This window comes from Ralstonia sp. NFACC01 (assembly GCF_900115545.1).
Lineage (GTDB): Bacteria > Pseudomonadota > Gammaproteobacteria > Burkholderiales > Burkholderiaceae > Ralstonia > Ralstonia mojiangensis.
This window is the reverse complement of record NZ_FOWV01000001.1, coordinates 172210-228514: the sequence shown is the minus strand read 5'-3', so window position 1 is coordinate 228514 and position 56305 is coordinate 172210. Positions and strand designations below refer to the sequence as shown.

At 63.5% G+C, this 56305-nt stretch carries 53 protein-coding genes, 2 tRNA genes and 1 riboswitch (2 of these 56 running past the window's edge); of the genes, 34 read left to right on the top strand and 21 right to left on the bottom strand.

The genetic code is table 11. From position 1 onward, the window contains the following. The 3 genes in view from ilvC to BM136_RS01020 are tightly spaced (at most 55 nt apart) and all read right to left on the bottom strand, a layout consistent with a single transcriptional unit that may run on beyond the window. Positions 1 to 977: the 5' portion of a ketol-acid reductoisomerase gene (gene ilvC, locus BM136_RS01030; protein WP_004630832.1), read on the bottom strand. Its footprint begins 40 nt before the window's first position; the window shows 977 of its 1017 coding nt (coding positions 1–977); the start codon lies at positions 975 to 977; the stop codon falls past the left edge of the window. 55 nt (positions 978 to 1032) lie between these two features. Continuing rightward, positions 1033 to 1524 carry an acetolactate synthase small subunit gene (ilvN, locus tag BM136_RS01025; RefSeq protein WP_004630835.1) on the bottom strand — a complete coding sequence of 164 codons (492 nt, stop codon included), beginning with the start codon at positions 1522 to 1524 and terminating at the stop codon, positions 1033 to 1035. Next, positions 1524 to 3281 carry an acetolactate synthase 3 catalytic subunit gene (locus tag BM136_RS01020; protein ID WP_092969547.1) on the bottom strand — a complete coding sequence of 586 codons (1758 nt, stop codon included), beginning with the start codon at positions 3279 to 3281 and terminating at the stop codon, positions 1524 to 1526. Before BM136_RS01020 ends, ilvN begins: the two co-directional genes overlap by 1 nt. A gap of 359 nt (positions 3282 to 3640) precedes the next feature. On the opposite strand from BM136_RS01020, the gene BM136_RS01015 reads away from it, so the two are divergent. The 11 genes from BM136_RS01015 to BM136_RS00965 all read left to right on the top strand — a co-directional run bounded on the left by BM136_RS01015 (position 3641) and on the right by BM136_RS00965 (position 11997). Continuing rightward, positions 3641 to 4207, top strand: a complete 567-nt coding sequence (locus BM136_RS01015) for an RNA polymerase sigma factor (RefSeq protein ID WP_092969545.1) — start codon at positions 3641 to 3643, stop codon at positions 4205 to 4207. Beyond that, positions 4204 to 4644 carry a DUF3619 family protein gene (locus BM136_RS01010; protein WP_092969543.1) on the top strand — a complete coding sequence of 147 codons (441 nt, stop codon included), beginning with the start codon at positions 4204 to 4206 and terminating at the stop codon, positions 4642 to 4644. Before BM136_RS01015 ends, BM136_RS01010 begins: the two co-directional genes overlap by 4 nt. Before the next feature lie 11 nt (positions 4645 to 4655). Continuing rightward, positions 4656 to 5495, top strand: coding sequence for a DUF3106 domain-containing protein (locus BM136_RS01005; RefSeq protein WP_092969541.1), 840 nt, complete (start codon positions 4656 to 4658; stop codon positions 5493 to 5495). A gap of 97 nt (positions 5496 to 5592) precedes the next feature. Continuing rightward, positions 5593 to 6117: an RDD family protein gene (locus tag BM136_RS01000; RefSeq protein ID WP_092969539.1), complete on the top strand. Its 525-nt coding sequence runs from the start codon at positions 5593 to 5595 to the stop codon at positions 6115 to 6117. A 30-nt stretch (positions 6118 to 6147) separates the two neighbouring features. After that, positions 6148 to 7164: an alpha/beta fold hydrolase gene (locus BM136_RS00995; RefSeq protein WP_092969537.1), complete on the top strand. Its 1017-nt coding sequence runs from the start codon at positions 6148 to 6150 to the stop codon at positions 7162 to 7164. 244 nt (positions 7165 to 7408) lie between these two features. Next, positions 7409 to 8359, top strand: a complete 951-nt coding sequence (locus tag BM136_RS00990) for a UDP-2,3-diacylglucosamine diphosphatase (RefSeq protein WP_092970681.1) — start codon at positions 7409 to 7411, stop codon at positions 8357 to 8359. Positions 8360 to 8445: 86 nt separating this feature from the next. Continuing rightward, entirely contained in the window at positions 8446 to 9489 is a 1044-nt protein-coding gene (locus BM136_RS00985) for a glycosyltransferase family 4 protein (RefSeq protein WP_175537073.1), read from the top strand. 12 nt (positions 9490 to 9501) lie between these two features. After that, positions 9502 to 9966, top strand: coding sequence for a diacylglycerol kinase (locus tag BM136_RS00980; protein WP_092969535.1), 465 nt, complete (start codon positions 9502 to 9504; stop codon positions 9964 to 9966). A 136-nt stretch (positions 9967 to 10102) separates the two neighbouring features. Next, positions 10103 to 10813 carry a TetR/AcrR family transcriptional regulator gene (locus BM136_RS00975; protein ID WP_092969533.1) on the top strand — a complete coding sequence of 237 codons (711 nt, stop codon included), beginning with the start codon at positions 10103 to 10105 and terminating at the stop codon, positions 10811 to 10813. Next, positions 10810 to 11394 carry an LOG family protein gene (locus BM136_RS00970; RefSeq protein ID WP_092969531.1) on the top strand — a complete coding sequence of 195 codons (585 nt, stop codon included), beginning with the start codon at positions 10810 to 10812 and terminating at the stop codon, positions 11392 to 11394. The genes BM136_RS00975 and BM136_RS00970 overlap by 4 nt, the downstream gene beginning before the upstream one ends. Positions 11395 to 11400: 6 nt before the next feature. Then, positions 11401 to 11997: a LysE family translocator gene (locus tag BM136_RS00965; RefSeq protein WP_092969529.1), complete on the top strand. Its 597-nt coding sequence runs from the start codon at positions 11401 to 11403 to the stop codon at positions 11995 to 11997. A gap of 19 nt (positions 11998 to 12016) precedes the next feature. Here the strand turns inward: BM136_RS00965 and BM136_RS00960 are convergent, their stop codons facing one another. From BM136_RS00960 to BM136_RS00945, 4 genes are read right to left on the bottom strand one after another with little or no spacing between them, the layout of a single operon-like run. After that, positions 12017 to 12595 (bottom strand): DUF924 family protein, encoded by a 579-nt coding sequence (locus BM136_RS00960; RefSeq protein ID WP_092969527.1) that lies wholly within the window; start codon positions 12593 to 12595, stop codon positions 12017 to 12019. Between the two features lie 48 nt (positions 12596 to 12643). Next, complete coding sequence (locus BM136_RS00955; RefSeq protein ID WP_092969525.1) at positions 12644 to 13048, bottom strand: group II truncated hemoglobin; 405 nt, start codon at positions 13046 to 13048, stop codon at positions 12644 to 12646. Between the two features lie 34 nt (positions 13049 to 13082). Next, positions 13083 to 15617: an ABC transporter permease gene (locus BM136_RS00950; protein WP_092969523.1), complete on the bottom strand. Its 2535-nt coding sequence runs from the start codon at positions 15615 to 15617 to the stop codon at positions 13083 to 13085. A gap of 56 nt (positions 15618 to 15673) precedes the next feature. Next, the gene (locus BM136_RS00945) at positions 15674 to 16774 is read right to left on the bottom strand and encodes a substrate-binding domain-containing protein (RefSeq protein ID WP_092969521.1); all 1101 of its coding nucleotides are present in this window, start codon (positions 16772 to 16774) and stop codon (positions 15674 to 15676) included. Positions 16775 to 16933: 159 nt separating this feature from the next. On the opposite strand from BM136_RS00945, the gene BM136_RS00940 reads away from it, so the two are divergent. Next, complete coding sequence (locus BM136_RS00940) at positions 16934 to 17782, top strand: ABC transporter substrate-binding protein (protein WP_092969518.1); 849 nt, start codon at positions 16934 to 16936, stop codon at positions 17780 to 17782. A 39-nt stretch (positions 17783 to 17821) separates the two neighbouring features. Here BM136_RS00940 and BM136_RS00935 read toward each other — a convergent pair whose 3' ends face one another. Next, on the bottom strand, positions 17822 to 18769 hold the full coding sequence (locus BM136_RS00935; RefSeq protein WP_024975264.1) for a LysR substrate-binding domain-containing protein: 948 nt from the start codon (positions 18767 to 18769) through the stop codon (positions 17822 to 17824). 213 nt (positions 18770 to 18982) lie between these two features. Here BM136_RS00935 and xdhA point away from each other — a divergent pair, with 213 nt between their 5' ends. The 6 genes from xdhA to BM136_RS00905 all read left to right on the top strand — a co-directional run bounded on the left by xdhA (position 18983) and on the right by BM136_RS00905 (position 27132). Further along, positions 18983 to 20509: a xanthine dehydrogenase small subunit gene (gene xdhA, locus BM136_RS00930; RefSeq protein ID WP_092969515.1), complete on the top strand. Its 1527-nt coding sequence runs from the start codon at positions 18983 to 18985 to the stop codon at positions 20507 to 20509. A gap of 4 nt (positions 20510 to 20513) precedes the next feature. Then, complete coding sequence (xdhB, locus tag BM136_RS00925; RefSeq protein ID WP_092969512.1) at positions 20514 to 22880, top strand: xanthine dehydrogenase molybdopterin binding subunit; 2367 nt, start codon at positions 20514 to 20516, stop codon at positions 22878 to 22880. Between the two features lie 16 nt (positions 22881 to 22896). Then, the gene (gene xdhC / locus BM136_RS00920) at positions 22897 to 23931 is read left to right on the top strand and encodes a xanthine dehydrogenase accessory protein XdhC (protein ID WP_092969509.1); all 1035 of its coding nucleotides are present in this window, start codon (positions 22897 to 22899) and stop codon (positions 23929 to 23931) included. A 2-nt stretch (positions 23932 to 23933) separates the two neighbouring features. Further along, positions 23934 to 24971 carry an adenosine deaminase gene (locus BM136_RS00915; protein WP_092969506.1) on the top strand — a complete coding sequence of 346 codons (1038 nt, stop codon included), beginning with the start codon at positions 23934 to 23936 and terminating at the stop codon, positions 24969 to 24971. Positions 24972 to 24987: 16 nt separating this feature from the next. Beyond that, a complete protein-coding gene (guaD, locus tag BM136_RS00910; protein WP_092969503.1) occupies positions 24988 to 26322 on the top strand; it encodes a guanine deaminase in 1335 nt (444 codons plus the stop codon). 13 nt (positions 26323 to 26335) lie between these two features. After that, positions 26336 to 26505: riboswitch (yybP-ykoY riboswitch) on the top strand. A gap of 54 nt (positions 26506 to 26559) precedes the next feature. Further along, positions 26560 to 27132 carry a TMEM165/GDT1 family protein gene (locus BM136_RS00905; RefSeq protein ID WP_092969500.1) on the top strand — a complete coding sequence of 191 codons (573 nt, stop codon included), beginning with the start codon at positions 26560 to 26562 and terminating at the stop codon, positions 27130 to 27132. 220 nt (positions 27133 to 27352) lie between these two features. Here the strand turns inward: BM136_RS00905 and BM136_RS00900 are convergent, their stop codons facing one another. Together BM136_RS00900 and uraH are read right to left on the bottom strand one after the other, a co-directional pair. Next, positions 27353 to 28600, bottom strand: a complete 1248-nt coding sequence (locus tag BM136_RS00900) for a urate hydroxylase PuuD (protein ID WP_092969497.1) — start codon at positions 28598 to 28600, stop codon at positions 27353 to 27355. A 17-nt stretch (positions 28601 to 28617) separates the two neighbouring features. Continuing rightward, a complete protein-coding gene (gene uraH, locus BM136_RS00895) occupies positions 28618 to 28971 on the bottom strand; it encodes a hydroxyisourate hydrolase (protein ID WP_012762338.1) in 354 nt (117 codons plus the stop codon). A 377-nt stretch (positions 28972 to 29348) separates the two neighbouring features. Here uraH and BM136_RS00890 point away from each other — a divergent pair, with 377 nt between their 5' ends. The 6 genes from BM136_RS00890 (at position 29349) to BM136_RS00865 (ending at position 35970) form a co-directional block, all read left to right on the top strand. Continuing rightward, entirely contained in the window at positions 29349 to 30107 is a 759-nt protein-coding gene (locus BM136_RS00890; protein WP_092969494.1) for a GntR family transcriptional regulator, read from the top strand. A gap of 213 nt (positions 30108 to 30320) precedes the next feature. Beyond that, a complete protein-coding gene (locus BM136_RS00885; RefSeq protein WP_092969491.1) occupies positions 30321 to 31730 on the top strand; it encodes a nucleobase:cation symporter-2 family protein in 1410 nt (469 codons plus the stop codon). A gap of 4 nt (positions 31731 to 31734) precedes the next feature. Further along, complete coding sequence (locus tag BM136_RS00880) at positions 31735 to 33153, top strand: 8-oxoguanine deaminase (RefSeq protein WP_092969488.1); 1419 nt, start codon at positions 31735 to 31737, stop codon at positions 33151 to 33153. Positions 33154 to 33264: 111 nt separating this feature from the next. Next, the gene (gene puuE, locus BM136_RS00875; RefSeq protein ID WP_092969485.1) at positions 33265 to 34227 is read left to right on the top strand and encodes an allantoinase PuuE; all 963 of its coding nucleotides are present in this window, start codon (positions 33265 to 33267) and stop codon (positions 34225 to 34227) included. Further along, positions 34224 to 34748, top strand: a complete 525-nt coding sequence (gene uraD / locus BM136_RS00870; RefSeq protein ID WP_092969482.1) for a 2-oxo-4-hydroxy-4-carboxy-5-ureidoimidazoline decarboxylase — start codon at positions 34224 to 34226, stop codon at positions 34746 to 34748. The genes puuE and uraD overlap by 4 nt, the downstream gene beginning before the upstream one ends. 151 nt (positions 34749 to 34899) lie before the next feature. After that, positions 34900 to 35970 carry a porin gene (locus BM136_RS00865; protein WP_092969479.1) on the top strand — a complete coding sequence of 357 codons (1071 nt, stop codon included), beginning with the start codon at positions 34900 to 34902 and terminating at the stop codon, positions 35968 to 35970. A gap of 98 nt (positions 35971 to 36068) precedes the next feature. On the opposite strand, the gene BM136_RS00860 is transcribed toward BM136_RS00865, so the two are convergent. Next, on the bottom strand, positions 36069 to 38390 hold the full coding sequence (locus BM136_RS00860; protein ID WP_092969476.1) for an NADP-dependent malic enzyme: 2322 nt from the start codon (positions 38388 to 38390) through the stop codon (positions 36069 to 36071). Positions 38391 to 38683: 293 nt separating this feature from the next. After that, complete coding sequence (locus BM136_RS00855; RefSeq protein WP_092969473.1) at positions 38684 to 39352, bottom strand: DUF4136 domain-containing protein; 669 nt, start codon at positions 39350 to 39352, stop codon at positions 38684 to 38686. Between the two features lie 155 nt (positions 39353 to 39507). On the opposite strand from BM136_RS00855, the gene pepN reads away from it, so the two are divergent. From pepN to BM136_RS00840, 3 genes are all read left to right on the top strand, one after another. Next, complete coding sequence (gene pepN / locus BM136_RS00850; RefSeq protein ID WP_092969470.1) at positions 39508 to 42222, top strand: aminopeptidase N; 2715 nt, start codon at positions 39508 to 39510, stop codon at positions 42220 to 42222. Positions 42223 to 42268: 46 nt separating this feature from the next. After that, entirely contained in the window at positions 42269 to 43285 is a 1017-nt protein-coding gene (locus BM136_RS00845) for a class 1 fructose-bisphosphatase (protein ID WP_092969467.1), read from the top strand. 76 nt (positions 43286 to 43361) lie between these two features. Beyond that, positions 43362 to 43437 (top strand) — tRNA-Thr (locus tag BM136_RS00840). Positions 43438 to 43498: 61 nt separating this feature from the next. Here the strand turns inward: BM136_RS00840 and lysM are convergent. Next, positions 43499 to 43984: a peptidoglycan-binding protein LysM gene (gene lysM / locus BM136_RS00835; protein WP_092969465.1), complete on the bottom strand. Its 486-nt coding sequence runs from the start codon at positions 43982 to 43984 to the stop codon at positions 43499 to 43501. Positions 43985 to 44286: 302 nt separating this feature from the next. On the opposite strand from lysM, the gene BM136_RS00830 reads away from it, so the two are divergent. Next, positions 44287 to 45321: an extracellular catalytic domain type 1 short-chain-length polyhydroxyalkanoate depolymerase gene (locus BM136_RS00830; RefSeq protein WP_092969462.1), complete on the top strand. Its 1035-nt coding sequence runs from the start codon at positions 44287 to 44289 to the stop codon at positions 45319 to 45321. 6 nt (positions 45322 to 45327) lie between these two features. Here BM136_RS00830 and BM136_RS00825 read toward each other — a convergent pair whose 3' ends face one another. The 3 genes from BM136_RS00825 to gcvA all read right to left on the bottom strand — a co-directional run bounded on the left by BM136_RS00825 (position 45328) and on the right by gcvA (position 47179). After that, a complete protein-coding gene (locus BM136_RS00825) occupies positions 45328 to 45633 on the bottom strand; it encodes a hypothetical protein (RefSeq protein ID WP_092969459.1) in 306 nt (101 codons plus the stop codon). Positions 45634 to 45737: 104 nt separating this feature from the next. Continuing rightward, positions 45738 to 46169 (bottom strand): YXWGXW repeat-containing protein, encoded by a 432-nt coding sequence (locus tag BM136_RS00820; protein ID WP_092969456.1) that lies wholly within the window; start codon positions 46167 to 46169, stop codon positions 45738 to 45740. Positions 46170 to 46243: 74 nt separating this feature from the next. Beyond that, the gene (gcvA, locus tag BM136_RS00815) at positions 46244 to 47179 is read right to left on the bottom strand and encodes a transcriptional regulator GcvA (RefSeq protein WP_092969453.1); all 936 of its coding nucleotides are present in this window, start codon (positions 47177 to 47179) and stop codon (positions 46244 to 46246) included. A gap of 148 nt (positions 47180 to 47327) precedes the next feature. On the opposite strand from gcvA, the gene BM136_RS00810 reads away from it, so the two are divergent. Beyond that, complete coding sequence (locus tag BM136_RS00810; protein ID WP_092969450.1) at positions 47328 to 48161, top strand: DMT family transporter; 834 nt, start codon at positions 47328 to 47330, stop codon at positions 48159 to 48161. Positions 48162 to 48169: 8 nt separating this feature from the next. Here the strand turns inward: BM136_RS00810 and greB are convergent, their stop codons facing one another. Continuing rightward, positions 48170 to 48733: a transcription elongation factor GreB gene (gene greB, locus BM136_RS00805; protein ID WP_092969447.1), complete on the bottom strand. Its 564-nt coding sequence runs from the start codon at positions 48731 to 48733 to the stop codon at positions 48170 to 48172. A 114-nt stretch (positions 48734 to 48847) separates the two neighbouring features. On the opposite strand from greB, the gene BM136_RS00800 reads away from it, so the two are divergent. Next, positions 48848 to 48924 (top strand) — tRNA-Arg (locus tag BM136_RS00800). A 170-nt stretch (positions 48925 to 49094) separates the two neighbouring features. Here BM136_RS00800 and BM136_RS00795 read toward each other — a convergent pair. Further along, the gene (locus BM136_RS00795; protein ID WP_092969444.1) at positions 49095 to 51515 is read right to left on the bottom strand and encodes a RelA/SpoT family protein; all 2421 of its coding nucleotides are present in this window, start codon (positions 51513 to 51515) and stop codon (positions 49095 to 49097) included. Between BM136_RS00795 and BM136_RS00790 the strand changes: the two genes are divergently transcribed. After that, on the top strand, positions 51514 to 51729 hold the full coding sequence (locus BM136_RS00790; protein ID WP_175537050.1) for a hypothetical protein: 216 nt from the start codon (positions 51514 to 51516) through the stop codon (positions 51727 to 51729). The genes BM136_RS00795 and BM136_RS00790 overlap by 2 nt on opposite strands. A 47-nt stretch (positions 51730 to 51776) precedes the next feature. Here BM136_RS00790 and rpoZ read toward each other — a convergent pair whose 3' ends face one another. From rpoZ to BM136_RS00775, 3 genes are all read right to left on the bottom strand, one after another. Then, the gene (gene rpoZ, locus BM136_RS00785) at positions 51777 to 51980 is read right to left on the bottom strand and encodes a DNA-directed RNA polymerase subunit omega (RefSeq protein WP_004630929.1); all 204 of its coding nucleotides are present in this window, start codon (positions 51978 to 51980) and stop codon (positions 51777 to 51779) included. 136 nt (positions 51981 to 52116) lie between these two features. Then, positions 52117 to 52782: a guanylate kinase gene (gene gmk / locus BM136_RS00780; protein WP_024975230.1), complete on the bottom strand. Its 666-nt coding sequence runs from the start codon at positions 52780 to 52782 to the stop codon at positions 52117 to 52119. Positions 52783 to 52804: 22 nt separating this feature from the next. Beyond that, positions 52805 to 53740, bottom strand: coding sequence for a YicC/YloC family endoribonuclease (locus BM136_RS00775; protein ID WP_092969441.1), 936 nt, complete (start codon positions 53738 to 53740; stop codon positions 52805 to 52807). A 151-nt stretch (positions 53741 to 53891) separates the two neighbouring features. Between BM136_RS00775 and BM136_RS00770 the strand changes: the two genes are divergently transcribed. From BM136_RS00770 to rph, 3 genes are all read left to right on the top strand, one after another. Continuing rightward, a complete protein-coding gene (locus BM136_RS00770; RefSeq protein WP_004630936.1) occupies positions 53892 to 54917 on the top strand; it encodes a serine/threonine-protein kinase in 1026 nt (341 codons plus the stop codon). Between the two features lie 106 nt (positions 54918 to 55023). Then, positions 55024 to 55938: a PP2C family protein-serine/threonine phosphatase gene (locus BM136_RS00765; protein ID WP_092969438.1), complete on the top strand. Its 915-nt coding sequence runs from the start codon at positions 55024 to 55026 to the stop codon at positions 55936 to 55938. A gap of 94 nt (positions 55939 to 56032) precedes the next feature. Next, on the top strand, positions 56033 to 56305 hold the beginning of the coding sequence (gene rph, locus BM136_RS00760; protein ID WP_092969435.1) for a ribonuclease PH. The gene runs 444 nt beyond the window's last position; 273 of the gene's 717 nt are visible here — the first part of the coding sequence; its start codon is at positions 56033 to 56035; its stop codon lies beyond the right edge, outside the window.

The window sequence follows — 56305 nt, the reverse complement described above, 5'->3', positions numbered from 1 at the left end:
CAGGGCATCATCGCGCGCAGCTTGGCGCCAACTTGCTCGATCTGGTGCTCTTCGGTCAGGCGGCGGCGCGAGATCAGCGTCGGCTGGCCTGCCTTGTACTCCAGCAGGAAGCTCTTGGCGTATTCGCCGGTCTGGATGTCCTTCAGGCATTGCTTCATGGCCTTCTTGGTCTCTTCCGTCACGACGCGCGGGCCAGTGACGTACTCGCCGTATTCGGCGTTGTTCGAGATCGAGTAGTTCATGTTGGCGATGCCGCCTTCATAGATCAGGTCGACGATCAGCTTCAGCTCGTGCAGGCACTCGAAGTACGCCATTTCCGGAGCGTAACCAGCTTCGACCAGCGTCTCGAAACCAGCCTTGATCAGTTCGACGGTACCGCCGCACAGCACGGCCTGTTCGCCGAACAGGTCGGTTTCGGTTTCTTCGCGGAAGTTCGTCTCAATGATGCCGGCACGGCCGCCGCCGTTGGCGGTAGCGTACGACAGAGCGATATCACGCGCAGCGCCCGACTTGTCCTGGTGCACGGCAATCAGATGCGGCACGCCGCCGCCTTGCGTGTACGTGCCACGCACGGTGTGGCCCGGAGCCTTCGGGGCGATCATGATGACGTCCAGGTCGGCGCGCGGGATCACGGCACCGTAGTGCACGTTGAAACCGTGGGCGAATGCCAGTGCGGCGCCCTGCTTGATGTTGCCGTGCACTTCGTTCTTGTACACGTCGGCGATCTGCTCGTCCGGCAGCAGGATCATGACAACGTCGGCTTCCTTCACAGCTTCGGCCACTTCCTTGACCTGCAGGCCGGCGTTGACGGCCTTGTTCCACGACGCGCCGTTCTTGCGCAGACCGACCGTCACCTTCACACCCGAGTCGTTCAGGTTCAGGGCGTGGGCGTGGCCTTGCGAGCCGTAGCCGATGATGGTGACGTTCTTGCCCTTGATCAGGGAGAGGTCGGCGTCCTTGTCGTAAAACACTTTCATGGTGATGTCCTAATTTTCAAATATCGATGGAGTCCGGCAGCACGCACGCGCCGGTTCAAACCTTCAGAATGCGCTCGCCGCGGCCGATGCCCGAGCCGCCCGTACGGACGGTCTCAAGAATGGCAGTGCGATCGATGGCATCGAGAAACGCGTCGAGCTTGCTGCCGTTGCCGGTCAGCTCGATCGTGTAGGTCTTCTCGGTCACGTCGATGATGCGGCCGCGGAAGATGTCCGCGGTACGCTTCATCTCCTCGCGTTCCTTGCCGACTGCGCGCACCTTCACGAGCATCAGCTCGCGCTCGATGTGCGCACCCTCGGTCAGGTCGACGACCTTGACGACTTCCACCAGGCGGTTCAGGTGCTTGGTGATCTGCTCGATGATGTCGTCAGAGCCGGTCGTGACGATCGTCATGCGCGACAGCGAAGCGTCTTCAGTCGGGGCGACCGTCAGCGTCTCGATGTTATAGCCGCGTGCAGAGAACAGGCCGACCACGCGTGACAACGCGCCCGGTTCGTTTTCCAGCAGGACGGAAATGATGTGGCGCATTAGAGGTCCTCCGCGCCGAGCAGCATTTCAGAAATACCCTTGCCTGCCTGGACCATCGGCCAGACGTTTTCTGTCGGGTCGGTCTGGAAGTCGAGGAACACGGTGCGGTCCTTGAGTCGGAAGGCTTCGCGCAACGCGGGTTCGACGTCGGACGTCTTCTCGATGCGCATGCCAACGTGGCCATACGATTCGGCCAGCTTCACGAAGTCAGGCAGCGCTTGCATGTAGGAATGCGAGTAACGGTTGTCGTACTCGATTTCCTGCCACTGGCGCACCATGCCCAGATAGCCGTTGTTGAGCGAGCAGATTTTCACCGGCGTGTCGTACTGCAGGCACGTCGACAGCTCCTGGATGCACATCTGGATCGAGCCCTCACCGGTGATGGTGACGACCTCCTTGTCCGGGAATGCCTTCTTGATGCCCATTGCGTACGGCAAGCCCACGCCCATCGTGCCGAGCCCGCCGGAGTTGATCCAGCGGCGCGGCTCGTTGAACTTGTAGAACTGCGCGGCCCACATCTGGTGCTGACCGACGTCGGAGCAGACGAAGGCGTCACCATTGGTCAGTTCCCAGATTTTCTCGACCACGTACTGGGGCTTGATGATCTCGGACGTGCGGTCGTACTTCAGGCAATCGACGCTGCGCCACTGTTCGATCTGTTCCCACCACTTGGCCAGCGCCGCCTTGTTGGGCTTGGCTTCGCCAGATTGGATCTGGGCGATCATTTCTTGCAGCACGTCCTTGACGTTGCCGACGATGGGGATGTCGACCTTCACGCGCTTGGAGATGGACGACGGATCGATGTCGATGTGGATGATCTTGCGCGGCTGCGACGAGAAGTGTGCCGGGCTGCCAATCACGCGATCATCAAAACGCGCGCCGATGGCAATCAGAACGTCACAGTTCTGCATTGCCATATTGGCTTCGTACGTGCCGTGCATGCCCAGCATGCCTACGAACTGCTTGCTGGTACCCGGGAAAGCGCCCAGACCCATCAGCGTGTTCGTCACGGGATAACCCGTCAGCGCAGCCAGTTGGCGCAGTTCTTCGCTGGCCTCGGCAAGTACAACGCCGCCACCCGAATAGATGTACGGACGCTCGGCCTGCAGCAGCAGACTTACCGCCTTGCGGATCTGGCCCGAATGGCCCTTGTTGACCGGGCTGTACGAGCGCATCTCGATGGTCTTCGGATACTCGTACTTGCAAAGTTCACGCGAGACATCCTTGGGGATATCCACCACTACCGGGCCCGGACGGCCCGTTGCGGCGATGTAGAACGCCTTCTTGATGGTCGAGGCGAGATTGCGCACGTCCTTGACCAGGAAGTTGTGCTTGACGATCGGGCGGGTAATGCCGACGGTGTCGCACTCCTGGAAGGCATCCTGGCCGATGGCGTGCGTTGGCACGTTGCCAGTGATGATCACCATCGGGATCGAATCCAGGTAAGCGGTGGCGATGCCGGTCACGGCATTGGTCACGCCCGGGCCGGAGGTCACCAGGGCGACACCGACCTTGCCCGTGGCACGCGCATAGCCGTCAGCCGCATGGACTGCCGCCTGTTCATGGCGCACCAGGATGTGTTCGATCTTGTTTTGCTTGTAGAACGCGTCGTAGATATAGAGCACCGCGCCGCCGGGGTAACCCCAGACGAACTCGACGCCCTCTGCCGCGAGCGCATTGACGAGGATGTCAGCCCCCATCATGTCGGCAGATGAACCGCTATTGGCGTGGGAAAATTCCGCGCTTGGCATATTCATGTCAGTCCTTTGCAATTTTCGGCAAAAAATTGTTTGGATGCTCTCTACCGGGCTTGTGGCGCGGATTTGAGCGGTGCGCGTCTGCATGGATGGTCCGCCTGATGGGCGGCCAGATGAGACAAACCACAGATGTTGTGAACCGGGGATAATACTGCAATGCCGCATGGCGGTCCAGCACCGGCGCGATTCCCAGCTCTTGGCGGCCCGCCCGGCAGTCGGGCTGTCCGTAGAGCCGCATTTTTGCTAGCATCGCAACATTTTTCACGGCCAAGGCCGTTGACGCCACGCGGCGTGATCATCACATCTTGAGTATGTGAATTTTCGCGCGGCTGCCTCACAGGATTCGCACCCGCCGTTGTATGGCCTCTGAACAGGAATTGTCGGCCTTTCTTCTAAGCGTCGAGAAACGCGCCTTCAAGCAGGCGGTCTTCGCGGTGCGCGACGACGATGCCGCGCTCGACGTCGTGCAGGACGCCATGATCAAGCTGGCCGAGAAATACGGCGACAAGCCAAGCGCCGAGCTGCCTCTGCTGTTTCAGCGCATTCTGCAGAACACGATTCACGACTGGTTTCGCCGCTCCAAGGTACGCAACACGTGGGTGAGCCTGTTCTCAAGCTTTCGCACGGACGCTGAGGGTGACGACACGGACCCGCTTGAACTCATAGAAAGCGAAGCCGGCACCACAGCGGCGGAGAGCAGCGCCGACAAAGTCGAGCGCTCGCAGATGCTGGAAATCCTGGAGCGCGAAATTGAGAAGCTGCCCACGCGTCAACGGGAGGCCTTCCTGATGCGTTACTGGGAGGACATGGATGTTGCCGAGACAGCTCAGGCGATGGGCTGTTCCGAGGGCAGCGTAAAAACGCACTGCTCGCGGGCAACACACGCCCTGGCCCAAGCGCTGCGGGCGCGAGGGATCCGACTATGAACAAGGTAGAACTCCGAGAACGCCGTTTTGTGCATGCCGTCCGAACCGCTCTGAACGAGTCGGCAGGACAGTTGCCGCCCGACGTGCGCGACCGCCTTGCAGCGGCGCGCCGGACGGCGCTTGCGCACAAGAAAGCGGAAGTGCCGAGCACGGTGCGCTCGCCTGCCTTGGCAATGCCGGGCGTCGGCTCGGTGTCCTTCGACACGGAAGGCGAAGCACCGTCGCCGCTGCAGCGCGCCGCCGCAGTCCTGCGCCGCCTTGGCCTGTTGTGGCCGACCATCGCGCTGGTGGCGGGGCTCGCGGGCATCTATCAGTGGCAACAGCAGCAACGCGTGGACGAACTCGCCGAGGTCGACGCCGCGATGCTGCTCGACGATCTGCCGCTGGCCGCTTACGCCGATCAAGGCTTCCATCAGTACCTCAAGCACGATCAGTGAAAGGCTGATCGATGAGCAACTTCCAGCACACCCACGGCCAATCACCGCGAGGCGCAAAGACCGTGTGCCTACGCGCCAGCATCGTTGCGTTGGTCGGCGCAGCCGGTCTGATGGCGGGACTTGCGATCGCGCAGGTTCCTACCGCTTCGGCACCTGCCGCGGCACCGGCCGTGACAGTCAATGCGCCGGTTGATCTGCCGACACCGCCCGCGACCAATCCGCTGCCCGCTGTCCACCCGAACTGGGCCGAATTGACCATCGTGCAGCAGCGCATCTTCGCGCCGCTGGCGCCGGAATGGAATGGCCTGCCGGAACTGGCCCGCAAAAAATGGCTGCAGATCGCCCGGGCGTATCCGAAGTACACACCGGCTCAGCAGCAGCGCCTGCAAACGCGCATGGCGGATTGGGTCAAGCTCACCCCGGAGCAACGTCACCGCGCGCGTGAAAATTTCCAGACCACCAAGTCGCTCCCGGTGCAGAAGAAGAGCGAGGCTTGGCAGAGTTACCAGCAGCTGACGGAAGAGCAGAAAAAAGCGCTGGCGGCCGCGGCCAAGGCGCAAAAGCACCCGTCTGCAGTGACGGCGCTGCCGGGCGGCGCAGGCTTGGCGAAAGACGCGGCCAAATCGATCCATCACGGTGCGCGCACCAAGCCCGGCACGACCAAATCGACGCCGACGGGCAAGCCGACCGCCACCGCATCCGCACCGGCCGCAACTCCCGCGCCCGAATCCGCCACTGCCGCACCTGCACCTGCAAGCGCGCCAGTCACTCCCGCGCACCCCGTTGCACCGCCCACCACCAGCGGCGGGGAATCGGGCAATCCGCCGCCCTCCACGGTGCTGGGCGGCTGAGGCCGGCAAACCGTTTGGCATAATTCGAACCACGTGCCGCGCGACCCTGTGCGCCGGCACATGATGGACTGCGCCGACGGCGCTCACACTCTGTTCGATGGCCACCTCCGTTTCCTCTCCTTCCCCCGCTGCGGCGCCTGATCCGCGTGCTGCACCCACGCTGCGCCGCCGTCTTGCTGCGATGCTCTACGAGGGCCTGCTGCTGTTTGGCGTGATGTTTGGCGCCACGGCTGTCTTTCTGCTGCTGCGCCTGATCGTGCCACCGCTGGCGCGCACAGGCGATGTAGGGCTGCAGGTGTGGGGTTTTCTGGCACTTGGTCTGTACTTCGTCTGGTTTTGGCGCAAACGCGGCCAGACGCTAGCGATGCAGACCTGGCGCATGCGCGTAGTCAACGCCGATGGATCACGTATTTCGTTGGGCCGCGCCGTTGCGCGCTATGTGCTGGCGTGGGTATGGGTGGTCGCGGCAGTCGGCGTGATCCACCTGAGCGGGGCGTCCCGTTGGGCCGGCGCGGGAGTCGCTTTGGCGTGCCTGCTGGCCTGGGGCGCGCTGGCGTGGCTCGATCCGCAGCGCCAATTCCTGCACGATCGCCTGGCCGGCACCCGGCTGGTGCGCGACTGATCGGCTGCACGCTCGGCGGCGACCTCCACCATGACGCGCGCCGATCTTCCCTCCTCCCCTGTTCCCTTCGCCTCCCTGACCGCGGCCACAGCGCGCCGCATTGCCGTGGTGCTGCAATATGCGGCGACGCTAGCGGTTGGCTGGGCGGCACATCGGTGGGGCAGATGGAGTTGGCCGGCGGCGAGTGGGCTCGCGGGCGTGGCGTTGGTGCTCGGGTATCTCGTTTCGATCGGGTGGGCGTTCCTGGTGTCGCTGAAGAGCCTGGGCACGGCGGTACCGGACGACCCCATGTGGGACCGCATGCCCGTGCCGTGCGAACAGCGCGTCGGCATCGCCGGCTTTATCGCATGCTGGTTCCGCGAGTGCGTATCCGTCGCTTGGATGTTCAACGTGCTGCAACCCTTCCAGGCGCATGCCACGTTCGATGCGCCCGCCGATGAGGGCAAGCGCGTGCCTGTGCTGATGATTCACGGCTACGGGTGCAATCGCGCCGTGTGGCTGCCGATGCAGCGCCATTTGGCCGCCGCCGGACACCCGACCGATGCCATCGATCTCATGCCGCTGCTGGGCGATATCGACGACTACGCCCGCGACATTGCGGCCGCCGTCGCGCGCCTGACGCGCATGCATGGCCGTGCGCCCGTCCTGCTCTGCCACAGCATGGGTGGGCTCGCCGCCCGAGCTCTGCTGCGCCAATCGGAGCCCTGCCTTGTTGCCCACGTCATCACACTCGGCACGCCGCATCGGGGCACGGCAATGGCGCGGACGGGACGCGGTCACAACGTGCGCCAGATGGCCTGGGCGAGCCCTTGGCTGCGCCAGCTTGCCGCGTCCGAAACGCCAGCCGTGCGAGCGCGCATCACGTCGATTTTTTCGTGGCACGACTCCATCGTCGGCCCGGCTGGTGCCTCCTGCCTGCAAGGCGCGCGTCACATCTCGTTCGCGGGCATCGGCCATGTGTCGCTGCTATGCGACGCACGCGTGCGCGACGCTGTGCTGACGGAACTCGCACACATTGAAGGCATCTCCGCGATCCCATCAGCCTGAAATGCGCGCCCGGCGCAGGTCTTGGGCGCACGCCTGCCCCTTTCTCGGCAATCACGTCATGTGACGGTCATGTTTCTGACACGGCTTTTTCATGCAGCGATGGCGAAATCCGTCCAACGCAGCCTCTGTTGCCGACATGGTCCTGCCAAATCTGCCATCGCGCCCTGGTTTCCTCCGCCGCCTCGCGCAACGCTTTCGCGCTGCTCCCCTCACCGGTTCCGACTGGAACGCTCCACCGCCGCTGATGCAAATGGCCGCCGGACTCGCCGCCGCGGGTGCGCTGGGCTCGGCTGTACCGGCAGGTCGGGGCGATGTGCGCGAACACGAAGCACCGGTCGCCACGCCGGCGTCGACGTTGGCGCCCGATCGATCGGCCGACACCGACGCTGACCCGCCCGCCGAGAAAATCCAGCGCTACCGCACGATCTGGCTGTCGGACATCCACCTCGGCACGCCGGGCTGCCAGGCCGACTACCTGCTCGACTTTCTCAAGCACCACGAATCGGACACGCTGTACCTGGTGGGCGACATCGTTGACGGCTGGCAACTGCGCAAGGGCTGGTACTGGCCGCAGGCACACAACGATGTGGTGCAGAAGGTGCTGCGCCGCGCGCGCAAAGGCACACGCGTCGTCTTCATCCCGGGCAACCACGACGAGATGGCGCGCCAGTTCCACGGGCTGAACTTTGGCGATATCGAAGTCGCTGAAGACGCGGTGCACGTGACGGCCACGGGCAAGCGCCTGTGGGTCGTGCACGGCGACCTGTTCGACGGCGTGATGCAGCATGCGCGCTGGCTTGCCTACGTCGGCGACTCGCTCTACACGTTCATCCTGGCGATGAACCGGCACTTCAACCGGATCCGCGTGCGGCTTGGTTTTCCGTACTGGTCTTTGTCGCAATACCTCAAGCATCAGGTCAAGAACGCGGTCAATTTCATCAATTCGTTCGAGCGCGTGATGACGGATGAAGCGCGCCGCCGCGGCTGCGACGGCGTGGTCTGCGGGCATATCCACAAAGCCGAGATCCGCGAGATCGACGGCCAGCTTTACTGCAACGACGGCGACTGGGTGGAAAGCCTTTCTGCCCTGGTCGAAACCATGGAAGGCGAACTGCAGATCGTCTACTGGACGCATCTGCTCGATGCGCCGCGCACCTCCCGCCGCGCACGCCGTGCCGCTGCGGCCGCCGCCTGATGGAAGCCTCTATGACCCACACCAGCATCGACCTCGTGCAGCCCATTGCCGCCCAACCTACCCCCCAAGGAGAGCCCGTGAAAGTCATGATCGTCACCGATGCCTGGGAACCGCAGGTCAACGGCGTCGTCCGTACCCTCACCCAGACGCGTCGCGAGCTGGAGGCCATGGGGCACATTGTCGACATGATCACGCCGCTGGAATTCAAGACGGTGCCGTGCCCGACGTATCCGGAAATCCGCCTGTCGATCCTGCCGGCCAAGCGCGTGCGCGAGCGCATCGAGAAGTTCGCCCCGCAGGCGCTGCACATCGCCACCGAAGGCCCGCTGGGCCTGGCCGCACGCGCCTATGCGCTGCGCCACAAGCTGCCCTATACGACTGCGTACCACACCCGTTTTCCGGAGTATGTGCAGGCGCGCTTCGGCATTCCGCTGGCGTGGACGTATCGCTTTCTGCGCTGGTTCCACAGCCCTGCGCAGGCCGTGATGGCGCCGACGCCCGTGGTGCTTAAAGACCTTGCCGACTACGGCATCACCAACGGCGTGCTGTGGACGCGCGGCGTCGATCTGGACATCTTCACCGCCCAGCGCAGCAACGTGCTCAACACGGCGCACCCGATCTTCCTGTATGTCGGCCGTGTGGCCGTGGAGAAGAACGTCGAAGCTTTCCTGGAGCTGGATCTGCCGGGGTCCAAGTGGGTGGTCGGTGAGGGCCCCGCGCTGGCCGGGTTGAAAGCGAAGTACCCGAATGCCAGCTACCTCGGCGTGCTCAAGCAGCCGGAGCTGGCCAAGGTGTATGCCTCGGCCGATGTGTTCGTCTTCCCGAGCCGCACCGACACGTTCGGCTTGGTATTGCTGGAAGCACTTGCCAGCGGCCTGCCGGTGGCAGCGTATCCGGTGACGGGCCCGATCGACGTGCTGGGCGATTCACCGGCCGGTGCGTTGCGCGAAGACCTGCGGGAAGCCTGCCTTGAAGCGCTGCGCATCGACCGCGTCACGGCGCGTGCGCACGCCGAGAAGTTCTCGTGGCGCGCCGCCTCCGAACAGTTCCTCGCACACCTGCGCCCGATGCCGGCCGCACAAGCCGACAACACCAAGGCCGCCGAGCCGTCCACCGCCGCGGGTGCCTGAGCCTTGCGTTCCATGAAGCCCACCACCCCGCCAGATCAGCGACTGGAAAATCCGCCCGCACCGCCTGCAGCTGGGGCGTACTCGCCAGCAGACAACCCGCATAAAGGCAATCGCGGCATCACGCGGGCGTGGTTTGCGCTCAAGAACTCCATCAGCGGCATCCGCTTCGCCATCGACGAGGAAAGCGCGTTCCGCCAGGAATTGACGCTGTGCGCGATCCTGCTACCGTGCGCGTTCGTCATTCCCGCCACGGTGGTCGAGCGCATTCTGATGCTGGGCACGCTGGTCCTGGTGCTCATCGTCGAGCTGCTCAATTCGAGCGTGGAAGCGGCGGTCGACCGCATCTCGCTCGAGCAGCACGGGCTTTCCAAGCGTGCCAAGGATTTCGGCAGCGCGGCCGTCATGCTGGCTCTGCTGCTGTGCGTGGGAACGTGGGTAGCGATCGCCTGGCCGTGGGTGGCGTCGCTGTTGCATTAGGAACACCAGCGAAAAGCCGGCGACAACGTTTGGCAATGTCTGCCCCGCAGCGTGTGGGGGTCGTTGCACAAGCACGATCTCTTATAATCCGGGCACCAATACGCCACGGAGACAGGGCCACCGGCCTTGGCAGTCAATGGAAACCAAGCAGCATTCCACCGGCCCGCGCCGCACGCGCGATCGCATCCTCGAAGTGTCGCTGCGCCTGTTCAACGAACTGGGCGAGCCCAACGTCACCACCACGACGATCGCCGAAGAGCTGGAGATCAGCCCGGGCAACCTGTACTACCACTTCCGCAACAAGGACGACATCATCAACTCGATCTTCGTGCAGTTCGAGCAGGAGATCGCGCGTCGCCTGAAGCTGCCGGACGACCACAAGGCCACACTCGACGAGACGTGGGGCTACCTGCAGTACATGTCGGAGTTCCTGTGGAACTACCGCTTCCTGTACCGCGACATCAACGATCTGCTCGCGCGCAACCGCATGCTTGAATTGAACTTCAAGCGCATCGTCGAGCAAAAGCGCCACTTCGCTATGGACATCTGCCACCAGTTCATCGAAGACGGCGAGATGGAAGCCACGGCCGAGCAAGTCGACGTCATCTGCACCAACATCGTGGTGATCGCCACTTACTGGCTGTCGTTCCAGTTTGTGCAGCACCCACGCCAGTACAACGACCAGAACGCGATCCGTGACCACCTGCACGGCGCGAGCTACCACATCCTGTCGATCCTCGCGCCTTACCTGCGCGGCAAGCCGCGGCGGGCGTTTGATTTGCTGGCGGTGAGCCGCAGCAACGATCCGCCCATCGGCAAGCCCAGCAACAACACTACTGCTCAATGAAATCGATCTGCGTCTATTGCGGTTCCAGCCCGGGCGAGCGCCCGGAATATAAAGCCAGCGCCATCGCGCTGGGCAACGAGATGGTCAAGCGCGACCTGACGCTCGTCTACGGCGGCGGCAACGTTGGCTTGATGGGCATAGTGGCCGACGCCGTGCTGCAAGGCGGCACCCCGGTGATCGGCATCATCCCGAAATCGCTCGTGCGCAAGGAGGTCGGGCATAAAGACCTGACCGAGCTGCACATCGTCGACAGCATGCACCAGCGCAAGCAAATGATGGCTGACCGTGCAGATGCCTTCATCGCCATGCCCGGCGGCGTCGGGACGTACGAAGAACTCTTCGAGACCTTCACGTGGCTGCAGCTCGGCTATCACAACAAGCCGATCGGCCTGCTGAACGTGGCGGGCTTCTACGACAAGCTCCTCGCCTTCATCGACCACGCCGTGCAGGAAGGCTTCCTCAAGCGCCACCACGCTGACCTGCTGCACGTGAGCGACGACCCCGCCGCGTTGATCGACATGCTGGCGCGTGCGCCGCGCGAGACCGTCGACAAGTGGTCGGAACGTCGCGAGCGCACGTAGGGCGACATGCAAGACTCGTTGCTTACGATGGCGCTGTACGCGTCCCTGGTGCTGATCATGCCGGGGCCGACGAACACGCTGCTGCTCTCGTCCGGCCTCAAGGTGGGCGTGCGGCGGACGAGCCCGCTCATTGCTGCTGAGGCGCTGGGCTATGTCACTTCAATCTCGCTGTGGGGATTCTTTCTGACCGCGCTGTCGGTCAGTCAGCCGTGGCTGGTAGCCGTCGTCAAGCTGCTGAATTCCGTGTACATCCTCTACTTGGCCGCAAAGATCTGGCGACAAAGCGGGGCGCTGCAGCACGTTGCGGCGAATCCTGTCAGCTTGCGCGACATGTTCGTCACCACGTTGATGAACCCGAAGGCGCTGCTGTTTGCAAGCACGCTCTTTCCGCTCGCAGCATTCCAGTCCGCAGCCAATTTTGGGCGGACCATCGCCACGTTCCTGGTTGTCTTGGTGCCCATTGCCATCGGCTGGTCGTATCTGGGCATGCTGCTCACGGCACGGCGCACGTGGGCGTCTCACACGCCCAAACTGTTGCGCGGCGCAGCGCTGGTACTGCTCACCTTCTCGGGAACGCTGATGTATTCGGTGCTGAGCCGTTGAGCGGAAAGGCGCCGTTGGCCTAAAACGACGACCCTGGCTGGGTCAGAAACGCAACTTCCTCGGGTGTGGAAACGCGCCCGAGGGCTTCGTTGCGATGTGGAAAACGCCCGAAGCGCGCCACGATCTCGCGGTGCTTCTCCGCCCAGATGAGCGGGTCCGCATCGCCTTCCTGATCGCGCAGGCGTGTGTAGAGGCGAATCGATTCGTTCTGCGCAGACATCGCCTCGCTGTGCTCGAAAGGCAGGTAGCAGAACACACGGTGATGGCGCGTCGGCAATTGCGCATCCCACCCTGCGGCCACGACGATCTGCGCGGTGTGCAACGCTGCCGCGTCGCTCGCAAAAGCGCGCGCACTGCCGCGAAACATGTTGCGCGAGAACTGATCTAGCACGACGATGCGCGCGATGGCTTCGAGCGGCGTATCCATCCAGGTGTCGGCGTCGCCCGTGGAAAGCGCTTCCCACAACGGCAAGAAGCGCGCGCGGATCTCGGCATCGAACGCGTCGGATTTGGTGAACCACTCCGGCCGTGCGTCGACCAGCGGCGCGTTGCCGAACCAGAACGCGAGCACGTCGTCGGCGGTGGGCAAACCGATCATCGGGGTCTCCTCAAATTTATTCTTGAAGGTGCGCTTTAGCGCGGCACCTTAGCGCTGCACGTTCCGCATCCAGTCGGCGGTCTGCCAGAAGGCCTGCATCAAGCGCATCTGCAGTGCTTCGTCCAAGCCGATGTCTTGCATGGCGAGTGCCATGCAGCGCATCCACTGATCACGCTCCTGCGTGCCGATCTCGAACGGCATATGGCGCGCGCGCAAGCGCGGATGGCCAAAGCGCTCGATGAAATGATTCGGGCCGCCCAGCCAGCCGCACAGGAACCAGAACAGCTTGTCGCGCGATCCATCCAGACTTTGCGGGTGCAGCGAGCGCAGCACGGCAAACTCAGGCTCCAGATCCATCTGGTCGTAGAAACGGTCAACGAGTTCGCGCACACGCGCTTCGCCGCCAATGAGGTCAAACGCCAGGGGTTCCTGGCCGGAAGTTGCGTCAGTCATACAGCGTCAGTCACATCAAAAAATTCGGGCGTCGTCATGCGTCACGAAGCGTTGCCATGGCCGGGCGACGCAGCACGTCGCGCAAGCCCAGCCAGCCGCCGATGAAGGCGCACGCCATGCCGCTCACGATGCCCACCGGCAGGATCGCCGGGTTGAAACGATACGGAAAATCGAACACGTGCGCCGAGAGCACCCAGCCGATGGCGATTGCGCCCACGCCGGCCATCAGCCCGGCCAGGCCGCCAACGATCAGCACTTCTGCATATTGCGTCTGGCGTACCACCCCGGAGCCCGCGCCAAGCGCGCGCAGCACGCCGGCGTCGCGCAAGCGCTCGTCGCGCGAGCCGGAGAGCGCGGCATAGAGGACCAGCACACCCGCCGCCAACGTAAAGACGAAGAGGAATTCCACCGCCGCCGTTACCTGATCCAGCACGCCCTGCACCTGCTGCAAGATCAGTTCGGTATCGACCACCGTGAGGTTCGGAAACTCACGCACGAGCTTGGCCGGCAGATCGGCCTGCCCGGCGGGAATGCGGAACGCGGTTACGTACGTCTGCGGCATGTCGTGCAGCGCCACGGGCGGCAGGATCACGAAGAAATTCACGCGCATCGAGCTCCAGTCGAGCTTGCGCAATGACGTGATGGGCGCATCCACCGTCTGCCCGGCGATGTCGAAACGCAGTACGTCGCCCAGGTGCAGGTTGAGCGTCTTGGCGATGCCCTCTTCCACTGAGGCCTCAGGCTTCTGCCCGCTGAACCATTGGCCGGAAACGATGCGATTTTCAGGCGGCTGCCCGGTTGCGTACGACAGGTTGAATTCGCGTTCGACCAGATTGCGGGCGCGCGATTCGGCATAGGTCTGGCGATCGATCACCTGGCCATTCACTTGCGTCAGGCGCCCCCGCACCATCGGGTAGAGCTTCGGATCCGCCACGCCAGCTTGGGCGAGCGCCTGCGCCACCGCCTGCATCTGGTCAGGCTGGATATTGATGATGAAACGGTTGGGCGCATCGGCCGGAGTGGCGTTGTGCCAGGAGCGGATCAGGTCATTGCGCGTCATGGCAAGCAACAGCAGCGCCATCAACCCGACGGCAAGCGCCACGGTTTGCAGCACGCTTACGCCACGACGGCGCTCCAGTACGGCCAGCGCAAAGCGCCAACCCACGCCGAGCGCACGACCACGTCCCAGCGACACCGCCAGCGCGCGCAATCCGCCTGCAGCCAGGAGCGCAAATACGACGATGGCGCCGGCAAACCCGGCGGCCGTCAGCGCGCCGAGCTTCACGTCGCGCGCCGATACCACGAGCAGCGCAAAGAACGCTGCCGCTCCTAGCGCATAGCCAATCCACGCGGCAACGGCGCGCTCCGCCACATCGCGCCGCAGCACGCGCAGCGGTGCGACGCGCACGAGGCTCAGCAACGGCGGCACGGCAAAACCAATGAGCAGCACCAGCCCCGCCGTTACACCCACGACCGCAGGCCAGATGGATGGCGCGGGCAATGTCACCGTGACCAGGTCGCCGAGCGACGCCAGCAATAACCAGTGCGCGCCATAACCCAGCCCCACGCCGACGGCCGAACCCAGCACGCCGATCAGCAAGAACTCCAGCGCGAACGTGCCGAGAATCTGTCCCTGCTTGAGACCCAGGCATTTGATGACGGCCACCGCATCCGTATGCCGCGCGGTGTAACGGCGCGCGGCCATGGTGATTGCCACGGCGGCAATCATCGCGGCCAGCAAGGCGACGAGCGAGAGAAAGCGCTCAGCGCGGTCCAGCGTTTCGCGCATCTGCGGCTGGCCGTTTTGCAACGATTCAACGCGCACGCCACGCAGCTGGCGCGTTTTCGCTTCGTTCTCGGCCCAGGTGTGGAACGCGTTGGCAGCGGCGTCAGGGCCCGCCACCAGCAAGCGATACGTGACCCGGCTGCCGTAGGTGACTAGGCCCGTCGAACCCAGGTCCGACATCGGCAGCATCACCCGAGGGGCGAAATTCATGAAGCCGGCGCCGCGATCGAGTTCCTGGGTGATGACATGGGCGACCTTGAAGGTACGCGTGCCCAGGCGCATCGCATCGCCCACGCGAATGCCGAGCGCTTCGAGCAGCGGTGCGTCCACCCACACCGTGCCTGCAGCAGGAATGCCCTGGATGGGTGCGCCCACGGTATCGCGCCCGTCATCGCTCACTTTGAGGGTGCCGCGCAGCGGGTAACCCACGTCGACGGCCTTGATGGCGGCGAGTTGCGATACCGGTTCGCCCGAGGCGCCCGTGGTCAACGTGCTCGCCATGCTGGGGAAGGTGGCGGTGTGCGTGACCTGCAGGCCGCTCGCACGCGCATGTGTCTCGATGTCGGGCGGCAGCGGCTGGTCGGACACGACAAGCACATCCGCACCGATCAACTGGCGCGCGTCGCGCTCCAGGCCGGCGTGCATGCGATCGGCGAGGAAACTGACCGACGCCAGCGCGGCCACAGCCAGCACCAGCGCGACGAGCAGAAGGTTCAGTTCACCGGCGCGCCAGTCGCGGCGCAGCATGCGCAGGGCTTGGGTCCAGACGGAGAAACGTGACATGGGGGGAACATGGACGAGGCGCGCAATGGCGCAAACCCCGCCATGTTCGCACGACTTCAGCGGGCCAGCGCGCGGGCCTCGTCGGCGTGCCAGGGCAGCGCCTGCTCCGCGGTCAGCAGCGAAACGTGCTCGGTCGGCCGGTAGCCGGCGAGATGGCCCAGACCTTCGCGGAAGGCCGGCTGCCCGATGCGCTCGATCAGCTCGCGCACCCATGGCGACAGCGCGTCATTGCGGCGCACCGCCAGGTAGTACGTTTCGCGCGTCAGCGGCACAAAATGCAGGCCATGGGCTTCTGCGCCAGGGCGCAGGCCGAAGCCGACGTCCGCGCGCCCTTCCTGCACGGCCACGGCGATCTTATCGCTAGAGAATTCCTGCTCGTCATACCCGTTGATCTGATCGGGATACAGCCCGGCCGCCACCAACAACTGATCGAACAGCAAACGCGTGCCCGAACTGCGCTGGCGATTGATGAAGCGCGCCTGCGTGCGCGCAAGATCGCCCAATGACTGCACCCGCCCGGCCCATTCGCCCGACATCATCAACCCCTGCTCGCGATCGGCCAGGGCGATCAGGCGCACGGCGGTCGGTCGCAACCACTTACGCAAGGTCTGGTGCGCGATCGAGCCTGCACCCTGCTGCGGTGCCACATAGAAGCCGGCTACCTCGCATTGCTTTTCCTGCAGGCAGATCAGCCCTTCAACAGCGCTGCAGAACACGGTATCGATGTGGGCGCCGTGGCTTTGTCGCGCGAACGTCTCGGCCAGCACTTCCACGGCCGGGTCGTGGCTGCCCGAGAAACGGATGCGCGCCTGCGACTGGGATGCATCTTCCAGCTCGGAGAGGAACTGCCCCATGGCTTGGTGCAGCGCCGGATCGAGTTGCTCACGCAGGCGCATCTCGGCGCGCAGCATGCGCTCACCAAAGAGCGTGAGCGACGCCCCCCGGCCGCGCTCCATGTCGAGCAGCGAGCGGCCAAGCATCTCTTCCCACGACCGCATCACCCCCCAGGCATGCCGGTACGACAACCCCACCTGTTTGGCCGCGCGGTGCAGCGACCCCGTCTCGCGCACCGCCCGCAGCAACTGAAACACCTTGCCGTTGGCACGCGGGTTGTCGTCCGGCCCCACTACCGGAAACACTTCGAACTGGAATGTCATTATGTTTATGGTTTCCTATTTACTTCTGCCGTGACCCGGGAGAACAATCCTGCTCATCCCCGGGGGGCGGGCACATCGTGGCCGCTGTCCGCCCCGACGTTGCCGCCATCATGCAGCATCCGACATAAAGCGTCCACGCCTTCCCGCCAACCCCACAACATGCCCGGATTGTCCCTAACCCTTCGGCTGCCCGCTGTCATCTGTATGACACTCGCGGTCGCCACCGCTGCATATGCTGGCGATCTCCGCATGGCTACCACCACCAGCACAGAAAATTCAGGCCTACTGAAAGTCCTGCTACCGAAGTTCGAAGCAGCCACCGGCATCCATGTGCACGTGATTGCCGTTGGCACCGGCAAGGCAGTCAAGCTGGGGGAATCGGGGGATGTGGACGTAGTGCTCGTTCACGCGCGCCCACTGGAAGACGCCTTCGTCGCCTCGGGCGGCGGCATCGACCGCCGCGACGTGATGTACAACGATTTCATCCTCGTGGGCCCTGAGGCAGACCCCGCCCGCGTGCGCGGCCAGAGGAACGTCATCCAAGGGATGGAGACCATCGCCGCGGCAGGCGAAAAAGCCGGCGCCAAGTTCATCTCGCGCGGTGACAACTCCGGCACCGACGTCATGGAAAAGGCTTACTGGAAGACGGCCAACATCGACCCGAAAGGCAGGCCGTGGTACGTCAGCGCGGGGCTCGGAATGGGCGAAGTGCTGAACATGGCCGCGCAGATGAACGCCTACACGCTCTCGGACCGCGCAACCTACGGCGCCTACCGCGCCAAGACGGGTCTCGACATCGTGCTGGCCGGTGACCCGCGCATGTTCAATCCCTACGGCATCATCGCGGTCAACCCGAAGAAATACCCCAGCGTCAACTACACCGATGCGACCAAGTTGATCGAATGGATCACGTCAACGGCCGGTCAGCAGGTGATCGCGGACTTCAAGGTCAACGGGGAACAGGTGTTTTTCCCTGATTACGGGAAGGCCGTCGCAAGCGGAAAGTAACGCCGCCCGGCGGCATGGCAACGCAGCGGCGGTGCAGCTTCAGGCCACCGCCGATTCCAACTGCGAATGCTGCGGCAACTCGGCCGCCACCTCGCCGATCATGCGGCGCAGCCACATCACGTCGGGCGCGGCATGACTGCGCTCATGCCAGAGCTGGTAGAAGCGCATCTTCGGAAACGCCATGGGCGTTGGCAAGATGCGGATCGGCAAATACTGGGCACAATGTGCGGCGAACTGGCGCCCGGTGGTGAAGACCAGATCGGTGCGCATCAACACATACGGCACCAGCCCGAAGTACGGCAGCGACACCTGGATCTGTCGCTTCAACCCTTGCTCCGCAAGTGCCTGATCGATCATGCTGCGCTGCATGACGGCGTACGGCGCGGGTGCAAGATGCGGCATCTCCACATAGTGCTTGAGCGAGATTCCCTTGCGCGCCAGCGGGTGCTGTGCGCCCAGCATGCAGACGACTTCATCGTCGAACAGCGGCGAAATGTGCAGATGTTCGGGCGGCGACAGCCAGTTGCCGATCACCAGGTCCATGCCGCCCTGCTCCAGTGCGGCAAGGTAATCGACGCCGGCATTGAGCGGATGCACTACGAGTTTGGCCTGCGGCGCCTGCTTGCGCAGACGCTCAACGATGTTGGGCAGGAAAAAGGCATCGAGATAATCCGGCGCACCGAGGTGAAACGTGCGGGTCGTGTTGCCGGGGTCGAACTCCTGCGACGGGCGCGCGATGCGCTCCATCGCCTCCAGGCTCTGCTGCGCGAGCGCCAGCAAATCATGGCCGCGCTCGGTTGGCACCATGCCGTTCTTGCCGCGCACCAGGATGGCGTCGCCGGTGATTTCGCGCAGGCGCTTGAGCGTATTGCTGATGGCCGGCTGCGACTGGCCGAGCTTGACCGCCGTACGCGTGACGCTCTGCTCGGTGAGCAGCGTATAGAGAACGCGCAGGAGGTAGGTATCGAGGTGATCTTTGCCGTGCATCTGGAGGCGGGTATCGGCTGCGCCGACCCTTCTAAAAAACGTGCTTGGGGACGCTGCCAGTGTATGTCACTTGCACACCGCGCCGCCAGACCGCTACTGGCGGGTATACCCCGGATTTTGGCTTTCCGATGCGGGTTATCACATGGGCCAAATATTGCATTCCTGGCCCGGTGCTATGGTTCCGTTACACACACAAACAGGCGTAGAACCCCCATGGAGACTCAGCCCATCCGCTTCTTCCACCGCGGTCAGGTCCGCACCGTCACGGATGCCCCGATCACCCGGACGGTGCTTCAATACCTGCGTGAAGACGCACACTGCACAGGCACCAAGGAAGGGTGCGCCGAGGGCGATTGCGGTGCGTGTACCGTCGTGCTCGGCGAACTGCAGGAAGACGGCAGCGTTGGCCTGAAGGCCGTCAACGCGTGCATCCAGTTCCTGCCCACGCTGGACGGCAAGGCGCTGTTCACCGTGGAAGACGTGCGTGGCAAGGATGGCACGCTGCACCCGGTGCAGGAGGCCATGGTGGAGTGCCACGGGTCACAGTGCGGCTTCTGCACGCCGGGCTTCGTGATGTCGCTCTACGCCTTGTACGAGAACACCGACAATCAGGCGCCCATTCCTTCGCGCCAGACCATCTGCGATTCGCTGACCGGCAACCTGTGCCGCTGCACTGGCTACCGCCCGATCATCGACGCCGGCGAACGCATGTTCGAGCTGCCCTCCCCGGCCGGCATCGACCGTACGCAACTGGCCGACACGCTGCGCAAGCTGCAACGCAAGGACACTTTCAGCTATGCGCCGGTCGGCACCGAGAACGCACCGCGCTTCTACGCACCGCGCACCGCATCGGCCTTTGCCGCCATCAAGGCCGCGCATCCGAGCATCCGCATCCTGGCCGGCAGCACCGACGTCGGCCTGTGGGTCACGAAGCAGTTCCGCGACCTGGGCGACATCCTGTACATCGGCCAGGTGGCCGATCTCTACGCCCTGGAAAAACGCGACGGCTGGATCGAGATCGGCGCCGCCGTCTCGCTGGAAAAGGCCTACGAATTCCTGGCCGCGGACTACCCCGAAGTAACCGAATTGTGGAAGCGCTTTGCCTCGCTGCCGATCCGCAATGCCGGCACGCTGGGCGGCAACGTCGCAAACGGCTCGCCGATCGGCGACTCGGCGCCCGCGCTCATCGCTATCGGCACGCGCGTCGTCCTGCAGCGTGGCGAAGTGCGCCGCGAGTTGCCGCTCGAAAACCTCTACCTCGCCTACCAGAAGAACGCGATGGAAGAAGGCGAATTCGTTGCGGGCCTGCGCATCCCCGCACGTGAGGGCCGCGATGCCTTGCGGTTCCGTACGTACAAGCTCTCGAAGCGTTTTGACGAGGACATTTCCGCCGTGTGCGCGGCGCTGGCCATCGAGCTGGACGGCCAGGATGGCGAAACCCGCGTGCGCAGCGCACGCATCGCCTACGGCGGCATGGCGGCAACCTCCAAGCGCGCGACGGAGACGGAAAACGCCATCGTCGGCCAGCCGTGGAACGAAGCGACCGTGCGCGCTGCCATGGCAGCCATGTCGCGCGACTACACCCCGCTGACCGACATGCGCGCCACTGACAACTACCGCCGCATATCGGCTGCCAACACGGTGTACCGCTTCTGGCTGGAAACCCGCACCGATGCGCCGCTCGCGCCCGAACAGATCAATGTGCGCGCGGTCGAATTGAATACCCTCACGGCAGCGTAAGAACATGAACAAGCAAACCGAAGCCTTCCTGCTGGCGGAAGCCGATATTGCTGCCGCCATGCCCGGCCAGCGCGGCGCTGTGGTGGGCATTTCGCGCCCGCACGAATCTGCGCACCTGCATGTTGCGGGCACCGCCACGTACACCGACGACATTCCTGAGCTGGCCGGCACGCTGCACGCAGCGCTCGGCATGAGCACGCAGGCGCACGCGCGCATCGTCAACATGGATCTGGACCGCGTGAAGGCCGCGCCCGGCGTGGTGGCGGTGTTTACATCTGCCGACATTCCCGGCACGAACGATTGCGGCCCGATCATCCACGACGACCCGATTCTCGCAACCGACACGGTGCACTTCATCGGCCAGCCGATGTTCATCGTGGTGGCGACGTCGCACGATGCGGCGCGCCGCGCGGCGCGTCTGGGCAATATCGAATACGAAGTGCTGCCCCCCCTTCTGACGCCCGAAGAAGCGCGCGCCGCCGGCAAGTCCGTGCTGCCCCCGATGCACCTCAAGCGCGGCGAACCGGCTGAGCGCATCGCTGCCGCGCCGCACTCCGAAGCCGGCAAGATGTCGTTGGGCGGGCAGGAGCAGTTCTACCTGGAAAGCCAGATCTCGTACGCCGTGCCGAAGGAAGACAACGGCATGCACGTGTGGTGCTCGACGCAGCATCCGACCGAGATGCAGCACATGGTGTCGCACATGCTGGGCTGGCACGCCAACCAGGTGCTGGTCGAATGCCGCCGCATGGGCGGTGGTTTTGGCGGGAAGGAATCGCAGTCGGGCCTGTTCGCCTGCTGCGCTTCGCTGGCGGCGTGGAAACTCGCCTGTCCCGTCAAGCTGCGTCCGGACCGCGACGACGACATGATGATCACCGGCAAGCGGCACGACTTCCGCTTTGCCTACGAAGCCGGCTACGACGACGACGGGCGCATCCAGGGCGTCAAGGTCGACATGACCTCGCGCGCCGGTTTCTCGGCCGACCTGTCGGGCCCGGTGATGACGCGCGCCATCTGCCACTTCGACAATGCCTACTGGCTGCCTGAGGTCGAAATCGACGGCTTCTGCGCACGCACCAACACGCAGTCGAACACTGCCTTCCGCGGCTTCGGCGGCCCGCAGGGCGCGTTTGCCATCGAATACATCATGGACAACATCGCGCGCTCGGTCGGCAAGGACGCGCTCGATGTACGCCGCGCCAATCTGTACGGCAAGGACAAGAACAACATCACACCGTACGGGCAGACCGTGGAAGACAACGTCATCCACGAACTGCTCGACGAGTTGGAGGCGACATCCGATTACCGCGCCCGCCGCGAAGCGATTCGCGCATTCAATGCGACAAGCCCGGTGCTCAAGCGCGGCCTGGCGCTGACACCGGTGAAGTTCGGCATCTCGTTCAACGTGAAGCACTTCAACCAGGCCGGCGCGCTGGTGCACGTGTACAACGACGGCTCGATCCTCGTGAACCACGGCGGCACCGAAATGGGCCAGGGCCTGAACACCAAGGTTGCGCAGGTCGTGGCGCACGAACTGGGCGTGTCGTTCGCGCGCATCCGCGTGACGGCAACGGACACCAGCAAGGTGGCCAACACCTCGGCCACGGCGGCATCCACAGGCAGCGACCTGAACGGCAAGGCTGCACAAGACGCCGCACGCCAGATCCGCCAGCGCCTGATTGCGTTTGCGGCCGAGCATTACGAAGCGCCCATCGAGACGGTGGCGATCGTGGGTGACCATCTCGAAATCGGGACGCGCCGCGTGCCGTTCGACGAGCTGATCGGCAAAGCCTATGTTGCCCGCGTGCAATTGTGGTCCGACGGCTTCTACGCCACGCCCAAGCTGCACTGGGATCAATCCAAGCTCAAGGGCCGTCCGTTCTACTACTACGCCTATGGCGCAGCAGTGTCGGAAGTGGTGGTCGATACGCTCACCGGAGAATGGCGCCTGCTGCGCGCCGATGTGCTGCACGACGCTGGCCGCTCGATCAACCCCGCCATCGACATCGGCCAGGTGGAAGGCGCATTCATCCAGGGCATGGGCTGGCTGACGACCGAAGAGCTGTGGTGGAACAAGAACGGCAAGCTGATGACGCACGCGCCGTCCACCTACAAGATTCCGACGGTCAACGACTGCCCGCCGGATTTCCGTGTGAACCTGTTCAACAACGCCAACGTGGAAGACAGCATCCACCGCTCCAAGGCGCTGGGTGAGCCGCCGCTGCTGCTGCCGTTCTCGGTCTTCTTCGCCATTCGCGATGCGGTGGCTGCGGTTGGCGATGGCCGCACGAACCCGCCGCTGAATGCGCCGGCCACCAGCGAGGAAATCCTCAAGGCCGTGGACGCCATCCGCAGCGCCCCGCTCTCGGCCTAAGTTCGGAGACCACATCATGGACCACACGCAACTGCGCCCATTCCGCTTCGCCGACGTGCTTGCCACCGTGCAGGCCGGGCAGCCGTGCGTGCTGGTCACAGTGACCGACGTGCAGGGCTCCGCGCCGCGCGAGCCGGGCACGCTCATGCTGGTAGGCACCGACGGCTTCTTCGGCACCATTGGCGGCGGCCATCTGGAATGGCGTGCGATGGAAATCGCCCAAGCGATGATGGACGCGTCCGAGGCCTCCGGCGAAGCACGCCGCCAGTTCGTGCGCATCCCGCTCGGCCCCGCCCTCGGCCAATGCTGCGGCGGCGTAGTCCGCCTGTCGTTGGAGCGCCTCGATGCGCGCGACGTTGAATGGATCAGGCTTGCGGATAACGCCATGCGTCAACGCCGCAGCCTGCGTCGGTTTGTGCCGACCAATGTGGAAGCACCCGTCGAAGCGAGGATCGGCGATGCCGCCGCAGCCGGCGTGACGTTCGACGCCGGCGGTTTCACCCAAACCGTGCTGCCGCCCGACATGTCGATCGTGCTGTGCGGCGCGGGCCATGTCGGCCACGCAATCGTGCGTGCGCTGGCCCATCTGCCGTGCCGCGTGACATGGGTGGATGAACGCGATGCGATGTTCCCGTTCCCTGCTGAAGTGCCGCCGAACGTCGTCATCGAATCCACCGATACGCCGGAAGCCGTGATCGATCACGCGCCCGCCGGCAGCTACTTCCTGGTCATGACGCACAACCATGCGTTGGACCTCATGCTGTGCGAACACATCATGCGCCGCACGGACTTTGCTTACTTCGGCCTGATCGGTTCCAAGACCAAGCGCGCGCGCTTCGAACATCGCATGGTCGAGCACGGCGTGGACCCAGCCCGCCTGCCGGAAATGGTGTGCCCGATTGGCGTGGCAGGCATTGTGGACAAGGCGCCGGATATCATTGCGGTATCCGTCGTCGCGCAACTGCTGCAGGTGCGAGAGCTGCAACAGCACGCGCTCACCAGCGCCAGCAGCGGCGCGGCGGTCCCTTACCGAGTCCCCACGCCTGTCTAATCATGCCGATCTCTTCCGCGCTTGCAGAACGCATCGCCACCAGCCCCAAAGCTGAACTGCACATCCACATCGAAGGCTCGCTCGAACCCGAACTGATGTTTGCACTGGCTGAGCGCAACGGCGTGAAGCTGCCGTATGCGTCGGTGGAAGAAGTACGTACCGCCTACGCCTTCGACGATCTGCAATCGTTTCTCGACCTGTATTACGCGGGCGCCAGCGTGCTGCTCACCGAGCAGGATTTCTACGACATGACGGCCGCTTATGTGGCGCGCGCGCTTGCCGACAACGTCCATCACGCCGAGATATTCTTCGACCCGCAGACACATACCGCGCGCAACGTGCCCATGCATGTGGTCATTCACGGTATCGTCCGCGCCCTGGATGACGCCGAGCGCGAGCATGGTTTTTCCAGCGCCCTAATCCTCTGCTTCCTGCGCCATCTGAGCGAGGAAGACGCATTCGACACGCTCGAAGCTGCGCTGCCCTATATCCAGGACCCGGCCAACCGCATCATCGGTGTGGGGCTGGATTCATCCGAGCGCGGCAACCCGCCGGAAAAATTCGCACGCGTATTCGCACGCTGCAAGGAACTCGGCCTGCGCCTCGTCGCCCACGCCGGTGAAGAAGGCCCGGCGCAATACGTGATCGACGCCCTCGACATCCTCAAGGTGGAGCGCATCGACCACGGCGTACGCGCCATCGACGATGCCGCGCTCGTCAAGCGCCTCGCCGCCGAACGCATCGCGCTGACGGTCTGCCCGCTGTCGAACGAAAAACTGAAGGTCTACCCCGACTTGCGCGACCACTCGCTCAAGCAACTGCTGGACGCTGGCTGCGCTGTGACGCTGCATTCCGACGATCCAGCCTACTTTGGCGGCTACATGAACACCAACTGGCTCGCCACGTTCAACGCCCTTGACCTGTCTGCGGCCGATGCGCACACGCTCGCGCGCAACAGCTTCGAGGCGTCCTTCCTGCCCGAACAGGACAAAGCCCTGTGGCTTGCCAAGGTTGACGACCACTGGAAAGCCACACACTAAATATCCACGAGACGACATGACCACGATGCCTCCGACTTCCAACACCGTTCACGCTTACCGCGGCCGCGTGCTGCATTTCCTGCACGATCCGCAGTATCGGGAGCGCGATGCTTATGAGTACTGGGAAGACGGCCTGCTCGTGGTCGCGGGCGGCAAGGTCGTGCAGGCCGGCGACTACGCCACGCTGCGCGAAGACCTGCCCGCCGGCACGCAATTGCACGACTACAGCGGCAAGCTGATCGTCCCGGGCTTCATCGACACGCATATCCATTTTCCGCAGACGGACATGATCGCGTCGCCCTCGCCGGGCCTGCTGCACTGGCTGGAGACGTACACGTTCCCGGAAGAGCGCCGCTTCGAAAGCGAGCAGTACGCCGCCGGCGTCGCCTCGTTCTTCCTCGACGAACTGCTGCGCAACGGCACGACCAGCGCGATGGTGTGGAGCACCGTGCATCGCGGCTCGGCCGAGACGCTGTTCACGCAAGCACAGCAACGCGGCATGCGCATGATCACCGGCAAAGTGATGATGGATCGCAACTGCCCGGAATACCTGCGCGACACGGCTGAATCCGGCGCGCGTGACACGGCTGACCTGATCTCCCGCTGGCACGGCAAGGATCGTCTGGCCTACGCCATCACACCGCGGTTCGCGCCCACCTCGAGCGAAGCGCAGTTGCAGGCCTGCGCAGAACTCGCCAAGCAATACAAGGACGTCTTCATCCAGACGCACGTCGCGGAAAACCCCGACGAAGTGAAATGGGTGGCCGACCTGTTCCCCAACGCACGCAGCTATCTGGACGTCTACGACCGCTACGGCCTGCTGCGCAAAGGCGCCTTTTACGGCCACGCCATCTGGCTGGACGACGGCGACCGTCAGCGCATGGCCGAATCCGGCGCGGCCGTGGCGCACTGCCCCACGTCCAACCTGTTCCTGGGCAGCGGCCTGTACAACTTCCACAAGAACGACGCGTACCGCCTGGCGCTCACGCTGGCCACTGACGTTGGCGGCGGCAGCTCTTTCTCGATGCTGCGCACGATGGGCACGGCGCACAAGGTCGCGCGCATGGGCGGTTATCACCTGACTGCGCTGCGCATGTTCTACCTGGCCACGCGCGGCGCCGCTGAAGCACTCGGTTGGGAAGACCGCATCGGCAGCTTCGTGCCGGGCGCGGAAGCCGACTTCATCGTGCTGGACCCGGCTGCCACGCCGCTGCTGGCCCGCCGCAATGCGCGCTCGGAAACACTGGAAGAGCTGCTGTTCTCGTTGGCGTTGCTGGGCGAGGATCGTGCGGTATCCGCCACTTACGTGCAGGGCGAACCCGCGAAATTTGCGGTTGGCGCCAACGCTTGATGCACTTATAATCGCGGCTTCCATTGGGGAGTAGCCGCTCGAAGTCGTCACTTCGAGGGCCACGTCAACAGACTTGACCGCCGTCGCAACGACAGGTGGTTATGGCGTGGTCAGCCGCACTCAGGGTGCCACCCCGGCACCCGGTGACGCGCCTGGCGAGACCGATGACAACCCACTGCGGACAGGGCCGGCAGTGGCGCGTCATTGGTTCGCATACGGCCCGGACACCACAACAACATGGAAGCCTTTCTCGTCTCCACCGGCATCGTCGCGCTCGCAGAAATCGGCGACAAGACGCAGCTGCTGTCGATCCTGCTGGCCGCGCGTTTTCGCAAGCCGGTGCCGATCATTCTCGGCATCTTCATCTCCACCCTCGTCAACCACGCACTGGCCGGCGCTGTCGGTGGCTGGATCACGCATGTGCTCGGCGAAAACGTGCTGCGGTGGATCCTGGGCGTGGGCTTTATCGCCATGGCTGGGTGGATGCTGATTCCGGACAAGCTCGACGACGACGAAGCCCCCTCCACAGCGCAGCGCGGGCTGGGCATTCTCGGCACCACCATCGTCGCGTTCTTCTTTGCCGAGATGGGCGACAAAACACAGATCGCGACGGTGGCACTGGCAGCGCGCTTTAACGACGTGTTCTCGGTCGTGGCAGGCACGACCGTCGGCATGTTGCTGGCGAACGTGCCGGCTGTGCTAATGGGCAACAAGTTTGCTGCGCGTATGCCGATCACGCTGGTGCATCGGATTGCGGCGCTGGTCTTCCTGGTGCTGGGTGTACTGGCGTTGCTGGGCGTCGGGAAGTAAGTCGTCAATCCGAGGCTCTGGGGCTGCCCTGCCGGCGCCCCTTGCGGCCGGTGAGGCAGAGGCGAATCGAGCCCAGCCAAGGACACATCGCTGCAGACGCTTCAGGCGAAACGAAAAAAAACGGGGCCGCAGCCCCGTTCAACCCTCACCGGTCATGCCACCCGCTAGGGAACGAATGGCATGCTCCGATAAACCTTTCCGTTGTGGCTCAGCGTGCGCCTCAGTTCGTCTTGGCGCCGCCTTCGAACCACTTGGCGATGATCGTGCGCTCGTCGTCGGTGATTTGCGTCACGTTGCCCAGCGGCATCAGCTTCTGCTGCACGACCTGCTGGTAGACGAGCTGCGCATGCTTGCCCAGTTCTTCCGGCGTATCGAGCAGCACGCCCTTAGCCGGCGAAGGCATCAGGGTAGGATGAGCCGAGTGACATTGGTAGCACCGTGCGGTAACGACTGCCTGTACTTTGGCGAAGTCCGAACCGCCAGCGGCTGTCGGGGTGGCCGCTGCGGCCGTACCCGTCGCTGCCGCAGCAGACGTGCTTTCGGCGGCAGGCGCTGCCGGACGCGACACCGGAGCAAGCCACAGCGCAACACCCAGCAGCACGGCCACGCCTGCTGCCGGATAGCCCCAGTTCACGACGCCCTTGTGCTTCAGGATGAAGAACTGGCGGATCAGTACGCCAGCCAGCATGATCAGCACCAGCACAGCCCAGTTGTACTTGGCGGCGTACGTCATGCTGTAGTGGTTCGACAGCATCGCAAACAGCACCGGCAGGGTGAAGTACGTGTTGTGCACGCTGCGTTGCTTGCCGCGCTTGCCGTGGATCGGGTCCGGCTTCTCGCCTGCCTTGAGCGAGGCCACCACCTTGCGCTGGCCCGGGATGATCCAGAAGAACACGTTGGCGCTCATGATGGTCGCGATCATCGCGCCGATCAGCAGGAACGCTGCACGGCCCGAGAACAGGTGGCACGCCGCAAACGCCGCAATCACCACGTAGATCGCCACCAGAATGCCCACCACGCGGTCGTTCTTGCCGAACACACGGCAGATCGTGTCGTACACCAGCCAGCCGACCACCAGGAAGCCCAGTGCCAGCAGCACGGCCGTCGTCGCCGTCATGTCGAACACGCTGCGATCGATCATGTAGACGTTGGCGTTGAACAGATACACCACCGTCAGCAGGGCAAAGCCCGACATCCACGTCGAGTACGACTCCCAGTAGAACCAGTGCAGATGATCGGGCAGTTGCTTCGGTGCCAGCAGGTACTTCTGCGGGTTGTAGAACCCGCCGCCGTGCACGGCCCAAAGCTCGCCGTCGACGCCCTTGTCCTTCAGGTCCGGTGCGCTCGGCTTGGTCAGGCTGTTATCGAGCCAGACGAAGTAGAACGACGAACCGATCCACGCGATCGCGACGATCACATGCAACCAACGCAAGAGCAAGTTGGCCCAGTCGAGGATATAGCCTTCCATGATGACTCCCTGCCCTGTTAGCTGCCGCGATAGGTCGAATACGACCACGGCGATACCAGCAGCGGCACGTGGTAGTGCGCGCTGGTATCGGCCACGCCAAAGCGCAGCGTCACCACGTCCAGGAACGCGGGCTCGGGGAGTTTGACGCCAGCGGCGCGGTAATACTCGCCAACGCCGAAGTCCAGTTCATACACGCCAGCCTGCAGCGCGTCGCCTTCCAGCAGCGGCGCATCGCAACGACCATCGTGATTGGTGCGAACCGATTTGATCGGTTGCCGTTGATTGTCGACAATTTTGAACAGTGCGATCGCCAGGTTTTGGCCCGGCGTGCCTGCGGCGGTGTCGAGCACATGGGTGGTCAAGCGTCCCATTTGTCTTCCTCTGTAGTTCGAATTTTCAGAAGCGCCGCTGCCTCCACTTGCACCTCGCGCCAAACCCTTGTGTGACAAGGGCTGGCGTCGGGGCCCGCTCGGTACGTGCTATGCACGCATCCCGGCGCGCGTCCAGCCGGTTTACGCCTGCCCTCCATATGGGGAGGGGCATGCCAAACCGGCAAAGCCGTCGCTCGTTCTGGGTCCGACGCCGTGTCTCTGCCGTGTCCCTAGACCAGGCTCGAAACAGGGATTTCCCTAGTTTGTCGGATTCCCGAACGCATTTTGTTGACAATATTGAAGGCGGCTATGAATAATTGTCAACAGGTTTTCGCAGTGGCCTATGCCGCGGCGCACTAATGAAAGGCAGGTCTGCCATGTCCAAGAATCTCAAGCTGGTCTCCACGGAAGTGGCGTCGAAATCGGGCGTCAAGGCATCGGGAGCAACACGCATGTCGGTCGAAGAACGGATGTATCACGAGATCTACGACGCGATCATGGAACACCGCCTGCCCCCGCGCACCAAGCTGACGGAACATGCGCTGTGCGAAATCTATGCCACCGCCCGTCATACGGTGCGCAAGGTCTTCTCGCAACTGGCCGCTGACGGCCTGGTCGACCTGGAGCCGAATCGCGGCGCGTTCATCGCAGCGCCCTCCATCGACGAAGCCCACGCCATGTTCGAGTTGCGCCAGATCCTGGAGCGTGCAGTGCTCGACAAGGTCGGCCGCAGCAACAATCCCAAGGCAGCCATCGCCCCGCTGCTCGAACTCGTCAAGCAGGAACGCCAGGCGTTTGTCACGCAGGATCGCCCGCGCTGGATTCGCCTGTCTGCGGAGTTTCACGTGGCGCTGGCCGAGCAGTCTGGTAACCCGCTGGTGGTCGAGATGATGCGCCGGCTGGTGTCGCGCACCACCCTGATGATCGCCAGCGTCGAGGCCCCAGGCAACAACGCCTGCTCGTTCGACGAACATCTCGACATCCTCAATGCACTGGAGCGCGGCGACGCCAGCGCTGCCCAGGCCCACATGGCCCAGCACTTGCAATGTTGCGCCGATCGCGTACGCCCCGAAGCGCCCGCTGATTTCGATCTGCGTTCGGTATTGGGCCCGCGCGGCGGGAAGGACAAAGTCTAGGACCGGTTTAGCTGTATGGGCGAGCCGGCACGACAGAGGCCGGCCGCCCAAGAACCTGTTCACGATCCGCAGCAATCAGCCCAAGGTTGGCCCGGGAAACACAGCCCTACACGAGTACGGCGAGTGTCACAGGGCAAGCCCGCAGCGCGCAGCAGGAACGTGGGCAGGCTCAAAGCTGGACGCCGTCCGGCTTACCACCCAAAGGAGACCTTTATGGCAAGCAGCACCATCGCCGCCCCCACGGCGGACCTGACCAATGAGCGTGTGGCGTACGGACGCCTGCTCGCATTGGGCCTGCAACATGTATTGGTGATGTATGCAGGCACCGTGGCAGTGCCTCTGATTGTGGGCGGTGCACTGCATCTGCCCAAGGAACAGCTCGCTTTCCTGATCAACGCAGATCTTTTTGCCGCCGGCCTTGCCACGCTCATCCAGGCCTTCGGTGTGTGGAAGTTCGGCATCCGCATGCCGGTCATGATGGGCGTGACGTTCGCGTCGGTGGGCCCGATGATTGCCATCGGCACCGACCCGAGCATCGGCCTGCTCGGCATCTACGGCGCCGTAATCGCGGCGGGGTTGTTCGGCATCATCGTCGCGCCGCTCATGGGGCGCGTGCTTGGGCTCTTTCCGCCGGTCGTGACGGGCACCGTCATCACGCTGATCGGCATGTCGCTGATGGGCGTGGGGATCAACTGGGCAGCGGGCGGCCAACCCACCATGAAGACGATGGTCGACGGCGTGCTCAAGACCGTGCCCAACCCGGCCTACGGCGATCTGAGCGGCCTGGGCATTGCGCTGGCAGTGCTCGTCATCATCCTGTTGCTGACGAAGTACGGCCGCGGCCTGATCGGCAACATTGCCGTGCTGCTGGGCATCGTGATCGGCACGTTCATCGCCATGGCGTTCGGCAAGGTCAGCTTTGCCGGCATCACCGAGGCCGACTGGGTGGCCGTGATCACGCCGCTGCACTTCGGCATGCCGACCTTCCACTTCGGCGCCATCGCTTCGATGTGCATCGTGATGATGATCACGCTGGTGGAATCGACCGGCATGTTCCTGGCGCTGGCAGAAATCACCGGCAAGAAGCTCTCCACCGATGACCTCACGCGCGGCCTGCGCGCTGATGGCCTGGGCACCGTGATCGGCGGCCTGTTCAACACGTTCCCGTACACCTCGTTCTCGCAGAACGTGGGGCTGGTGACGGTCACGGGTGTGCGTTCGCGCTTCGTGGCAGCCATGGGCGGCCTGATCCTGATCGCGCTGGGCCTGTTCCCGAAGATGGCGCACATCGTGGCGTCGGTTCCCTCCTTCGTGCTGGGCGGCGCGGGCATCGTGATGTTCGGCATGGTGGCCGCCACGGGTGTGCGCATTCTCGGCTCGATCGATTTCAACAAGTACCGCCACAACCTGTTCATCGTGGCGATCTCGATCGGCTTCGGCATGATCCCGACGCTGGCACCGACCTTCTTCCAGTACCTGCCGCATTGGCTGGAGCCGGTCACGCATAGCGGCATCGTGCTGGGCACGCTGGTCGCGGTCATCCTGAACCTTTACTACAACGGCATGCAGTCGGCCGAGCACGCAATGCGCGACGCTGCCGCCAACACCCACGGCACGGAGTAATTGCATGAACGCCACTGTCGCGCACAACGACCCGCTTTTGATCGCCCGCCATGCCGACGTGCTGGTCACCATGGATGCGCAACGCCGCGAGATCCCCGACGGCGCCCTGGTTGCGCGCGGTGGCGTGATCGAATGGGTCGGCGCCACGGCGGATCTTCCGTCGCAGTATCGCGAGGCTATCGGTCAGCCCAACGTGCGCGTGATGGAGTTGCGCGACCACGTGGTCACCCCGGGCTTCGTCAACACGCACCATCACATGTATCAGAGCCTGACGCGCGCCCTACCCGCCGCGCAGGACGCGGAACTGTTCGGCTGGCTGACGAACCTGTATCCGGTGTGGGCAGGCCTCACGCCAGAGATGGTGCGCGTGTCCACGCTCACGGCGATGGCGGAACTGCTGCTCTCGGGTTGCACGACCTCGAGCGACCACCTGTATCTGTATCCGAACGGCAGCCGGCTCGACGATTCCATCGAAGCAGCGCAGCAGATTGGCATGCGCTTTCACGCGGCGCGCGGCAGCATGAGCGTCGGCCGCAGCCAGGGCGGTTTGCCGCCGGACCGCGTGGTCGAAGGCGAAGAGGCGATCCTCAAGGAAACGCAGCGCCTGATCGAAACCTGGCACAACGCCGATCGCCATTCGATGCTGCGTGTTGTGGTGGCACCGTGCTCGCCTTTCTCCGTCTCGCGCGACCTGATGCGCGAATCGGCCAAGCTCGCGCGCAGCTACGGCGTGTCGATGCACACGCACCTGGCCGAGAACGACAATGACATCGCGTATTCGCGCGAGAAGTTCGGCATGACGCCGGCCGAGTACGCGGAAGACCTCGGCTGGGTCGGCCGCGACGTCTGGCATGCGCACTGCGTGAAGCTCGACGCCCACGGCATCGACGTATTCGCACGCACCGGCACCGGCGTCGCGCATTGCCCGTGCTCGAACATGCGGCTGGCGTCGGGCATTGCGCCCATCCGCACCATGCGCGATGCCGGCGTGCCGGTCGGCCTAGGCGTGGATGGCAGTGCATCGAACGATGGAGCGCACATGCTCGGCGAAACACGCCAGGCCATGCTGCTCGCACGCGTCGGCTTTGGCCCCGCGGCGATGAGCGCGCGCGAGGCGCTGGAGATTGCCACGCTCGGCGGTGCGCGCGTGCTCAACCGCGACGACATCGGCGCGCTCGCACCCGGCATGTCGGCCGACTTTGTCAGCTTCGATCGCCACCAAGTCAGCTTTGCCGGCGCCGACCACGACCCGGTCGCGGCGCTGGTGTTCTGTGCCCCGTCCAACGTGGCGCACAGCGTGATCAACGGGCGCGTGGTCGTCGAAGACGGCCGCCTGACCACGCTTGAACTCGACGCCCATCTCACGGTTCACCGGAGGCTCGCGCTGGAACTGGCGCAGGCTGCCCGGGCAGTCCCGGCCTGACGCGATGGCGCTTTGTCTTGTTCATGACGCCGCTGTGATGTCGTGAATTTGGAAAGCCGCATTCCACTGTCTGACCGGTGTTGTATGAAGTCTCCTCGACATGAAAAAACCATGACAAACAATAACTATCCGCGCGATCTCATCGGTTACGGCAAGAACTCGCCCAACGCCAATTGGCCGGGCGGCGCGCGCGTCGCCTTGCAGTTCGTCCTCAACTACGAAGAGGGTGGTGAAAACTGCGTCTTGCACGGCGACGCCGGCTCCGAGCAGTTCCTCTCCGAAATCATTGGCGCTGCGGCCTACCCCGACCGCCACATGAGCATGGAGGGCATCTACGAATACGGCTCGCGGGCGGGCGTGTGGCGCATCCTGCGCGAGTTTGAAAAGCGCGGCCTGCCGCTGACGATCTTCGGTGTGTCGATGGCCCTGCAACGGCATCCGGACGTGACGCAAGCCTTTGTTGACCTGGGCCACGAAATCGCCTGCCACGGCTGGCGCTGGATCCATTACCAGAACGTCGACGAAGCGACCGAGCGCGAGCACATGCGCATCGGCGTCGAGATCATCCGCGAGCTGACTGGCAACGCACCGCTGGGCTGGTACACCGGCCGCGACAGCCCCAACACGCGCCGCCTCGTGGTCGAGCACGGCGGCTTTACCTACGACGCCGACTATTACGGCGACGACCTGCCCTTCTGGACCGAAGTCGAAACCTCGTCCGGCGAGCACAAGCCGCACCTGGTGGTGCCGTACACGCTCGACACCAACGACATGCGCTTTGCCAGCCCACAAGGCTTCAACACGGCCGACCACTTCTACCAGTACCTGAAGGACGCATTCGACGTGCTGTACGAAGAAGGCGATCCCAGCGGGCTCGCGCAGCCGAAGATGCTCTCGATCGGCATGCACTGCCGCCTGCTGGGCCGCCCGGCGCGCTTCCGTGCGCTGCAGCGCTTCCTTGACTACGTGCAATCGCACGACAAGGTGTGGATCTGCCGCCGTATCGACATCGCGCGGCACTGGATCCAGAACCATCCGTATGCCAAGCAACCCGTTTTGAGCGCCACAGCATGAGCCAGACCACCTATACCCTCTCGCAACTCAACGGCATGGACGCACCGCAGTTCGTGCAAGTCCTGGGTGGCATCTACGAGCACTCGCCGTGGGTTGCCGAACAGGCCGCCACGCAGCGTCCGTTCGCCTCGGCGGAGGCACTCGCAGCCGCCATGCGCAATGCCGTGGATACCGCAGGCATTGAGCCTCAGCTCAAGCTGGTGCGCGCCCACCCGGAGCTGGCCGGCAAGGCTGCCGTGCGCGGTGAACTGACTGCCGAGTCGACGCGCGAACAAAGCGGCGCGGGCTTGAACCTGTGCACGCCGGAAGAGTTTGCGCGCCTGCAGGCGCTCAACGCCCAGTACAACGAGAAGTTCGGCTTCCCATACATCCTGGCAGTGCGCGGCTATGACCGCCACGGAATCATCGAGAACTTCAGCAAGCGCGTGGAGAACGACCGCGATACCGAGCTGCGTACGTCGCTCGAACAGATTCATCGCATCGCAGGTTTTCGCCTGGCCGACTTGATTTCAGCGAACTGATTTTTCAGGTTCATCAGCAAAAACAACGCTGTGGGCGCGGTGTCATGGGGCATGGGACGCCGATCGGCATGGAGCCTGACCAGCCGACCTGCGACCGCATCAAAGAATGCGGCGCAACCCGCAGTGATCTTCAACAACAAAGGAGGTAGCAATGCAGTCGAAATTCAAGCGTGGCGTAGCCGCGCTGGCAGTGGCATCGGCACTGGGGGCAGCAAGTGCCGGTGCGCAAGCGCAATCGTCCGTCACGTTGTACGGCCAGGTGGATGCCTGGGCCGGCGCCACCAAGAGCCTGGGCGCACCGGATCGCGCCTGGGGCGTCAACTCGGGCGGTATGTCGACCTCGTACTGGGGCATGAAGGGCAGCGAAGACCTCGGCAACGGCCTGAAGGCGATCTTCACGCTGGAAGCGTTCTTCCGCCCCGACACCGGCAAGTACGGCCGCTTTGACGGCGACACGTTCTTCGCCCGCAACTCGTTCGTCGGCCTGCAATCGAGCACGTGGGGCTCGATCAAGCTGGGCCGCCTGACGCCGCCGTACTTTGTCTCGACGATCCTGTTCAACCCGTTCATCGATTCGTACACGTTCTCGCCGATGGTGTTCCACACGTACCTCGGCAACGGCCTGAGCGGCCCCGGCGGCATCTCGGGCCTCGTCGGCGATTCGGGCTGGAACAACTCGATCATGTACTCGACGCCGGACTTCAACGGTCTGACGGCCAACTTCATCTACGGCGCGGGCGAGCAAGCTGGCCACAATGGCCAGAACAAGTGGGGCGGCAACTTCCTGTACTTCCATGGCAACTTCGCGGCCACGGCAGCCTTCCAGCAAGTGCGCTTCGACTCCGCTCCGGGTGACCTGAACGCGCTGGTGGCAGGCTTCTCGCGCCAGACGGCCGCGCAACTGGGCGCCACGTACGACTTTGGCGTGGCCAAGGTGTACGGCCAATACCAGTACATCAAGAACGCCATCAACTCGGGCGACGCGAAGAGCAACGGCGGCCAACTGGGCGTGTCGGTGCCGGTGGGCCCGGGCAGCATCCTGGCGTCGTACGCGTACACGAAGACCTCGGGTGCGGCTGACGTGAAGCGCAACACGTGGGCAGTCGGCTACGACTACTCGCTGTCCAAGCGCACCGATGTGTACGCCGCGTACATGCGCGACAAGGTGACGAACCTCAGCTCCGCAGACACCTTCGGCGTGGGCATCCGCGCGAAGTTCTAAGCGGTCGGCAGCAAAGAAAAACGGCGCCTGGACTTTCCCCAGGCGCCGTTTTCTTTTGGACCGCCAACCTTCAGCGGCCCAACATTCGGATCAACCGATCAGCGCGTAGCCGACACGTCTGCCACCGCCAGTGCCGTCATGTTGACGATGCGGCGCGATGTGGCCGACGGGTTCAGGATGTGCACCGGCTTGGCCGCGCCCAGCAGGATCGGGCCCACCGTCACGCCCTGCCCGCCCGTGATCTTGAGCAGGTTGAAGGCAATGTTGGCGGCGTCGAGCGACGGCATCACCAGCAGGTTTGCGCTGCCCGAGAACGCGCTCTTGGGCAGGAAGTGGTGGCGGATGTCTTCCGACAACGCTGCGTCGCCCTGGATCTCACCTTCCACCTGCAGATCTGGCGCTTCGGCCTTCAACAGGTCATACGCGGCGCGCATGCGGCGGGCCGATGCGTTCTTCGACGAGCCGAACATCGAGTGCGACAGCATCGCCACTTTCGGTTCCTGGCCGAAACGGCGCACTTCTTCTGCTGCCAGCTTGGTGATGTCGGCCAGCTCTTCTGCGCTCGGCATTTCATTGACGAACGTGTCGGTGATGAACAGCGTGTGCTTCTCCAGCATCAGGCCGTTCATGGCGGCGAACACCTTGGCGTTCGGCGCCAGACCGATCACGTCGCGCACGTGTTCCAGGTGGGCATCAAAACGGCCAACCGTGCCGCACAGCAGCGCATCGGCATCACCCAGACGCACCAGCAGTGCGCCGATCAGCGTGTTCGAACGGCGCAGTGCCGACTTCGCCATATCCGGCGTCACGCCGTTGCGGCCCATCAGCTCGTGGTAAGCGGTGTGGTACTGGTGATAGCGGCGGTCGTCTTCCGGATCCACCAGCTCGAAATGCACGCCCGGCTTCAGGCGCAGGCCCGCCTTCTGGATACGCATTTCAATCACGTGCGGGCGGCCGATCAGGATCGGCTTGGCCAAGCCTTCGTCGACCACCGTCTGCACCGCACGCAGCACACGCTCTTCTTCACCTTCGGCGTACACGACGCGCTTCGGGTTGGCCTTGGCGGCCGAGAACACCGGGCGCATGGTCAGGCCCGTGTGGTACACGAAGTCGCTCAGCTGGGCGCGATAGGCATCCAGATCCTTGATCGGGCGCGTAGCCACGCCGGACTCTTCCGCGGCCTTGGCGACGGCGGGTGCGATCTTCTCGATCAGGCGCGAATCGAACGGCTTCGGGATGATGTAATCCGGGCCGAAGGTCAGGTCCTGGCCGGCATAAGCCTGAGCCACTGCGTCGTTCGTTTCGGCTTCGGTCAGTTCCGCGATGGCCTTCACGCACGCAAGCTTCATCTCTTCCGTGATCTTGGTGGCGCCACAGTCGAGCGCACCGCGGAAGATGTAGGGGAAGCACAGCACGTTGTTGACCTGGTTCGGGTAATCCGAGCGGCCGGTGGCAATGATGCAGTCCGGGCGCGCCGCTTTGGCCACTTCCGGGCGGATTTCCGGCTCGGGGTTGGCCAGCGCCAGGATGATCGGCTTCGGAGCCATGGTCTTGACCATGTCGGCGGTCAGCACGCCTGCGGCCGAGCAACCGAGGAACACGTCTGCGTCGCGCACGATGTCGGCCAGCGTACGGGCCGACGTGTCTTGCGCATAGCGTGCCTTGTTCGGCTCCATCTTGGCGTCGCGGCCAACATAGATCACGCCCTTCGAATCGACCACGTAGACGTTTTCACGCTTGACGCCCAGGCCCACCATCACGTCCAGGCAGGCGATGGCCGCGGCACCCGCGCCCGACACGGCCACCTTTACGCTGCCGATGTCCTTGCCGACAACCTTCAGGCCGTTGAGCAGCGCCGCCGACGAGATGATCGCCGTGCCGTGCTGGTCATCGTGGAAAACGGGAATGTTCAGGCGGTCGCGCAGCTTCTGCTCGATGTAGAAGCACTCGGGGGCCTTGATGTCTTCGAGGTTGATCCCGCCCAGCGTCGGCTCCAGCGAGGCAATGATGTCGACCAGCTTGTCCGGATCGCGCTCTGCCAGTTCGATATCGAACACATCGACGCCGGCAAACTTCTTGAACAGGCAGCCCTTGCCTTCCATGACGGGCTTGCTGGCCAGCGGCCCAATGTCGCCCAGGCCCAGCACCGCGGTGCCGTTGGTGATCACGCCGACAAGGTTGCCGCGCGAGGTGTACTCCGCCGCCAGCGACGGGTCTTGCTCGATCGCGGTACACGGATACGCCACGCCCGGCGAATACGCCAGCGAGAGGTCACGCTGGTTGATCAGCGCCTTGGTCGGGCGCACCTCAATCTTGCCGCGCGTCGGGGAGCGGTGGTATTCAAACGCCGCGCGGCGCAGTTCGGCCTCGGCGCCTTGGTCTTGGGAATCCGGCGAGGCGTCGTGAAGCTTGTCGTTCATAGCAATGAATCCTGATGGGGAGTTCCGCAGATGGCGCACATGCGCTCAGGCAGAAACTCCCTGAGACGAAGTGGCAAAAAACAGTGGGAACAGAGAGAAACCGGGGGTGAGGCCGCACGCGTTGCACAGCACCGTCAAGAGGGTAGCGACGGGGCGGAGGCGGCGCCGGCCAGGGGTGGCGGTCGACGCGAGACGGGATGAATTGACAACGCTCAAGCGGGATACGGCTGGCGGCCTACAGATTAGGTCATGCATTCTAACGTAGACCGCCAGCCAAAACCCACCCTGGCGCACTACTTGGGTGTCGGCCCGGATGCGGGTTTCGCCGCCGGTTTCACCGATGGATCAACGGGCAATTCTATGAGGATGGGCTGCGCGTTCGGTGCCGGAAAATTGGCAAAGGCGCTGCGTACCAGATAGGGCATCACAGCCGTCAGCGATCCATCCCCTCCCTGCGTTTGCGCCGTCACCTGATACACGCGCTTGCCGGTGGCTGCCTCGTCAATTTCCACGTGATAGGCATAGAACGGCACCTGCACGTTGGTATCCACATATTGTGGCCCCCATGGGCCCCAGGGCCCCCAAGGGCTGCGCCACGGCCCCCAGGGCCCCGGACCCCAATATGGGTCCGGATACACGGGCTGGCGCACCTGCACGAGGCGCGTGGCGGTCGAGTAGTCCAGGCGAACCAGATAGCGTGCGCTGGCACGCGGCACGCTGGTAAAACCGTGGGAAGCTAGTTGGTCAGATGTCCACGCCTCGTAGGTCTGGCGTTCCAGATCATTTTGCTGCGGTGCGGTGTGCTCGAAGGCATAGGTGCGCGGCGGGTTGTCGGTCCAGCCGGGTTGCCGGAACGCGGTCACCTGGCTGGTAACCGTGCTCGCGCAGCTGGCCAGCAGGCTGGCCGCCATCAGCGCGCCGACCATCGGCCAGACGCCCGATGTCTTGATCCATTTCCACATAGAAAATCCCCCTACTCTCAATCAGACAGATGGTCGCGGGCCCCGGAAGCGGGGCTGCGCGCGCTCTGTTACTCAGAGTGACGCCCCGCGCGGAAGATTCCCGCCAAGGGCCTGAGTACAATGGCCTTTTGCGTACCGCTACGAGGATGTTACCGATGTTGCGCACCGATACCGCCGTCACGATTTACCGCAAGGACTACTCCGCGCCCGCTTTCCGCATTGACGAAGTGGCCCTGGAGATCGATCTCGTGCCCGAGCGCACCCGCGTCATCAACCGCATGCGCATGACGCGCACGGATGCCGGCAAGCCCCTCGTGCTGGCGGGTGAAGGGCTGGAACTGGCGGGCGCAACCGTTGACGGCAAAGCGCTGTCCGGCCTGCAGGCCTCCGGCGACACGCTCACCATCGATGCCGTGCCGGCCGATGTCGGCACCAGCTTCACGCTGGAACTCACGACGTACTGCAATCCCGCAGCGAACTCCTCGCTGATGGGTCTGTACGTTTCCAATGGCAATTTCTTCACGCAGTGCGAGGCAGAGGGCTTTCGCAAGATCACCTACTTCCTCGACCGCCCGGACGTGATGACGGTCTACACCGTCACGCTGCGCGCATCGAAAGCGGACTACCCGGTGCTGCTGTCCAACGGCAACCTTATGTCGGAGCGCGACCTGCCGGACGGCCGCCACGAAGCGGTGTGGCACGACCCGTTCAAGAAACCGTCGTACCTGTTCGCGCTGGTGGCGGGCAAGCTCGAGTGCATTGAAGAACGCATCCAGTCAGCTTCGGGCAAAGAGAAGCTGCTGCAGGTGTGGGTGGAAGCGCAAGACCTCGGCAAGACCCGCCACGCGATGGATTCGCTCATCCACTCGATCCATTGGGACGAACGCCGCTTCGGCCTGGAACTGGATCTCGACCGCTTCATGATCGTCGCCGTGGGCGACTTCAACATGGGCGCGATGGAGAACAAGGGCCTGAACATCTTCAATACGAAGTACGTGCTGGCCAATGCCGAGACGGCGACCGATGTGGACTTCGCCAACATCGAATCGGTGGTCGGCCACGAATACTTCCACAATTGGACGGGCAACCGCGTCACCTGCCGCGACTGGTTCCAGCTGAGCCTGAAGGAAGGCTTGACGGTGTTCCGCGATCAGGAATTCTCCGCCGATATGGCGGCACAAGCGGCCGCGCAAGCCGGCAATGAAGCCGCCGCTGCCAGCGCCCGCGCCGTCAAGCGCATCGAAGACGTACGACTGCTGCGCCAGGCGCAGTTTCCGGAAGATGCGGGGCCGATGGCGCACCCGGTGCGGCCCGACAGCTACGAAGAAATCAACAACTTCTACACCGTCACGGTGTACGAAAAAGGCGCGGAAGTCGTGCGCATGTACCAGACGCTGCTCGGCCGCGACGGCTTCCGCAAGGGCATGGACCTGTACTTCCAGCGTCACGATGGCCACGCTGTCACCTGCGACGACTTCCGCGCCGCCATGGCCGATGCCAACAGCCGCGACCTCACGCAATTCGGCCGCTGGTACAGCCAGGCCGGCACACCAGTCGTGGCAGTCGAAGGCCACCACGATGCCGCCACGCATACCTACACGCTCACGCTGCGCCAGCGCTGCGAGCCGGTCGGTATCGAAGTGAACAGCGGCATCCAGAAGCAACCGTTCCACATTCCGTTTGCGATCGGCCTGATCGACAAGAACGGCCGCGACTTGCCGCTGCGTTTGCGCGGTGAAGCCGCATCGCCCTCGCCCGTGACCACGCGCGTGCTGGACTTCACTGAAACCAAGCAGACCTTCGTCTTCGAAGATGTGGCCGAAGCGCCGTTGCCCTCGCTGCTGCGCAATTTCTCGGCGCCGGTCATCGTGGAATACGGCTACACGACCGAGCAGCTCACCTTCCAGCTCGCGCACGATTCCGATCCGTTCAATCGCTGGGAAGCTGGTCAGCGTCTGGCCACCGATACGCTGCTGCGCATGGTGACGGACATCCAGCATGGCCGCACGCCGGTGGTTGATCCGGCGCTGGTTGAAGCCCTGCGTGCCGTGGTCGCCGACACCTCGCTTGATCCGGCCTTCCGCGAGCAGATGCTGATCCTGCCAGCCGAAGGCTATCTGGCCGAGCGCATGGACGTGGCCGATCCAGCTGCCATCCACACGGCCCGCCGCACGCTGCGCCGCACGCTGGCAGAAAAGCTCAACGCAGAGTTGCTGCGCGCCTATCAGGACAACCAGATCGACGGCCCCTACTCGCCCGACGCGGTATCTGCAGGCAAGCGCGCCCTCAAGAACATCGCTCTGGGCTACTTGGTGGAAACCGAAGCCCCCGAAGCACTGGCCCTGGCCGAACAGCAATATGCCCGCGCGACCAACATGACCGACCGCATGGGCGCCCTCTCCGCAATGGTCACCAGCTATGCCCCGGGGCGCGAAGCGGCGCTGGCTGATTTCTACACGCGCTTTGCCGACGATGCCCTCGTCATCGACAAGTGGTTCTCACTGCAAGCCATGCAACCGGGCGCCGCCGGTAAACCGACGCTGGCCACCGTGCGCGCGTTGATGGCCCATCCGGCCTTCACGCTGCGCAACCCGAACCGCGCGCGCTCCCTGATCTTCAGCTTCTGCTCGGGCAACCCGGCGCAGTTCCACGCCGCCGATGGTTCGGGCTATGCCTATTGGGCCGAGCAGGTGCTCGCGCTCGACGCCATCAACCCGCAGGTCTCTGCCCGCCTGGCACGCGCGCTGGACCGCTGGCGCAAATACGTACCCACGCTGCGCGACGCCATGCAGGACGCGCTCAAGCGCGTGGCGGCGCATCCGAGCCTCTCGCGCGATGTGCGCGAGATCGTCGGCAAGGCGCTGGCCTGAATGTCACCGCTTGTATCGTAAAATCGCGCCCGTCTCAGGAGAACCCATGAAGCGCATCAACCTCACCCGCTACCTGATCGAAGAGCAGCGCGAGCACAACACCATCCCGGCCGAGCTGCGTCTGCTGCTCGAAGTCGTGGCGCGCGCCTGCAAGGCGATCTCGCACAGCGTCAACAAGGGCGCGCTGGCCGGCGTGCTCGGCTCGGCCGGCACCGGCAACGTGCAAGGCGAAACCCAGCAGAAGCTGGACGTGATCGCCAACGAAGTCCTGCTTGAAGCCAACGAATACGGCGGCAACCTGGCCGCCATGGCCTCGGAAGAAATGGAATCGTTCTATGAGATTCCGCACCGCTATCCGAAGGGCGAATACCTGCTGCTGTTCGATCCGCTCGACGGCTCGTCCAACATCGACGTGAACGTATCGATCGGCACGATCTTCTCGGTGCTGCACATGCCCCAAGCAGGCCAAGCCGTGACCGAAGCCGATTTCATGCAGCCGGGTGCAAAGCAAGTCGCTGCCGGTTACGCCGTGTACGGCCCGCAGACCACGCTGGTGCTGACCGTCGGTAATGGCGTGCACATGTTCACGCTGGACCGTGAAGTCGGCAGCTTCGTCCTCACCAGCCGCGACGTGAAGATTCCGGTCGACACGAAGGAATTCGCCATCAACATGTCGAACATGCGCCACTGGGCCCCGCCCGTGCGCCGCTACATCGACGAGTGCCTGGCCGGCACCGAAGGCCCGCGCGGCAAGGATTTCAACATGCGCTGGATCGCCTCGATGGTGGCCGACGTGCATCGCATCCTCACGCGCGGCGGCGTCTTCATGTACCCGTGGGACAAGCGCGAGCCGGGTAAGGCCGGCAAGCTGCGTCTGATGTACGAAGCCAACCCGATGGCTTTCCTTGTGGAACAAGCTGGCGGCGCAGCCACCAACGGCGAGCAACGCATTCTGGATATCCAGCCCGAACAGCTGCACCAGCGTGTGGCCGTCGTCCTGGGATCGAAGAACGAGGTGGATCGCGTCACGCAATATCACCTCGACGCCAAGAAAACGGCGTAACGACGCCCCGTAAGACTGTTGTTCCAGCGGTTCTTGCAGAGCGACAAAAAGTTCTGTTAGAATCGCTGTTTCCGACGCCGCTGTAGCTCAGTCGGTAGAGCAGCGCATTCGTAATGCGAAGGTCACCAGTTCGATTCCGGTCAGCGGCACCAGAATTAAAAAAAGCCCAGTCTTCATCGACTGGGCTTTTTGCTTTGCGCCTTCCGAAGCCAATCACACCGCCGGAATGCGCAGCTTCTGCCCCGGATAGATCTTGTCCGGATTCGACAGCATCGGCTTGTTGGCTTCGAAGATGGCTTGGTACTTGTTGGCATCACCGTAGAACTTCTTGGCGATGGCAGAAAGCGTATCGCCGCGCTCCACCGTGTGCCATTGCGATTCTTCCGACTCGGTATTGACCGACATCTGGTCATCCACCGACTTGATGCCCCCGACGTTGCCGCAGCACAGGATGATCTTTTCGCGCGTGGCTTGATCGGGCGCTACACCAAACACCTTGGCAACATCGCCTTCAACCTGCACTGAAAGCGCCGTGGCGCTCAGGCCCTGCTGCGCGATGTAGTCCTGGATGGCTTGGCCCTTGGCATCGTCGGCTGCCTTGGCGGCGCCGGCATCCGCCGACGCATCGGCCGGCGCGGCCGCTGCGCTGCCGTGGAAAAGCTTCTCGCCAGCCTCTTTGATGAAGTCAAAAAAACCCATAACGACCTCCATAAGTACACAACGGGGAACGGGAAAGCTGAAGGGCATGCCCTGGGGGCCTGACCCGTCGCGGCAGTGTAGCCGCTCACCTGCGGTGTCTCCATGACAGTCTCAGGCGCAATTGCAAACTTTGAGCCCCGATGAGGCGTTCAAGAGGCGCTTCACCCACTTTGAATGCTGCGTCGCAACAAAATCACTGGCACACTGTCTTACCAACATCGAAACCACTTGCGGCCCTTCGGAGAGCACGGGCACCATCGTCCTCATCCGCGCCCATTTCCGCCGCCATGCACCGTACTTGGATGAAATCCATCACCCGGCTAGTCGACGCCCTGACCACGCCGGGCTTTGGCCGCCAGTCATGGCCGCCCAAACCGGTTAAGCCGCTCAAGCCAACCGCACGCCGCGATAGCCCACGCCGCGTACGCCCAACGCCCACCCAGGGTACCTTCGTGCGCGAACAGTTCATCTACGAACCCGAGTCGCCCGCCGTGGTGGCGCGCCGCCCTGAATACTGGCTCTACACGCCGCCCACACGCGGCAGCAAACCTCCTGCACTGATGGTGATGCTGCATGGCTGCAAGCAATCGGCAGAAGTGCTCGCGCATGGCACGCGCATGAACGCACTGGCAGACCGCGAGGGCTTTATCGTGCTGTATCCGGAGCAGCCGCGCCGCGCGCATCCGCAATGCTGCTGGCACTGGTATGACCCGGAGCACGCCGGCGCGCGCGAGGCCGACGGCATTGCTCAACTGATCGAACAAACCCTGGCACAAACCGGCGCAGACCCCTCGCGCGTGTACCTGGCAGGCTTGTCAGCCGGCGCGGGATTGGCCGGCCTGATGGCATTGCGCCATCCAAGGCTGTTCGCCGCGCTGGCGCTGCATTCGGGGCCAGCCCTGGGTGTCGCACGCTCGCCAGCGTCTGCATTGAACCTGATGCGTCGCGGGGCACGCGTCGACGCCGTCGATGCGCTCTCAAGCGTGGTGAACGTGGCCTCCTACCCCGGCATGCCGACGATGCTTCTGCACGGCCTGCGCGATGAGGCCGTCAACCCGGCCAACCAGGCGCAGTTGGCCGCGCAATTCCGCGCACTGAACCATCTGGGCGAGGGGGCCAACGTCTTACGCGAAACCACGCGAGGCGAGGGTTATGTCCTGCGCAACGACATACGCGACGGCGAATGCGTCGTCAGCCTGTGTCAACTCACTACCATGGGCCACGCCTGGAGCGGCGGCGACCCGCGCTACGCATTCCACGCGCCGGGTCCCGACTCGACGTGGCTGTGGTGGCAATTCGCGCGCCGGCACGTTCGCGACACAGCGCTGGCGGCGTAACCCACGTCAGAGATCGATCGACTGCTGGACGGGGTTCCGTCCCAGCAATTCATCGATCAAGCCATAGCCGCGCGCGAGCCCGGCATCTTCGGCGGCTTCCCGCGTGGGCAGCGGGCGATCGTCATGCGAATGGGCGACAAGCGTTTCGACGGCCGTCGGGTCCGCGCCAGACTCGCAGATGCGCACGACAAAATCCCACTGCGTCGATCCCTGCCCACCCTTGTCCGATTTGCGCTCAGCACGGGGAATGGCCAGTACGTAGACATCGAAGTCCTTGTACAGCTCGGTGCGCCAGTTCGATTCCATTGTCATGTTGCCTCCCGGAAAGCGCCGCGGCCTCTTATCCGGCGGCTGCGCCGTCGACAGACCTGCCCGCAAAAAACAGGCCGGTACATGACCGGCCCGTCGTTACATCATCAGCATTCGCCCTTGCGCGCGTGGCCCGGGGGGCAGTGGTAACGGTCGTCGCGATCGCGGCGACCGTGATCCCAGTCGCGATCGCGGCCACGCCAGCGGCCGTCGTCGCCGCGATCCCAACCACCGTCACGCATTTGCCAACCGTGCGGACCCTGCTCCCAACGCGGCTCGCGCCAGTGGTAACCCGGCCGGCCATGTTCGCGATAGCCGCGACGCCATACATAGCGGCCATCGCGCCATTGCCAGTAACCCGGCACCCATACGTAGCCCGGCTGCAAGACCGGCACAGGCTCGTACTGAGGCGCCGGTGGCGCGTAGGTCGGGCCGATCTGCACACCGATCGACACTTGTGCCTGTGCAGGCAAAGCGATCGAACCGGCAGCCCCAGCGGCCGCCAGGCATGCAGCGAGAATCCATGCGTTCTTCTTCATGTGAGGACCTCCTTCTCAAACCAATCGAACTTGAATGGATCGTAGCATTGGGTTCCGCCGTCGCCTCTAGGGTGTTACGCGGCGTTACCTCCGTTACCGGAGGGCGGAAATGTGTTCACGTTTGCGTGACGTTGCGGTCGTTCCTCGCCCAGCCACGCGCAAAACGCCTGCACCACTTCGTCACCAAGATTGCGCGCAGGGCTGTACCAGTAGTAACTGCGTGCGACCAGCGCGAGATTCGGGAACGGCGCCACAAGACGCCCCTCCTCCAGATCATCCGTGATGAGTGCAGATGGACCCATCGCGACACCCAACCCATCGATCGCGGCTTGAATCGACAGATAGAAATGCTCAAACGTAAGCGCATGTGCGGGCCGCAGATTTGGCACGCCTGCCAGCACCAGCCAGCTTGACCACACCGAGGGCAGCGTATCCGAATGCAGCAGCGTGTGATGCCGCAAGTCGGACGGCGTCGATAGCGGTAAGCGCTCCAGCAATACCGGGCTGCACACCGGAAAGCGACTCTCGTCCAGAAAGCGTTCCGACTGAAAGCCCGCATGAACCTCCGGCCCGCCGCGAATGATCACGTCGAAATGATCGGGTAAGTCTTCGATCTCTTCGATGGACGTGGTCAGCCGAACCTCCACGCGCGGAAAGCGCATCTGAAACGTCGAGAGCCGTGGAATCAGCCAGCGCATCGTGAACGTCGGGATGCTGTTCACGCGCAGGATGCGCACAGCGTCGCGGTCGCGCAGTGCCTGGCTGGCCGTGCTGATGCGGTCAAGTGCTACGCCAATCTCTGCCAGGTAACGTTGCCCTGCATCGGTCAGATCCACCCGCCGATTCAGCCTGCGAAACAGCGACACACCCAGCCACGCCTCCAGTGCCTGAACCTGGCGACTGACCGCGCCATGCGTGACGTTCAGTTCCTCGCCCGCACGCGTAAAACTCAGATGGCGCGCCGCCGATTCGAAGGCGCGCACGGCATTCAGAGGTGGCAGTTTTCGCATATCGCGTGAGTTTTTTGCACAGATCGAGTCAGTATATATCGATTGTTGAGCACACTTTGCGGCGCTACGCTGGCACCTTCTTGCTCTCGCTGACACAGCATCGAGTGAGAAAAATCGACCCGACTCTCACTTCACGCACATCGTCACCGTGACCCCCGCCGTTATCGCCTTGGTTCTCTGCGCCGCCCTGCTCCATGCCTCATGGAATGCGTTGCTGAAAAGCGGCTCTGACCGCCTGCGCGCCATCACGTTGATGACGCTGGCCTCAGGCGCGGCAGCAATACCGATGGCGATTGCGTTGCCGTTGCCCGCGCCGGCCGCTTGGCCGTATGTGGCGCTGTCCGCGGTACTGCACGTCGGCTACAACGTGTTCCTCGCGCGCGCGTATCGGTTTGGCGAGTTCGGGCAGGTGTATCCGATTGCGCGCGGATCATCGCCGCTGCTGGTAACGATGGGCGCCGCGCTGTTTGCGGGCGAAATGCCGGGTGTGATTGCGCTGGCGGGCGTGGTGCTGGTGAGCGGCGGCATTCTCAGTTTGGCGCGGGGCCGGAAGGCCGACCTTGGCTCGACCCTGGCGGCGCTCAGCACGGGCGTATTCATCGCGTGCTACACGGTGTGCGACGGCATCGGCGCACGGGCAGCCGGCAATGCGAATGCGTACTCGGCATGGTTGTTCATGCTCGACGGACTGCCGATGGTGCTGCTCTATCGCGTGTGGAAGGGCCCATTGAACATCGGCCTGCGCGACGCCAACACGCTCAAGACGTTTGGTGGCGGCGTGGTCTCGCTCATCGCCTACGGCATCGTCATCTGGGCTGTGACGCTCGCGCCGATGGGGCCCGTGTCCGCCTTGCGCGAAACGTCGGTGGTATTTGCCGCGTTGCTCGGTCGACTGTTCCTGAAGGAGTCACTCACAGCACGGCGCCTGTCGGCGTGCTCGGTGATCGCCTTCGGTGCTTACTGCCTGGGGCACCCGGCCTGAGTCCACACTCAAGCTGCGCGCGGCGGATATTTGACTTCGAGGATGTCGATCTGCTCGACGCCCGTCGGCGTGCGCAGCGGCACAGTGTCCCCCTCGCGCGCCTTGATGAGCGCACGCGCAATCGGCGAAATCCAGCTCACGTGCCCAATATCCAGATCGACCTCGTCCATGCCGACGATGGTGACGGTGGTCTCATCACCACGCTGGTTGACGTAGGTGACCGTCGCACCAAAGAAGATCTGATCGTTGTTACCTTGCAAGCTGGCGTCGACAACCTCGGCCTTCTCGATACGGCGCGTGAGAAAGCGGATACGACGATCAATCTCGCGCAGGCGTTTCTTACCGTAAAGGTAGTCGCCATTCTCAGAGCGATCGCCATTGGATGCGGCCCACGACACGATGCCGACCACTTCAGGTCGCTCCGTGTCGATCAGGTGCATCAGCTCAGTACGCAGGCGCTCGTAGCCCGCTGGCGTGATGTAGTTCTTGGAACCCGGCGGCAAGGGCGCAGCGCCTTCGGGCAGATCGTCTTCGTCATCGCCGGAATCTTCCCGGACGAAAGCCTTGTTCATGATGGAAGCCACGGTGGATCAAGGCTCTATTATAGAAAGTTGGCCCTCTCGAAGAAAAAGTGAAGAAGGGGGTTCACAAGACGGAAAATCTCTGTATAATCTCATTTCTCGGTTGCGGCTGTAGCTCAGTTGGATAGAGTACTTGGCTACGAACCAAGGGGTCGTGGGTTCGAATCCTGCCAGCCGCGCCAACCTAATACGAGAACGAAAAGGGCTTCCAGAAATGGAAGCCCTTTTCTTTTGTCCGTGCCGAACTCGCATGCAGCGCTGCGTCAAAGCGCTCTAGTGTGTGCGCGGCAAGCGGACCACAAACAAAAAAGCGAAGCCCTCTGGCCTCGCCTTTTTGTTTTTGCGTGGAGCATCAATCTCCGCCGCGATCTCGCGCAATGCGAATCACATCCGGGTTGCGCCGCAGCGCGCGCATCACATCGGCCAAGTGCACGCGGTCGTGCACTTGAATCAGGAACGTCATATACGTCGCTTCCTGATCGCCCTCCTGCTCCATCGATACGTGGGCCACGTTGGCGTCAGCCGAAGTCAAATCCGCTGCCACGCGCGCAAGAATGCCCTTCGTATTGCGCACCAGCACCTTGATCGACACGTCGAACGCACGCGTCGTATGTTCAGCCCACATGACGTCAATCCAGTGCTCCGGATCCTTGCCATGCAGGCGCTTGGCCACGCGGCATTCCTGCACGTGGATCTGCAAGCCTTCGCCCTTGCCGATATAGCCGACGATCGGGTCACCGGGGATCGGGCGGCAGCACGACGAGAACACCATCGCCATGCCTTCGTCGCCGCTGACAGTGACGGCGGGGGCTTCTTCGCCAGCAAAGGTGTGTACGGCCGCCATCAACGCCTCGTCGCCGTCGTGGCCACCTTCCTGCAGAAGGATTTCGAGGCGGCGCGCAACCACGGCGGCCACTCGCCGGCCGAGTGCGAGATCCGCGAAGACGTCTTCACGCGCCTTGTTGCCTGTCCATTGCACGATGCGTTCCCACACCTGGGCAGACACGGCCTTCATGTCGATGCCGATCTGACGCAGCGCCTGTTCGAGCAAGCGCTCGCCAAGTTGAATCGCCTCGTCAAGCTTGGCCGTCTTCAGAAAATGTCGGATTGCCGCACGCGCCTTGCCGGTGCGTACGAATGTGAGCCACGCCGGGTTCGGCTTCGAGTACGGCGCCGTCACCACCTCGACGATGTCGCCGTTCTTCAGCTCCGTGCGCAGCGGCAGCAGCTCATTGTTGATCTTGACCGCCACGCACTGGTTGCCCAGGTCACTGTGCACCGCGTAGGCAAAGTCCAGCGCCGTGGCGCCGCGCGGCAGCGCACGGATCTCGCCCTTGGGCGTGAACACGTAGACGGCATCCGGAAACAGGTCGATCTTGACGTGCTCCAAAAACTCCTGCGAATCCCCCGTCTGGCTTTGAATGTCGAGCAGCGATTGCAGCCACTGATGCGCTTGTTGCTGCGCCCGATCGGGCTCGTCGTGGTGCTGCTTGTACATCCAGTGCGCGGCCACGCCGGCTTCCGCAATCTGATTCATCTCGCGCGTGCGGATCTGGAACTCGACCGGCGTGCCGAACGGGCCCACCAGCGTCGTATGCAGCGACTGATAACCGTTGATCTTGGGGATGGCGATGTAATCCTTGAACTTGCCGGGCATCGGCTTGTACAGGCTGTGCAGCGCACCCATCGTCATGTAGCACTGCATCTGCGTGTCGACCACCACGCGGAAGCCATACACATCCAGCACCTGCGAGAACGACAACTGCTTGTCGTGCATCTTGCGGTAAATGCTGTACAGCGTTTTTTCACGCCCGGTCATTTCGGCCGGGATGCCCGCGTCGGTCAGCGCACGCTGGGCCGTTTCAAGAATGCGGCTCACAACCTCGCGTCGATTGCCGCGCGCGGCCTTCACCGCCTTCTCGAGCGTGGCATACCGGAACGGCGAACCGATACGGAAGCTCAATTCCTGCAGCTCCCGGTATGTCGTATTCAGGCCAAGGCGGTGCGCGATCGGCGCGTAAATCTCCATCGTCTCACCGGCAATGCGGCGCCGCTTTTCCGGCGGCACGTGGTCGAGCGTGCGCATGTTGTGCGTGCGGTCGGCGAGCTTGACGAGAATCACGCGCACATCGCGCGCCATCGCGAGCAGCATCTTGCGGAAGCTCTCGGCTTGCGCCTGCTCGCGGCTCTGGAATTCGAGCTTGTCCAACTTGGTCAGGCCGTCGACCAGCTCCGCGACCTTGGGGCCGAACTTCTCGGCCAGCTCGCTCTTGGTCACGCCCTGGTCTTCGATCACGTCATGCAGCAGCGCCGCCATGATCGACTGCACATCCAGCTTCCAGCCTGCGCAGATCTCTGCCACGGCCACGGGATGCGTGATGTACGGCTCGCCGCTCTGGCGGTATTGCCCGAGGTGCGCCTCATCGGAGAAGTGGAACGCTTCCTTCACCAGCTTGAGATCAGCCGGCTTCAGATACGAGAGCTTTTCGGTCAGCCCCGAAATGGAAACGACCTGCTGGCGAGGCGGTGCCGCAGGCTGCGAGGTCGGACCAAACAGATGCCGATAGGTCTGCTCCAACACCGCATCGATAAAGAGCGTGTCGGCACCCTCGGGCGTCGCTGCCTGCTCGGGCGCGTCGGCGCTTGCGCCCTTGTGCGATTTTGGCGGCAGGGCTGCCCGCTCCCCTACCAGGTCGGCACCACGCGGATCAGGCAAGTTCGGCGCGCCCGTACGAGGCGACGCAGGGCCGGAGCCGGAAGCGGAGGACGGCATGGAAACGATGGAAACGGTGGAAGACCCGGAAGGAACCGTGGAGACGCCCGGCGCAGAACCGGACGACCTCGCGGACGATTCCACCGACGGCACGTTGTGTTCGTGCGTGGCGGAATGTTTGGTCCTGGGCGAAGAAGCGGGCGAGGTAGGCATGCCGGGGTCTAGTGCGTTCGCGGCTTTCACATCCATGAAAGATCGCCAGAACGATCAATGACCGAGGCAGCGTACCACGCCAAGTAATGCCAGGTAACGCGCCTCAGCTCAGGACGGAACCTTCTTGAGCATCTCGATACCAACTTGGCCCGATGCGATTTCGCGCAATGCGGTCACGGTCGGCTTGTCCTTGGCATCGACCTTGGGCGTGTGGCCCTGCACCAACTGACGGGCGCGGTACGTTGCGGCCAATGCCAGTTCGAAGCGATTCGGAATCTGTTTCAAGCAATCTTCGACGGTAATACGCGCCATGAAAACTCCACCTGGTGGCAAATCTTGTTGATCTCGATATTTTAGCAGCAGCGCAGCACTCACTTCGGACAACACTGGAGCGCAGGCGCTACCACACTTTCGCAATCGCGCTGAAAAACGCGAATGCGCTGCTTGCTCAATGAATGCCCAGCTCGACGAACAGCTCGCCGTGGCGCGCCTTTTGAGCACCGAAGCGCAGACGCGTGGCCTGCACCACGGTGCGCAGCTCGGCCAATGCGGTATCGAACACTTCGTTGATGATCACGTAGTCGGCTTCGGGTGCGTGCGCCATCTCGGAGCCGGCCGCAAGGAGGCGGCGCACGATCACGTTGGGCTCGTCCTGGCCGCGTTTCTTCAGACGCTCCTCCAGCGCCGTGAGCGATGGCGGCAGGATGAAGATTTCGACAGCATTGGAAAAACGCTGGTGCACCTGTTGAGCGCCCTGCCAGTCGATCTCGAGCAGTACGTCGGTGCCGGCACGCATCTGCTCTTCGATCCACACGCGTGAAGTGGCGTAGTAATTGCCGTGCACTTCGGCCCATTCGAGAAACTCGCCGCGATCACGGCAAGCCTTGAACTCCTCGACGGTCATGAAGTTGTATTCACGGCCGTGCTGCTCGCCCGGACGCGGCTTGCGCGTGGTGGCGGAGACTGACAGGCGGATCGAAGAATCCTGCGCCAGCAGCGCATTCACCAGCGTCGACTTACCGGCGCCGGACGGTGCCACGACCATGAACAGGCTGCCCGGAAAATGATTCTCGATGGGCGTATCGACGGCAGAGTGCGCTTGAGAGGATGGCATGTTCTAGTTCTATCGTTTCGAGTTATTCGAGGTTCTGGACCTGCTCGCGCATCTGCTCGATGAGCAGCTTGAGTTCCATCGATGCGTCGGCCAGCTCCTTGGCGGCGGCCTTCGAGCCGAGCGTATTCGCCTCGCGGTTCAGCTCTTGCATCATGAAGTCCAGGCGCTTGCCGATCTGGCCGCCCTTTTCCAGAATGTGGCGCGTCTCGCGCAGATGCGCCTGGAGGCGCGAGAGCTCTTCGGCGATGTCGATGCGGATGCCATAAACGGTGGCTTCCTGGCGAATGCGCTCGGACAGTTCGTCGCGCGTCAGTGCCGGCGTGCCTTCCGGCGCAGCCAGGCCAAACGCCTCGCGCAGGCGCTCGGTCAGCTTGTCCTGATGCTGCTGGATCAGGACCGGCACCATCGGCGTGAGTTTGTCGACGATGGCGAGCATTGCGTCAGCGCGGTCTAGCAGCACGGCCTTGAGCGCATCGCCTTCGCGGCGGCGCGATTCCAGAAGTTGCCTGAGCGCCTCTTTGGCAGCCTCGATTACGGCATCGCGCAGCGCGTCCTGTGTCAGTTGTGGCTCGGCCAGGACGCCGGGCCAGCGCAGGATTTCGCCCATGCGCAGCGAACCCGATGCCGGCAGGTGGCGCGTGACCGCCTGCTCCAGCTTGGCGAGTTGTTGCAGCAGGTCCACATTGAGCGCCGCGACATCGCTGGCGGCTTCCTGTCGCTGGAGGTTAATCCGGCACTCCAGCTTGCCGCGCGACAGTGCGCTCATCAGCATTTCGCGCAGGGCCGGCTCGAAGGCGCGGCACTCTTCCGGCGCCCGGAACAGCAGATCGAGAAAGCGCGAGTTGACGGTGCGGAATTCGACCGAGACGGTGGCGACGCTCCCGCTGGGTGCGCCATGGGCATCGGTAAAGGCTGCCTGGCGTGTCGCAACGCCGTAGCCGGTCATGCTGTAGATCATGGAATCGTGGTGTGTTGTTCTTGGTCGAATCAGGAAATCCGGCGGCGGTTATTTAACGCCCGGAATTGGCGGGGAATCCCCCACCTTTTGTCGCTTTACAACGTGTGGACTGGTCAGGGAGAATCCGACAGCCATTTCGCCACACAAACCCATGACAGAGTCAAAAGGCTCAGGACAGCCACGCAGTGCCCCGTTGCCGGTCGGCACCTTGCTGTCCAATTATCGTATTGTAAAGAAGTTGGCCAGCGGGGGGTTCAGCTTCGTCTATCTTGCGACCGACGAACATGGGACGCCGGTGGCCGTGAAGGAATATCTGCCATCTTCGCTGGCGCGTCGTGCGCCGGGCGAATTGATTCCTGTCGTGCCCGAAGAAAGCGCGAGTGCATTCCGGCTCGGGCTCAAATACTTCTTTGAAGAAGGCCGGTCGCTGGCCAAGATTTCCCACCCTGCCATCGTGCGCGTGCTCAATTTCTTCCGGGAAAATGGCACCGTCTACATGGTGATGACGTATGAGCAGGGAAAAACGCTGCAGGAGCACATCCTCACCGCGCGTCAGCAAGGCAAGCTGAAGATGCTGCGTGAACGCTTCATTCGCCAGGTCTTCCATGACCTGATGAGCGGGCTGCGCGAGGTCCACATCCACAAGCTGCTACACCTCGACATCAAGCCCGGCAACATCTACCTGCGCGAAGACTTTTCGCCGATCCTGCTCGACTTTGGCGCCGCACGGCAGACACTCACCGCCGAGGCCTCGCGCTTCCAGCCGATGTACACGCCGGGCTTTGCCGCGCCAGAGCTGTACCGCAAGCACAACGAGCTGGGCCCGTGGACGGACATCTACAGCATCGGCGCCACCATCTATGCCTGCATGGCCGGCACGCCGCCCCAGGAAGCCACGCAGCGCGAGAAAGACGACAAGCTGGAAGAAGGCCTGGAGCGCCTGCGCAAGGTCTATACGGCCAGCCTGATCGATCTAGTTGGCTGGTGCCTGAAGATGAAGCCGGAAGAGCGCCCCCAGAGCGTGTTCCGCCTGCAAAAAGTGCTGCGTGAAGAAAGCAACGCGCTGACCGAGCTGCAGGCGCTGACCGCCATCACCCAGGGTGGCCCGGTGCCTGAAGAAAAAGAGGCGTTGACGACACGTTTCATGAGCCGCCTGTTGCGCCGCCGGGACAGTTGACAGCCAAGTCGCCGCCGATAGGCGGAGTATGATTTCAAAACGGTGCAACACTAGGCAGGACTTGCCGCTGCACCGCATCTCCACATCGAATACTCATCTAGCCGCAATGCGATTCTCGGTTTATCAAGAAAGCAAAAAAGGCGCGCGACGCGTCAACCAGGACCGCATGGGCTACTGCTTCACGCGCGATGCCATGCTGATGGTGCTGTGCGACGGCCTGGGCGGGCATTCCCTGGGCGAAGTTGCCGCCCAACAAGCGCTGCAGACCATGGCGCGCCAGTTCCAGCGCCACGCACGTCCGTCGATTCGCAATCCGCGTGATTTCCTGCACGAGAGCATCATGCTCGCGCACCGCGACATTCACCGCTATGCAGAGACGAACGGCCTGCCCGATGCGCCGCGCACGACCATCGTCTGCGCGCTGGCCCAGCGTGGCTCGCTGCACTGGGCGCACGCCGGCGATTCGCGCATGTACCTCATGCGCAAGGGCGAACTGGTGACGCGCACGCGCGATCACTCCAAGATCGAGAACCTGCTGCAACAAGACCGGGTGCTGCCGATGCAGGTCGCGCACCACCCGGAGCGCAACAAGATCTACAACTGCCTGGGCTCGCCCAATCTGCCCCTGATCGACATCGGCGGGCCGGTCAACCTGGAGCCGGGCGACGTTGCCATGCTGTGCTCCGACGGCCTGTGGGGCAGTGTGCAGGAAGACGAACTGGTCGACACCTGCACCAGCTTCTCGGTCACGCAGGCGATTCCTGAACTGATTGCCCGCGCGCTGCGCAATGCCGGCGACACCGCCGACAACACCACCGCCATCTCCATGATGTGGGAGCTGGACGCGGTGACCACCACGCAGGATTCGGTGCAGACTGACACCCTCCCCCTGAACGCCTTCACCACGTCCATCCTGGACGCGCCGCAAAGCGAATCAGGGCTGATGTCGGAAGAGGAAATCGAGCGCTCCATCGCGGAAATCCGCGCCGCCATCGACAAGACCAGCAATCTGACGCGCTAAACGCCGTCACACCGTCTCCATCCGGCCCGCCCTGCCGAGCGCAGCGCGGGCCGGTATCATGTCGGGCTATCCGTTTTCTTCAGCGAGACCCCACATGCGACCCAGCGGCCGCCAGCCCGATCAACTCCGTCACGTCACCCTCACCCGCAACTTCACCCGCCACGCCGAAGGCTCGGTGCTGGTGTGCTTTGGCGACACGCAAGTGCTCTGCACGGCCAGCGTGCTGCCCAAAGTGCCGCCTCACAAGAAAGGCAGCGGCGAGGGCTGGGTGACGGCCGAATACGGCATGCTGCCGCGCTCGACGCACACGCGCTCCGACCGCGAGGCCGCACGCGGCAAGCAGACCGGCCGCACGCAGGAGATCCAG

Excerpts from the sequence above, each read along its gene's own strand:
- BM136_RS00880 (WP_092969488.1), top strand. The coding sequence starts at position 31,735 with ATGAACGCCACTGTCGCGCACAACGACCCGCTTTTGATCGCCCGCCAT.
- BM136_RS00970 (WP_092969531.1), top strand. The coding sequence starts at position 10,810 with ATGAAATCGATCTGCGTCTATTGCGGTTCCAGCCCGGGCGAGCGCCCG.
- xdhC (WP_092969509.1), top strand. The coding sequence starts at position 22,897 with ATGGACCACACGCAACTGCGCCCATTCCGCTTCGCCGACGTGCTTGCC.
- greB (WP_092969447.1), bottom strand. The coding sequence starts at position 48,733 with ATGAACAAGGCTTTCGTCCGGGAAGATTCCGGCGATGACGAAGACGAT.
- pepN (WP_092969470.1), top strand. The coding sequence starts at position 39,508 with ATGTTGCGCACCGATACCGCCGTCACGATTTACCGCAAGGACTACTCC.
- BM136_RS00770 (WP_004630936.1), top strand. The coding sequence starts at position 53,892 with ATGACAGAGTCAAAAGGCTCAGGACAGCCACGCAGTGCCCCGTTGCCG.
- BM136_RS00900 (WP_092969497.1), bottom strand. The coding sequence starts at position 28,600 with ATGGAAGGCTATATCCTCGACTGGGCCAACTTGCTCTTGCGTTGGTTG.
- BM136_RS01005 (WP_092969541.1), top strand. The coding sequence starts at position 4,656 with ATGAGCAACTTCCAGCACACCCACGGCCAATCACCGCGAGGCGCAAAG.
- BM136_RS00955 (WP_092969525.1), bottom strand. The coding sequence starts at position 13,048 with ATGACTGACGCAACTTCCGGCCAGGAACCCCTGGCGTTTGACCTCATT.
- BM136_RS00790 (WP_175537050.1), top strand. The coding sequence starts at position 51,514 with ATGGAAACGATGGAAACGGTGGAAGACCCGGAAGGAACCGTGGAGACG.
- uraD (WP_092969482.1), top strand. The coding sequence starts at position 34,224 with ATGAGCCAGACCACCTATACCCTCTCGCAACTCAACGGCATGGACGCA.
- xdhB (WP_092969512.1), top strand. The coding sequence starts at position 20,514 with ATGAACAAGCAAACCGAAGCCTTCCTGCTGGCGGAAGCCGATATTGCT.
- uraH (WP_012762338.1), bottom strand. The coding sequence starts at position 28,971 with ATGGGACGCTTGACCACCCATGTGCTCGACACCGCCGCAGGCACGCCG.
- BM136_RS00945 (WP_092969521.1), bottom strand. The coding sequence starts at position 16,774 with ATGACATTCCAGTTCGAAGTGTTTCCGGTAGTGGGGCCGGACGACAAC.
- BM136_RS00775 (WP_092969441.1), bottom strand. The coding sequence starts at position 53,740 with ATGATCTACAGCATGACCGGCTACGGCGTTGCGACACGCCAGGCAGCC.
- BM136_RS00975 (WP_092969533.1), top strand. The coding sequence starts at position 10,103 with ATGGAAACCAAGCAGCATTCCACCGGCCCGCGCCGCACGCGCGATCGC.
- lysM (WP_092969465.1), bottom strand. The coding sequence starts at position 43,984 with ATGGGTTTTTTTGACTTCATCAAAGAGGCTGGCGAGAAGCTTTTCCAC.
- BM136_RS00860 (WP_092969476.1), bottom strand. The coding sequence starts at position 38,390 with ATGAACGACAAGCTTCACGACGCCTCGCCGGATTCCCAAGACCAAGGC.
- xdhA (WP_092969515.1), top strand. The coding sequence starts at position 18,983 with ATGGAGACTCAGCCCATCCGCTTCTTCCACCGCGGTCAGGTCCGCACC.
- BM136_RS00825 (WP_092969459.1), bottom strand. The coding sequence starts at position 45,633 with ATGACAATGGAATCGAACTGGCGCACCGAGCTGTACAAGGACTTCGAT.
- BM136_RS01020 (WP_092969547.1), bottom strand. The coding sequence starts at position 3,281 with ATGAATATGCCAAGCGCGGAATTTTCCCACGCCAATAGCGGTTCATCT.
- BM136_RS00890 (WP_092969494.1), top strand. The coding sequence starts at position 29,349 with ATGTCCAAGAATCTCAAGCTGGTCTCCACGGAAGTGGCGTCGAAATCG.
- ilvN (WP_004630835.1), bottom strand. The coding sequence starts at position 1,524 with ATGCGCCACATCATTTCCGTCCTGCTGGAAAACGAACCGGGCGCGTTG.
- BM136_RS00990 (WP_092970681.1), top strand. The coding sequence starts at position 7,409 with ATGCAAATGGCCGCCGGACTCGCCGCCGCGGGTGCGCTGGGCTCGGCT.
- BM136_RS00845 (WP_092969467.1), top strand. The coding sequence starts at position 42,269 with ATGAAGCGCATCAACCTCACCCGCTACCTGATCGAAGAGCAGCGCGAG.
- BM136_RS00935 (WP_024975264.1), bottom strand. The coding sequence starts at position 18,769 with ATGCACGGCAAAGATCACCTCGATACCTACCTCCTGCGCGTTCTCTAT.
- BM136_RS00820 (WP_092969456.1), bottom strand. The coding sequence starts at position 46,169 with ATGAAGAAGAACGCATGGATTCTCGCTGCATGCCTGGCGGCCGCTGGG.
- BM136_RS01015 (WP_092969545.1), top strand. The coding sequence starts at position 3,641 with ATGGCCTCTGAACAGGAATTGTCGGCCTTTCTTCTAAGCGTCGAGAAA.
- BM136_RS00980 (WP_092969535.1), top strand. The coding sequence starts at position 9,502 with ATGAAGCCCACCACCCCGCCAGATCAGCGACTGGAAAATCCGCCCGCA.
- BM136_RS00885 (WP_092969491.1), top strand. The coding sequence starts at position 30,321 with ATGGCAAGCAGCACCATCGCCGCCCCCACGGCGGACCTGACCAATGAG.
- BM136_RS01010 (WP_092969543.1), top strand. The coding sequence starts at position 4,204 with ATGAACAAGGTAGAACTCCGAGAACGCCGTTTTGTGCATGCCGTCCGA.
- BM136_RS00795 (WP_092969444.1), bottom strand. The coding sequence starts at position 51,515 with ATGCCGTCCTCCGCTTCCGGCTCCGGCCCTGCGTCGCCTCGTACGGGC.
- gcvA (WP_092969453.1), bottom strand. The coding sequence starts at position 47,179 with ATGCGAAAACTGCCACCTCTGAATGCCGTGCGCGCCTTCGAATCGGCG.
- puuE (WP_092969485.1), top strand. The coding sequence starts at position 33,265 with ATGACAAACAATAACTATCCGCGCGATCTCATCGGTTACGGCAAGAAC.
- BM136_RS00960 (WP_092969527.1), bottom strand. The coding sequence starts at position 12,595 with ATGATCGGTTTGCCCACCGCCGACGACGTGCTCGCGTTCTGGTTCGGC.
- BM136_RS00915 (WP_092969506.1), top strand. The coding sequence starts at position 23,934 with ATGCCGATCTCTTCCGCGCTTGCAGAACGCATCGCCACCAGCCCCAAA.
- BM136_RS01000 (WP_092969539.1), top strand. The coding sequence starts at position 5,593 with ATGGCCACCTCCGTTTCCTCTCCTTCCCCCGCTGCGGCGCCTGATCCG.
- BM136_RS00985 (WP_175537073.1), top strand. The coding sequence starts at position 8,446 with ATGATCGTCACCGATGCCTGGGAACCGCAGGTCAACGGCGTCGTCCGT.
- BM136_RS00950 (WP_092969523.1), bottom strand. The coding sequence starts at position 15,617 with ATGTCACGTTTCTCCGTCTGGACCCAAGCCCTGCGCATGCTGCGCCGC.
- BM136_RS00995 (WP_092969537.1), top strand. The coding sequence starts at position 6,148 with ATGACGCGCGCCGATCTTCCCTCCTCCCCTGTTCCCTTCGCCTCCCTG.
- BM136_RS00965 (WP_092969529.1), top strand. The coding sequence starts at position 11,401 with ATGCAAGACTCGTTGCTTACGATGGCGCTGTACGCGTCCCTGGTGCTG.
- BM136_RS00765 (WP_092969438.1), top strand. The coding sequence starts at position 55,024 with ATGCGATTCTCGGTTTATCAAGAAAGCAAAAAAGGCGCGCGACGCGTC.
- BM136_RS00855 (WP_092969473.1), bottom strand. The coding sequence starts at position 39,352 with ATGTGGAAATGGATCAAGACATCGGGCGTCTGGCCGATGGTCGGCGCG.
- BM136_RS00940 (WP_092969518.1), top strand. The coding sequence starts at position 16,934 with ATGCCCGGATTGTCCCTAACCCTTCGGCTGCCCGCTGTCATCTGTATG.
- BM136_RS00905 (WP_092969500.1), top strand. The coding sequence starts at position 26,560 with ATGGAAGCCTTTCTCGTCTCCACCGGCATCGTCGCGCTCGCAGAAATC.
- BM136_RS00830 (WP_092969462.1), top strand. The coding sequence starts at position 44,287 with ATGAAATCCATCACCCGGCTAGTCGACGCCCTGACCACGCCGGGCTTT.
- rpoZ (WP_004630929.1), bottom strand. The coding sequence starts at position 51,980 with ATGGCGCGTATTACCGTCGAAGATTGCTTGAAACAGATTCCGAATCGC.
- BM136_RS00865 (WP_092969479.1), top strand. The coding sequence starts at position 34,900 with ATGCAGTCGAAATTCAAGCGTGGCGTAGCCGCGCTGGCAGTGGCATCG.
- gmk (WP_024975230.1), bottom strand. The coding sequence starts at position 52,782 with ATGCCATCCTCTCAAGCGCACTCTGCCGTCGATACGCCCATCGAGAAT.
- guaD (WP_092969503.1), top strand. The coding sequence starts at position 24,988 with ATGACCACGATGCCTCCGACTTCCAACACCGTTCACGCTTACCGCGGC.